Raw genomic sequence first — 57,671 nt, 5'->3', positions numbered from 1 at the left:
GCAGACACTCAAGGTCGATCTAGGCGAGCGCAGCTACCCGATTCACATTGGCGAAGGTTTGTTGGATCAGTCTGAGCTGCTGGCCCCGCATATTCGCGGACGGCAAGTAGCGATCATTTCCAACGAGACCGTTGCACCGCTCTACCTCGAACGTCTGACCCGCAGTCTGGCGCAGTTCTCGGTTATCTCCGTTGTGCTGCCTGACGGCGAAGCCTTCAAGACCTGGGAAACCCTGCAACTGATTTTCGATGGCCTGCTGACGGCACGGCACGACCGTCGCACCACCGTAATCGCCTTGGGTGGCGGCGTGATTGGTGACATGGCCGGCTTTGCCGCCGCCTGCTACCAGCGCGGGGTAGATTTCATTCAAGTGCCGACCACGTTGCTGTCGCAAGTCGACTCTTCGGTGGGTGGCAAGACCGGTATCAACCATCCGCTGGGCAAAAACATGGTCGGCGCGTTCTATCAGCCGAACGTGGTGCTGATCGATACCGCAACCCTCAATACTCTACCGGCCCGCGAACTGTCCGCTGGTCTGGCGGAAGTCATCAAGTACGGGCTGATCTGCGACGAGCCGTTCCTGACCTGGCTGGAGGAAAACGTTGATCGCCTGCGCGCCCTGGATCAGGTCGCCCTGACCTATGCCATCGAGCGCTCCTGCGCCGCCAAGGCTGCGGTGGTCGGTGCCGACGAAAAAGAGACCGGTGTGCGTGCCACATTGAACCTCGGTCATACGTTCGGCCACGCCATTGAAACTCACATGGGCTATGGTGTCTGGCTTCACGGTGAAGCTGTCGCTGCTGGCACCGTGATGGCTTTGGAGATGTCGGCGCGACTGGGCTGGATCAGCGAGCAAGAACGTGATCGCGGTATCCGCCTGTTCCAGCGTGCCGGCCTGCCGGTCATTCCGCCTGAAGAGATGACCGAAGCCGATTTCCTTGAACACATGGCAATTGACAAGAAAGTGATCGACGGTCGTTTACGCCTGGTGCTGCTGCGCCACATGGGCGAAGCGGTGGTGACCGACGATTATCCAAAAGAGATTTTACAGGCCACGCTGGGAGCGGATTACCGCGCCCTGGCTCAGCTGAAAGGTTAATAAGATCCCGATGACTAGTTTGCATGCCGACGAGGCTTTCCTCGGCCATTACCAGTTAAGTCATGACCCTTTTGCTCCACGGGTGCCTGGCTTCAAATTTTTCCCGGCCCAGCGCAAACCGGTGCTGGGGCAGCTGCATCATCTGGCGCGTTACAGCCAGTTGCTGCTGGTGGTCACGGGCCCTCAAGGCAGTGGCAAAACCCTGTTGCGTCAGGCTCTGGTGGCCAGCACCAACAAGCAATCGGTGCAGAGCGTCGTGGTATCTGCTCGCGGTGCTGGTGATTCGGCCGGCATCTTGCGACAGGTCGCTCAATCGCTGAACGTTGAACAGGCGGAGATCGGCGCGATCCTGGCGCAAGTGGTGCAACTCGCGTTGACCGGTCAGGAAGTCTATTTGCTGGTGGATGACGCCGAGCAGCTCGACGAGTCCGCGCTGGAAGCCCTGATGGCTCTGGCGGCTGGCGCACCGGAAGGTCGTCCGCACGTGTTCCTGTTTGGCGAGTCGTCGCTGATCGCTCAACTTGAGGCGCTGAGCCTTGAGGAAGAGCGTTTCCACGTGATCGAACTGCAGCCTTACACCGAAGAAGAAACCCGCGAATATCTGGATCAGCGCCTCGAAGGCGCCGGTCGCGGTATCGAACTTTTCACCGCGGATCAGATCTCTGATATTCACGAAAGCTCCGACGGATGGCCTGGCAACATCAATCAGGTTGCCCGCGATGCAATGATCGAAGCCATGATTGCCAGCCGCTCAGCGGTGAAGCGTCCAAGTATGGGGTTTAACATGCCGAAGAAACACGTATTGGCGATTTCCGCCGTAGTCGTGGTCGCGGTAGCCGCCGCCTGGTTGATGCCAGGCCGCAGCAAAGCACCGACCACCGGCGCACCTGCCAACGAACAGGCACAACTGCCGCTCGGTCAGGGTTCGCCACAGCCTAACGGCGGTGCACCTTCCGTCGAATTCGCCGGTAACTCGCAGCCGATGCCATTGCCGCTGGTCGGCAATTCGCAACCGGTCATGCGTGGTCCGTTGGCTGAAGCAGCCGGTGGCATTACCGAGGGTGACGATGGCGTGCCGGTCGAAGGCTCCAGCGCGACTCCACCAACCGTGACCACTGTCGCGCCGCCAGCGGGCATTCAGCCAGGTCCTGCGCCGACGCCGGCTGCTAAACCGGTTCCAGCGCCGACTCAGGTCGCCACCGCCAAGCCAGCCCCGGCTGCGCCTGCCGTGAAGCCGGCTCCAGCGCCGGCCAAGCCTGCTGTCGTGGCCACCGCCAAGCCTGCCGAGAAGCCAGCGCCTGCCACCAAGGCTGCGGGTGGCACGTGGTACGCCGGTCAACCGACCAGCAACTACGTGGTGCAGATCCTCGGCACCAGCTCCGAAGCAACCGCGCAAAACTTCGTGAAAGAGCAGGGCGGCGAGTACCGTTATTTCAAGAAAGTCCTCAATGGCAAACCGCTTTACGTCATCACCTACGGTAACTTCGCCAACCGCGATGCAGCCGTTACCGCTATCAAGGCCTTGCCAGCGAAGGTTCAGGCTGGTAAACCTTGGCCTCGCACTGTCGCCAGCGTCCAACAGGAACTGGCAACAACTCGCTGAAGATTCGGCGGCCTTACCCAGGCCGCCTCTCCCGGCACCTCAAAATTTCTGCAAGCGCATGCTGCCTCCAGGCCGCGTGCCTTGTGGTGTCTGCGTCACAGTAGTCTTTGAGTCGTTGCAGTCAAAATTAAAAAAAGTTTTGACTAGCACAGCAGATCGCTTTAAACCTTTCACAAATGCGACATAGATTTGCGACAGTTCGTCGTCAAATTTGTGAGCGTAAGTGTCGGTGTGTACAATGACCTCCCTTTTGCCCCCGCAAAGCTGGCGAACGTTCGGCGCGGATGGCAAGTGGTTGAATTGAAAAGAAATTTGCCTCGACAAGAGGCAGCCTGGTGAGAAAGTGTCTATGAAAGCAGGTCTGTACCAACCAGATGAATTCAAGGATAACTGCGGTTTCGGCCTGATAGCCCATATGCAGGGCGAGCCCAGTCATACCCTTTTGCAAACGGCCATTGAGGCCCTGACCTGCATGACCCACCGTGGTGGGATTAATGCCGACGGCAAGACCGGTGACGGTTGCGGTCTGCTGATTCAAAAGCCGGACGTGTTCCTGCGTGCCATCGCCCAGGAAACCTTCGGCGTCGCACTGCCCAAGCAATATGCTGTGGGCATGGTCTTCTTCAACCAGGACCCGGTGAAAGCCGAAGCCGCTCGCGAGAACATGAACCGCGAGATCCTGGCCGCCGGCCTGACCCTCGTCGGCTGGCGCAAAGTGCCAATCGACACCAGCGTCCTCGGCCGCCTGGCCCTTGAGCGCCTGCCGCAAATCGAGCAGGTGTACATCGGTGGTGAAGGCCTGAGCGATCAGGACATGGCCGTCAAGTTGTTCACGTCCCGTCGTCGCTCGTCCGTGGCCAACGCCGCCGATGCCGACCACTACGTCTGCAGCTTTTCGCACAAGACCATCATTTATAAAGGCCTGATGATGCCGGCGGACTTGACCGCCTTCTATCCAGACCTGAGCGATGAGCGCCTGCAAACGTCGATTTGCGTGTTCCACCAGCGCTTCTCCACCAACACCTTGCCGAAATGGCCGCTGGCTCAACCGTTCCGCTTCCTGGCGCACAACGGCGAGATCAACACCATCACCGGCAACCGCAACTGGGCCGTGGCCCGTCGCACCAAGTTCACCAACGACCTGATGGACCTGGAAGAGCTCGGCCCGCTGGTCAACCGCGTCGGTTCCGACTCCTCGAGCATGGACAACATGCTCGAGCTGATGGTCACCGGTGGCATCGACCTGTTCCGTGGCGTGCGGATGATCATTCCGCCTGCGTGGCAGAACGTCGAAACCATGGACCCGGATCTGCGTGCGTTCTACGAGTACAACTCGATGCACATGGAGCCGTGGGACGGCCCGGCCGGCGTGGTCATGACCGACGGTCGCTACGCCGTGTGCCTGCTCGACCGTAACGGTCTGCGTCCGGCGCGTTGGGTCACCACCACAAACGGTTTCATCACCCTGGCCTCGGAAATCGGTGTCTGGAACTACCAGCCTGAAGACGTGATCGCCAAGGGCCGCGTGGGTCCGGGCCAGATCTTCGCCGTGGACACTGAAACCGGCCAGATTCTCGATACCGATGCGATCGACAACCGCTTGAAGTCCCGTCATCCGTACAAGCAATGGTTGCGCAAGAATGCCCTGCGCATTCAGGCGACCATGGAAGACAACGACCACGGTTCGGCGTTCTACGACGTCGATCAGCTCAAGCAGTACATGAAGATGTACCAGGTCACTTTCGAAGAACGTGATCAGGTGCTGCGTCCGCTCGGCGAACAAGGCTACGAAGCCGTTGGTTCGATGGGCGACGATACGCCGATGGCCGTGCTGTCCCAGCGCGTGCGCACGCCGTACGACTATTTCCGCCAGCAGTTCGCGCAGGTCACCAACCCGCCGATCGACCCGCTGCGCGAAGCCATCGTCATGTCGCTGGAGATCTGCCTCGGTGCCGAGCGCAACATCTTCCAGGAATCGCCGGAACACGCCTCGCGCGTGATCCTCAGCTCGCCGGTCATTTCCCCGGCCAAGTGGCGCTCGCTGATGAACCTTGATCGTCCGGGCTTCGAGCGCGCGATCATCGACCTGAACTACGACGAAAGCGTCGGCCTCGAGGCGGCGATCCGCAACGTCGCCGATCAGGCTGAAGAAGCCGTGCGCGCCGGTCGTACCCAGGTCGTGTTGAGTGATCGTCACATTGCCCCGGGCAAGTTGCCGATCCACGCTTCGCTCGCCACGGGCGCAGTCCACCACCGCCTGACCGAAAAAGGCCTGCGTTGCGACTCCAACATCCTCGTGGAAACCGCGACCGCTCGCGACCCGCATCACTTCGCCGTGCTCATCGGTTTCGGCGCCTCTGCCGTTTACCCGTTCCTGGCCTACGAAGTGCTGGGCGACCTGATCCGTACCGGTGAAGTGCTGGGCGACCTCTATGAGGTGTTCAAGAACTACCGTAAAGGCATCACCAAAGGTCTGTTGAAGATCCTGTCGAAGATGGGCATCTCGACCATCACCTCGTATCGCGGTGCGCAACTGTTCGAAGCCATCGGCCTGTCTGAAGAAGTCTGCGAGCTGAGCTTCCGTGGCGTGCCTAGCCGCATCAAGGGTGCGCGTTTCGTCGACATCGAAGCCGAGCAGAAAGCCCTGGCTGCCGAAGCCTGGAGCCCGCGCAAGCCGATCCAGCAAGGTGGTCTGCTGAAGTTCGTCCACGGTGGCGAATATCACGCTTACAACCCGGACGTGGTCAACACCCTGCAAGCCGCTGTGCAGCAGGGCGACTACAGCAAATTCAAGGAATACACGGCGCTGGTGGACAACCGTCCGGTGTCGATGATCCGCGACATGTTCAAGGTCAAAACCCTCGACACGCCGCTGGACATCAGCGAGATCGAACCGCTGGAGTCGGTGCTCAAGCGCTTCGACTCTGCCGGTATCTCGCTGGGCGCCCTGTCGCCGGAAGCTCACGAAGCCCTGGCCGAAGCCATGAACCGCCTTGGTGCGCGTTCCAACTCCGGCGAAGGCGGCGAAGACCCGGCGCGCTACGGCACCATCAAGAGCTCGAAAATCAAGCAGGTTGCGACGGGCCGTTTCGGTGTGACCCCGGAATACCTGGTCAACGCTGAAGTGCTGCAGATCAAAGTCGCTCAGGGCGCCAAGCCCGGCGAAGGGGGTCAACTGCCAGGCGGCAAGGTTAACGGTCTGATCGCCAAGCTGCGTTACGCAGTGCCGGGCGTGACCCTGATTTCGCCACCGCCGCACCACGACATCTATTCGATTGAAGACTTGTCGCAGCTGATTTTCGACCTGAAACAAGTCAACCCGAAGGCGCTGGTCTCGGTGAAGCTCGTAGCAGAAGCGGGCGTCGGCACCATCGCTGCCGGTGTGGCCAAGGCCTATGCGGACTTGATCACCATCTCCGGCTACGACGGTGGCACCGGTGCATCGCCGCTGACCTCGATCAAATATGCGGGCGCTCCGTGGGAGCTCGGGCTGGCAGAAACCCACCAGACCCTGCGCGGCAACGACCTGCGCGGCAAAGTGCGGGTACAAACCGACGGCGGCCTGAAAACCGGCCTCGACGTGATCAAGGCCGCCATTCTCGGCGCTGAGAGCTTCGGCTTCGGCACCGCGCCAATGATCGCTCTGGGCTGCAAATACCTGCGTATCTGCCACCTGAACAACTGCGCCACCGGCGTCGCGACTCAGAACGAGAAGCTGCGCAAGGATCACTACATCGGAACCGTCGACATGGTGGTGAATTTCTTCACCTACGTCGCCGAAGAAACCCGTGAGTGGCTGGCCAAGCTGGGCGTGCGCTCCCTCGAGGAGCTGATCGGCCGTACCGATCTGCTGGAAGTCCTCGAAGGCCAGACCGCCAAGCAGCAACACCTGGACCTGACGCCGTTGCTCGGCAGCGATCACATTCCGGCAGACAAGCCTCAATTCTGCCAGGTGGACCGCAACCCGCCGTTCGACAAAGGCCTGCTGGCCGAGAAAATGGTCGACTTGGCGACCTCGGCCATCAATGACATGAGTGGCGCCGATTTCGCCCTGGACATCTGCAACTGCGACCGTTCGATCGGTGCGCGGATCTCCGGTGAAATTGCTCGCAAGCATGGCAACCAAGGCATGGCGAATGCGCCGATCACCTTCCGCTTCAAAGGGACGGCCGGTCAGAGCTTCGGTGTGTGGAACGCCGGTGGCCTGAACATGTACCTGGAAGGCGACGCCAACGACTACGTCGGCAAAGGCATGACCGGCGGCAAGCTGGTCATTGTTCCGCCGAAGGGCAGCGTCTACAAGACTCAGGACAGTGCCATCATCGGCAACACCTGCCTGTACGGCGCCACGGGCGGCAAGCTGTTCGCTGCCGGTACCGCGGGCGAGCGTTTTGCCGTGCGTAACTCGGGTGCCCACACGGTTGTGGAAGGCACTGGCGATCACTGCTGCGAGTACATGACCGGTGGTTTCGTCTGCGTCCTGGGCAAGACCGGTTACAACTTCGGCTCAGGCATGACCGGCGGTTTCGCCTACGTGCTCGATCAGGACAACACCTTCGTTGACCGGGTCAACCACGAACTGGTGGAAATCCAGCGGATCAGCGGTGAGGCGATGGAGGCCTATCGCAGCCACTTGCAACGCGTGCTGAACGAATACGTCGAGGAAACCGACAGCGAATGGGGTCGTAACCTCGCTGAAAACCTCGACGACTACCTGCGTCGTTTCTGGCTGGTCAAGCCCAAGGCTGCCAACCTGAAATCGTTGCTTTCCAGCACCCGTGCCAACCCGCAGTGATATGCGCCTGAAGAGTTTGATGAGGTTTTAACAATGGCTGAACGTCTGAATAACGACTTCCAGTTCATCGATGTCGGGCGCAAAGATCCGAAGAAGAAACTGTTGCGTCAACGCAAGAAAGAGTTCGTGGAGATCTACGAACCCTTCAAACCCCAGCATTCGGCCGATCAGGCCCACCGCTGCCTGGGTTGCGGTAACCCGTATTGCGAATGGAAGTGCCCGGTGCACAACTTCATTCCGAACTGGCTGAAGCTGGTGGCCGAGGGCAACATCCTCCAGGCCGCCGAGCTGTCGCACCAGACCAACACCCTGCCTGAAGTGTGCGGTCGGGTGTGCCCGCAGGATCGTTTGTGCGAGGGTGCCTGCACCCTTAACGACGGCTTCGGCGCGGTGACCATCGGTTCGGTCGAGAAGTACATCACCGACACCGCGTTCGCCATGGGCTGGCGCCCGGACATGTCCAAAGTCAAGCCGACCGGCAAACGTGTCGCGATCATCGGTGCCGGTCCCGCTGGCCTGGGCTGTGCCGACGTGCTGGTACGTGGTGGCGTGACCCCGGTGGTGTTCGACAAGAACCCGGAAATCGGTGGTTTGCTGACCTTCGGCATCCCCGAGTTCAAGCTGGAAAAGACCGTGCTGAGCAATCGCCGCGAAGTTTTCACCGGCATGGGCATCGAGTTCCGCCTGAACACCGAAGTGGGCAAGGACGTGACCGTCGAGCAACTGCTCGAGGAATACGATGCCGTGTTCATGGGCATGGGCACTTACACCTACATGAAGGGCGGCTTTGCCGGCGAGGACCTGCCAGGCGTGCACGATGCGCTCGACTACCTGATCGCCAACGTCAACCGCAACCTGGGCTTTGAAAAGTCGCCGGAAGATTTCGTCGACATGAAAGGCAAGAAGGTCGTGGTACTCGGCGGTGGCGACACGGCGATGGACTGCAACCGTACCTCGATCCGTCAGGGTGCCAAGTCGGTGACCTGTGCGTACCGTCGTGACGAAGCGAACATGCCGGGCTCACGCAAAGAAGTGAAAAACGCCAAGGAAGAAGGGGTGAAATTCCTCTACAACCGCCAGCCGATCGCCATCGTCGGTGAAGACCGCGTCGAAGGCGTGAAAGTGGTCGAGACCCGTCTCGGCGCACCGGATGCCCGTGGCCGTCGCAGCCCTGAGCCGATCCCGGGCTCCGAAGAGATCATCCCGGCTGATGCCGTGGTTATCGCGTTCGGTTTCCGTCCAAGCCCGGCGCCGTGGTTTGAACAGGTCGACATCCAGACTGACAGCCAGGGCCGCGTGGTGGCCCCGGAACAAGGCAAGTTCAAACACCAGACCAGCAACCCGAAAATCTTCGCCGGTGGCGACATGGTTCGCGGTTCTGACCTGGTGGTGACGGCGATCTTCGAGGGCCGCAATGCGGCGGAAGGGATCCTGGATTACCTTGGTGTTTAACCAGACTTGAAATGCGATTAAAGGTGGGAGCGGGCTTGCTCGCGAAGAGCGGTAGAACAGTCGACATTAATGTTGAGTGTTAGGCCCTCTTCGCGAGCAAGCCCGCTCCCACATTTGCTTCGCGGTGTTGCGAAAACCGGATTTCACCGCGACAAATTGACCCGATAGACAAAAGGTGCGGCGCTTGCCGTGCCTTTTGCGTCGCGCTCTGAGAAAATGCCCGCACTTTTTTTCCGGATGCCGACATGACTGCCCTGAAGAACGACCGTTTCCTTCGCGCCCTGCTCAAGCAACCTGTAGACGTGACCCCGGTGTGGATGATGCGTCAGGCCGGTCGCTACCTGCCTGAGTACCGCGCCAGCCGTGCCAAGGCCGGTGATTTCATGAGCCTGTGCATGAACCCGGAGTTCGCTTGCGAAGTCACGATGCAACCGCTCGACCGCTACCCGCAACTGGACGCGGCGATCCTCTTCTCCGACATCCTGACCATCCCGGATGCCATGGGTCAGGGCCTGTACTTCGAAACCGGTGAAGGCCCGCGCTTCAAGAAAGTCGTCAGCACCATGGCCGACATCGAAGCCCTGCCGATTCCTGATCCGCACAAAGACCTCGGCTACGTCATGGACGCGGTCAGCACCATCCGCCGTGAGCTGAATGGCCGCGTGCCGCTGATCGGCTTTGCCGGCAGCCCATGGACCCTGGCCACTTACATGGTCGAAGGCGGCTCGTCGAAAGACTACCGCAAGACCAAAACCATGCTCTACGACAACCCGCAAGCCTTGCACCTGCTGCTGGACAAGCTCGCGCAGACGGTCACCAGTTACCTCAACGGCCAGATCATGGCCGGCGCGCAAGCGGTGCAGATCTTCGACAGCTGGGGTGGCAGCCTTTCGGCGGCGGCGTACCAGGAATTCTCCCTGGCCTACATGAAGAAAATCGTCAGCGGCCTGATCCGCGAACACGAAGGCCGCAAAGTGCCGGTGATCCTGTTCACCAAGAACGGCGGCCTGTGGCTGGAAAGCATCGCCGACGCTGGCGCTGATGCATTGGGCCTGGACTGGACCTGCGACATCGGCAGCGCCCGTGATCGCGTCGGCAGCAAAGTCGCGCTGCAAGGCAACATGGACCCGACCGTGCTATACGCCAAACCAGAAGCCATTCGCAGCGAAGTCGGCCGCATCCTCGCCAGCTACGGCAAAGGCAGCGGTCATGTGTTCAACCTGGGCCATGGCATCACCCCGGAAGTTGATCCGGAACATGCGGGTGCGTTCTTGCGCGCGGTGCATGAGCTGTCGGCGCAGTATCACGAGTGATCCTCGTCCGATAATGAAAACGCCCGGCTAATGCCGGGCGTTTTTGTTTGTGTTGGCTTTCAGTGGCCGAGGAGTTGTTCGGCGTAGCGGGCGATGATGTGGTCGAAAGGTTTTTGGTCACCGATATCGGTAGAGCGAATTACCGCAACGAGGTGGGTCAGGTCTTCTTCACTGGCATGGGTGATGAATTCGTCATCGAACAGCAGCCGGATGGTGCTCTGACGGCGGTTGTTGAGGTAGGCGATGTCCAGTGCCAGTACTTCAATCATCTTCGTTGCTGGCAGGTCTTCAGATTCTTTTGGTTGGATTCCGCCAGTTCTCAGGTATCGGAAGCGCAGTTCACATTGCTCGTCCATTGGAGAGATGTGCTGAGCTTCATCAAACCAGTTGCCCTTGCGGTGGCCGCAGTGCAAGGGATTACCTGGCTGGGTTTCACGCAGACATGAGACATGGAGGTTTTGATACTCCAATGCCAACTCCTCAAAGTGTTCTTGAGGCCTGAAGTGTTCGATATGACTGGAGGTTGCCTCTATTTCTCTACCGCAGTAGCAGCAGAGAAACCCTTGTTCGAGTAATAAGCTGTTGTGAAGGTCCCGTTTTTGCGGGTTTTGCAGCGTTGAGTAAGTGGGCGACCACTCATCGTTTGCCGAATTTTTCCATTCTGTAAATAAAGCGGGTTCAATTCCTTTGAGCACTCGCTTCATTTTCCAAGGATCTCCTTGCGCCTGATCAACGCTTCGGCACCGGCGAACTCTGGAAGGTCCGGGGCTTTTTTCTTCAGTGCTTCAAGTTGTGATTTTGCTTTTTTGAGGTCGTTGTCTTCAAGAGTTGAAAACAGCTCGGAGAGCAATGTTTCAATTTCGGGCTCGCGTTGCGCAACGTCCATGACCTCTTCAAGTACGCTACTGGAGTCCAGGCCGTAGGTGACACGTGGGTGAGACGCATCGCCGTTGTTCAATACAATGACTTCTTCGGGTTTCAGGCTGCCGATGATTTGAGGAGAGTGGCTGGCAGCTATGAATTGGACTTTGGGAAATGCCTGCTTCAGCGCCGGTACGATGGTGCGCTGCCATGCCGGGTGGAGATGAATATCCAGTTCGTCGATGACGACTACGCCTGAGGTATTTTTCAGTACGTCCTTGCCCATGTGTGGGTTGAGGATGCACATACGGCGAGCGATGTCGGCAAAGAGCGCGACCATGCCTCTTTGGCCATCACTGAGATTGTTGAAGGGAATGGTTCTCTCTCCTTCAACATCGATCAATAAGCTCTGAAGTCTAAGGTCGTAGCGAAGATCTTTGGTTTTTGGCAGCGCTATCTCAATTGCTTGATTGACCCATGCCAGTTCGTCATCGAATGGGGCCAGTGCTGCTTTTGCATCTAACAAGTTTTGCATTCGCTCAAGCGTCTTACCGATGAGCCAACTTTCGAAGTCTTTCAAATCGGTAACTGCGTCAAACCAATTCGTATATCCGTCTAGGCGAGAGATTCTTTGTTGTGCGGCAAGCTCGGCAGAAACATTTGCGCCTTTCCACTGACGATTGGATCGGTAAAAAACGAGAACAGGTAACTCGATCCTTTCACCAAGGTCGAATTTCACGAGCTCTTTATCTGTCGCGAACTGCAATTCATCAGTTACGAGAGGCGGGGAGTACTCGCTCGCTTGAGTGGTTTCCCATTTTTTGACTCCCAATATCTCGCCCTGTGCTTCTAGTAGCAGAGGGAACTGCCGTTCGAAGCGACTACGGCCTTCAAATTTGTTTATGACAAAACGCACATCATCCAAGGCTAAGCCGATGGACTGCAGCTTTATGGTGTTCGCATACTCGATGAACGAAACAGCCACCGCCTGCAACAACGAAGTCTTCCCACTCCCGTTAACCCCCACCACCAGATTGAAACCCGGTTGAAAGTCGAAAGTGGCATCTTCGTAGCAACGAAAATTCTGAATGTGGAGACGGTCCAGGCGCATTCTGGCTTCCCTTTACCAAGACTGGCGAATGTCGTCAGTGTACCTTGGCTCGCGATTACCGCTAGGGCGCAGTTGTGGCTAAACCTGTGCAGTGCCCGGCAACGGCGGCAACTTCGCCAGCTTCAACGCCACCAGCAACGCAATCACCAGCAACGCGCCAATAAACACCCCAATCCCGTTCCACCCGCCCAAGTGCCAGAACACCCCGCCCGCCGTCCCGGCAATGCTCGACCCCGCGTAATAGCTGAACAGGTACAACGATGACGCCTGCCCTTTGGCCTTGGTCGCCCGTCGACCGATCCAGCTGCTGGCCACGGAGTGCGCGGCAAAGAAGCCAAAGGTAAAGATCAGCATGCCGATGATCACCACCGGCAGCGGGGTAAACAGGGTCAGGGCCAGGCCGGCGAGCATCAGCACAATTGTCGCCCAGAGCACTTTGCGCCTACCCAGTTTGTCAGCCAGCGAACCGATCTTCGCCGAGCTGTAGATTCCCGACAGGTACACCACCGAGAGCAGTCCGACGAAGGCTTGCTCCATGTGATACGGCTCGGCCAGCAAGCGATAACCGATGTAGTTGAACAGCGTGACGAACGCGCCCATCAGCACAAAGGCTTCAAGGAACAACAGCGGCAAACCGGCATCGCGAAAGTGCATGGTGAAGCCGTCAAGCAAGCTGCGCGGGTGCAGCGAGCGAGCGCGGAAGTTGCGCGACTCGGGAAGGATTTTCCAGAACACCGCTGCCGCGATCAGGGCCAGGCCACCGATCACCAGCATCGCCGTGTGCCAGCTGACGAAGTCGATCAATACGCCGGTGATCAAACGTCCGCTCATCCCGCCAATCGCGTTGCCGCCGATGTACAAACCCATCGCCAGACCGATGTGCTGCGGGTGGATCTCTTCGCTCAGGTACGTCATGGCGACCGCCGCCAGACCGCTCAACGACAATCCGATCAGTGCGCGCATGATCAATACGCCTTCCCAACTTGGCATCATCGCGCTGGCCATGGTGCACAGCGCGGCAGCGAACAACGCGGAGACCATCACCGGTTTTCGGCCGACGCGGTCGGAGATCGGCCCGGTGATCAGCAGGCCAATAGCGAGCATGCCCGTCGCCACCGACAGGATCAGGCTGCTCTGCGCCGCGTTGATCGAGTATTCGTGGGACAGCAGCGGCATCATCGGTTGCACGCAGTAGAGCAGCGCGAAGGTCGCGAAGCCGCCGGAGAACAGCGCCAGCACTGTGCGCATGAACATCGGCGTGCCTTTTTCGATGTAAATCTCCTTCAGCTCGGCGACGACATCGTCAGCCGCAGCCGGCGGAACTTCATGGGCGAGTGGAGCGACAGCAGTTTTCACGATGGACCTCGGAGAGACGCAGCCGGGCAGGCAATGAAAAAATCATATAGCTGCCTAATGATTCAATCCAATATATTGTTCGACCTGTTTGAGAGCTTTTACGACCTAATGGGGTTTTCATGGAACTGCGTCACCTGCGCTACTTCATCGCCGTCGCCGAAGAACTGCACTTTGGCCGCGCCGCTCAAGTGCTGGGCATCTCTCAGCCGCCGCTGAGTCAACAGATTCAGGCACTGGAGGCCGAGGTTGGCGCCCGCTTGTTCGAGCGAACCAATCGTCGGGTCGAGCTCAGCGAAGCCGGTCGGTTGTTCCTGCAAGAGGCGCGATTGGTGCTGGCGCAAGTCGACAAAGCCGCCGACGTGGCGCGGCGTGCGCAACTGGGGGAGCTCGGTGAACTGAAGATCGGCTTCACCTCCTCGGCACCGTTCAACTCGACCATTCCCCAGGCGATTTTTTCGTTCCGCCAGCGCTTCCCGGCCGTGCACCTGAATTTGCGGGAGATGAGCAGCACCCAGGTCGCCGATGCGTTGGTCGACGAATCAATCGAGGTCGGCATCATGCGGCCGCTGGGGTTGCCGGACTCCCTCAGCGTCGTGGAGTTGATGCGCGAGCCACTGGTGGCGGTGCTCAGCTCCAAGCACCCATTGGTCAACGGCAGTGAGGACGGATTGTTCCTGTCAGCACTGGCACTCGAACCTTTCGTATTTTTCCCACGCAGCTACGGCAGTGGCCTCTACGCACAATTGCTCAGCCTGGCCCGTGATGCCGGCTTCAGTCCTCACTTTGCGCAAGAGGCGGGCGAGGCGATGACGATTATCGGGTTGGTCGCGGCGGGGTTGGGCGTGTCGGTGCTGCCGGCGTCGTATCAACGGATGCGCATCGATGGCGTGGTGTATCGACCGTTACTGGATCCGGCGGCGGTGTCAGCAGTGTGGCTGGTGCAGCGCAAGGATCAGAAGTCGCCGATGGCCAAGGCGTTTGTTGAGTTGTTGACGCGTAAGGTTGAGGGGGCCTGAACGCAGGGCCATGGGGCGCCGCAAGGCGCCCTTTGTCGTGTCTGGCGTGTAAAAAACAGTGGGTCCCGGATCAGCGCCAGCGGCGGAAGATCAACGATGTGTTGACGCCACCAAACGCGAAGTTGTTGTTCATCACGTATTCATTGCTCATCTGCCGGAACTCGCCGCGCAGGTAATCCAGCTTCCCGCATTGCGGATCGACCTCGTCGAGGTTCAGCGTGTGTGCATACAAATCACGATTCATCATTTCGATGCTGAACCAGGATTCCAGTGCACCGCAGGCGCCCAGGGTGTGGCCGAGGAAGCTTTTCTGTGAGCTGATCGGCATGTGTTCGCCGAACAACGCGCTGGTGGCCAGTGTTTCGGCAATGTCGCCTTGTTCTGTTGCGGTGCCGTGACCGTTTACGTAGCCGATGTCCGACGGTTGCAGCCCGGCGTCTTCCAGGGCCAGTTCCATGGCGCGGCGCATGGTCAGTTGCTCCGGACGTGTGGTGTGCTGGCCGTCGGCGTTGCTGCCGAAGCCGACGAGTTCGGCGTGGATGTGCGCACCGCGAGCCAGGGCGTGTTCCAACTCTTCAAGTACCAGCATGCCGCCGCCTTCGCCGATCACCAGGCCGTCGCGGCCTTTGTCATAAGGGCGAGGGGTGGATTGCGGGGCGTCGTTTTTCAGGCTGGTGGCGTAGAGCGCGTCGAAGACCATGGCTTCGGTCGGGCACAGCTCTTCGGCGCCACCCGCCAGCATCAACGGCAGGCGGCCGAACTTGATCGATTCGTAGGCGTAACCGATGCCCTGGCTGCCACTGGTGCAGGCACTCGACGTCGGGATCAAGCGGCCGGTGAGACCGAAGAAGATGCTGATGTTCGCGGCGGTGGTGTGCGGCATCATCCGCACGTAGGAGTTGGCATTCAGGCCTTCAGCCACCGAGTTGAGCAGCATGTTACCGAACGCCTTGATTTCGTCGGTACTGCCGGTGGACGAACCACACGCCACACCCATGCGCCCGTCCTTGATCGACTCGTCGCCGAGCAGTCCGGCATCGGCCAGGGCTTGCTCGGCAGCGCCTACGGCAAGGCGCGACACCCGTCCCATGCTGCGCAGTTGTTTGCGGGTCCAGTGGCTCGGGACTTTGAAGTCATCGATGGGGCCGGCCAGGCGTGTGTTGAGTTCGGTAAAGCGATCCCACTCGTCCATGCGCCGAATGCCGCTGCGGTTGGCCGCGAAGTGGCCGGCAATGGTGGCCCAGTCGCTGCCGAGGGACGTAATGCCGGCCATGCCGGTGACGACAACGCGCTTCATCAGCACAGGCCTCCATTGACGGCCAGAACCTGCCGGGTGATGTACGACGCTTCCGCCGACATCAGGAAATTCACCGCGCCAGCCACCTCTTCCGGGGTGCCCATGCGTTGTGCGGGGATCATTTTCATCAGTTCTTCCACGGGCACGTTTTCGTCGAGCATGGCGGTGTCGATCAGGCCGGGCGCGACGCAGTTAACGGTGATTTTACGCTTGCCCAACTCGATCGCCAGCGCCTTGGCCGCGCCGATCAGACCGGCTTTGGAAGCGCTGTAGTTGACCTGGCCACGATTGCCGATCAACCCCGACACCGAGGTGATGCAGACAATTCGCCCGGCGGCGCGACGACGGATCATTGGCATCATCACCGGGTGCAGCACGTTGTAGAACCCGTCGAGGTTGGTGCGCATCACCACATCCCAATCATCCTCGCTCAGCGCCGGAAAAGCACCGTCACGGGTCAGGCCGGCGTTGAGCACCACGCCGTAATAGGCGCCGTGGGTTTCAACGTCGGCTTCAAGAATGGCTTTGCAGCTGGCCCGGTCAGAGACGTCGAATTGCAGAACGCGTGCATGGCGGCCCAAGGCGTCGATTTCGCCCTTCACGGCGATGGCGTCCGCCAGGCCGCTGCGGCAATGCAGCACGATGTCGTGCCCGGCCTGAGCCAGGCGCAGGGCGATGGCGCGGCCGATGCCACGGCTGGAACCGGTGACCAGTACGGATTCAGTCATGACTGGACTCCTTCGGGTTCATGAAGATATTGAGCGGCCTGAGGCGGACGAAACACGTTCAGGCGCGCGCTGGCGTGGATGCCGGGGGCGTTGATATGGCATTCGAACACGCCCATGCCGTTGTCGTCTTCCAGCGAGCGAATGCCGTGAATGGTCAGTTCGGTGCCGGCCGGGAAGTGTGCGACGTTGCATTCGAATTTACGGCTGCCGAGCAGAAAGCCCAACTCCACCGCATCCCCGCGCTGGCGCGCATGGCAACCGGCGTAGGCAGCGACGCTCTGGGCCATTATTTCAATGCCGACCCAGGCCGGCAGGCTGCCGTCGGGACGGTTGAACAGGCCGCCGGGTTTGACGGTGAGGCGGGTGTGAATCTGCTCGTCATCGAACGCCAGGATTTGTTCGATAAGGATCATGTCGCCAGCGTGCGGCAGCAACTCGGCGAGCGGCCAGTCAATCATGGTGCGTCTCCGATAATCAGGCTGACGTTGTTGCCACCGAAGGCAAAGGAATTGCTCATCAGGTAGCGAGGTGCAATGGACGACAGGCGATCGGCCGGGGTCACCCAATGCAGTGCGGGCAGTTGCGGGTCGGGCTGGCCGTCCCAGACGTGTGGCGCGAGGGCGTGATCGCGATTATCCGGGCTCAGGCTCAGCCAGCAGAACGCGGCTTCCAGGGCGCCGGCAGCGCCGAGGGTGTGACCGGTCATCGGCTTGGTCGACGAGCAGGGCACGCCTTGGGGGAACAGTGCTGCCACGGCGAGGCTTTCCATCGCGTCGTTATGCTGGGTCGCGGTGCCGTGCAGGTTCAGGTAATGGATCTGCTGCGGTTGCAGGTTGGCCCGGTTCAGGGCTTTGCTCATGGCTTGCAGAGCACCACGGCCGGTCGGTTCCGGCGCGGAGATATGGTGCGCATCGGAACTGGCGCCGCTGCCGAGCAAGGCAATGGCCTGACCATTTCCGGCGGTTTTGGTCATTAGAAACAACACGGCCGCTTCGCCGATGTTGATGCCGTTGCGGTTGACCGAAAATGGATTGCAGCGCTGCCCGGACACCGCTTCCAGGGCCGAAAAGCCGTTGAGGGTCAGTTTGCACAAGCTGTCGACGCCGCCGCACAACACCGCATCGCACAGGTTCAGGTCGAGCAGGCGCTGGGCACTCATCAGTGCCCGAGCGCTGGAGGTGCAGGCGGTGGAAATCACATAGGCCGGGCCACTCAATTGCAGCCAGTCGGCGAGGAAGTTGGCCGGTGCACCGAGTTCCTGTTGCTGATAGTCGTACTCGGCAGGGAATTGATGTTCACGGATGTAATGGGCCAACCCGCGGCTGGCCTCATCGATGCCCGAGGTGCTGGTGCCCAGAATCACGCCGATGCGGTCACGGCCGTAAGTCTGGATCGCCTGATCAATCTCGTCGCGAATTTGCAGCGCGGCGTCCATCAGCAATTGGTTGTTGCGAGTGTCTTGCACTTTCAACTCAAGCGGAATCGACGGCAGTTCCCCGCTCACTGCCGCTACCGGCAAGGCGCGCTCTGGCACCCAACCGGTTTCGACGCGCAGACCTGAGCAATCGCCGGCAAACAGATTGGCGGCCACCTCGTGTTTGCCACGACCCAATGCGCAAATCACCCCGAGGGCATTCAAGTAGGCTGTCATGGTGCGTCCCCGCTCAGCGGCGTGACTTCATAGCGGGGCCCCTTGGGCAGGTTCAATTCAAAGGTCATGGGCTGTGAATATAAGACGTCCCAGTGTGTTGGCAGCGAGCGTTGCCTGCCGTGCTGCCACGCAGTGGGGTAATTACCCGACAGTTCATCTTTGGGGGTCAGGGCAAACAGCAACGCGGCGAACAGCTCCCGGGCTTCCGGGTTGGGCGGCAACAGACCATCGGCGTGCCATTTGCCATCAATCAGTACCTGCCGAGCTTGTGGAATGCCCAGCAAATCCATCATCAACCAGCGAAGCCCGGTCTCTTCAGGCTGGATCACCAATACCCAGTCCTGACGTTGCGCGGCTTCCAGGCGCTGGATGTGCAGTTGCAGCGGTAACGACAGCTTCGGGATGTGCTCGGGCAGCGGTGCCTGGCTGGCGCAAGCGCTCAGCAACAGCAGGCAGCCCAGGAGCAGAAAACGGATCATCAGGCATTACCTTCAAGGGAATTGCACGGCAAACAGGCGGTCCTGTCATTCATGTGACATCTCTGGCGCAGAGTTCTGACAACATGCGCAGCCGACGCTTGGGTTCACTGACGAACGGGTTGCGTTCGTCCCAGGCATAACCGGCGAGAATGGCGCTGATCATGCGGCGGATGTCCGGTGAGCCGCCTGTGTGGAAGATCACATCCTGGAAGGTCCCGGCGTACCAGCCCTCGACGTAACAACGGAAGGTGTCGACGCCACGCTTGAGCGGTTCGGCGAACTCGCCCTGCCAGTCCACGCTTTGCCCTAGCAGTTGGCGATGCAACACGCTCGCGGCCATGCTCGCCGAGCGCATGGCGATGGTCACGCCGGAGGAGAACACCGGGTCGAGGAATTCCGCCGCGTTGCCGAGCAGCGCAAAGCCCGGGCCGTGCAAGGTTTTGACGTTGGCCGAGTAGCCGCCGATGGTGCGCGCGGGCGTGTCCCACACGGCATTTTTCAGTACGCCGGCAAGGCTCGGGGTTTCAGCGATGAACCCGCGCAGGCATTCGTCCAGATTCTCCATGCGGCCTTCGAAATGTTCGGCGGCCGCGACCACGCCCACCGAGCAACGACCATTGCTGAACGGGATGGTCCAGAACCAGATGTCGCGGTGGACGGGGTGGGTGGTAATGAGGATTTTTTCGCGCTCGAAGGCCGGGCTGTCGATGTGGTCTTCGATGTGGGTAAACACGGCCTGGCGCACCGGAAAATTCGACGGCGCTTCAAGGTCCAGCAGGCGCGGCAGCACACGACCGTAGCCGCTCGCATCGAGTACGAACTCCGCTTCGACGCGGTACCGGCTGCCGTCTTCGCGCAACACGTCGAGCTGTGGTTTCGGCAAGTCGAAATCGACGCTGACGATGGCTTCCCCGTAACGCACTTCCACGCCTTGCAGCGCGGCCTGATCGGCCAGCAGCTTGTCGAAATCGGCGCGCTGGACCTGGAACGTGGTCGGCTTGCCATGGCTGAACGTGTCGCCGAAATCGAAGGCGCTGTACTGCTCGCCCCAGGCGAACGCTGCGCCGTTCTTGAGCTGGAACCCGGCCGCGTTCACAGCCTCAAGCATGCCGGCTTCTTCCACGAAATCCAGGCAATGCGACAACAGGCTCTCGCCGATGGAAAACCGCGGGAAGTGCTGGCGCTCGATCATCAGCACATCGTGACCGTTGCGCTTGAGCAACGCGGCAGCGATGGCGCCCGAGGGCCCCGCGCCGATGACGACGACTTGGCGGCATTGCATTTCAACTGTTGGCACGGGGGCTCCTTGCCGGGGCGGCGATGTTCAAAGGGGGGCTGTGCATGCCGGCGAGTGCCGGCAGCAGCGTCGCGATCAGGCCCATCACCATCAGCGCAAAGTACAGTGCCGGGCTGATGAGCTGTTGTTGCAGCAGCAGGTTGAGAAAAACAATCTCGCTCAAGCCGCGAATGTTCAGCAGCAGGCTCTCCCGCCAGCGGCTGGCGCCTTCAAAAGAGGCTCCGGCCCAGCCAAGCCCCAGCCAGTTGCCCAGCAGTTTGCTGGCAATCGGCAACAGCAGCAGTGCGGCCAGTTGCAGCCAGTTCAGGCTGGTCATGGCGGCGTGCACGTTGATCTGCACGATGCCGAACGTGAGGATCAGCGGGATGGCGATCCAGGTTTGCAGGCGGTTCATCCACGCGGCGGATACTGGCCACACCAGCGGTACTTTCAGCGCGGCCATGCACAGCAGATAACCGATGCCGAAAATCAGCGCGTTGAGCTTGAAGTGCTCGGCGACCACCAGCAGCGCGAAGAAGCAGCCGCTGTGCAACAACGGCTGGCGCAAACCGAGCAAGCGCAGCAGCACTGGCAGACAAGCGCCGGCCAACGGCAACAGCAAACTGCTCACGTGCAGGCTGCCCTGAGCGAAGCCGAACAGGGTCCAGCACGTCAGGTCGATGAGGATCGCGGTCTGCACCAGTCGCCGGGTCGCCTCGGATGGGTAGTTGATGTGCCGCAGGTACAAATACAACACCGGAATCGCGGTGATGGCGAACACCAGGCCCACCGCCAACGAACTGATCCACGATTGTGCTGGCAGCAGCCACACCGCCGTCGCCAGCCCGCCCGCGAACGGAATGCAAAAACTTGGCAGGGCGATTTTCAGGCTCTGGCGATCCAGCCGCAGGTCGATCACGTCACTCAGAATGTGCCCCAGCAGCAAGGCAAAGCTCAGGCTGTAGAGGTTTTTCAGCCACGTCGGCGAGATCAGGTCTGCGCCGCTGAGCTGCCAACCGGGCTCGATCCAGAAGTACATCAGCAGCGGCAGGCCGAAGGTTGCCAGCAGCAATTGGCTGACGATCGGGATCAGGCCGAAATGACGCCCGATACGGGTGGCCACGGCGAACAGCGCGAGGGCCATCAGCCAGAACAGGGCGATCATCATGCGGCTGACTCCGCGACCGGAGCGGTGTGCGGATGGCGGCCCGCCCACGGCGCCAGGATGAAACTGAAGGCCAGCCCCAGGCTCACTGACAATCCAAAATTGCTCACGGCCGGCGTGCTTGATACGGCGAGCAGACCGAACGACAGCCAAGTGGTCAGCGCCGCCAGCAAGGTGCCCAGCAGGCTCACTGCGGCGCCGCCGACCTGTTCGCGCATGAGGATCGCGTAATCGACGCTGATCGCCGTCACCAGCAGCAGACCGAACAGGCTGAACAGCGTCAGCGGTTGGCCCAGCCAGCCGAGACTGGCCAGGCTGCACAGTGCCGCCAGCAGTGGCAGGGCAACGATGCGCAGGGCGCCGGCGAGACCGAACGGCAATATCAACACCAGCACGATCAGCGCGCAGGAGGCGAGCTTGAGCTCAGCTGCGCTGATCTGTGTCGCCGCGAAAACGCTGTTCAATTCACCGAGGCGGTCGACCAGTTTGACGCCTGGCAAGTCCAACGCCTGGACGCGTAACAGGGTCGGATCGTTCAGGCCTTGCAGGCTGACCATCGCCGCCACGCCTCCGTCATCTGTCGACCCCAGCCATAGAGGACGATAGGGTTCAGCCAGCGGGCCGAGCAGTGCGGTATCGATGTCTTCGGTGGGCAACGCCTGCAATTTCGTCAATTCCGCATTCAGCGCTTCTGCCGGTACGCCGACGTCGAGCAGCGGTTGCCAGTACTGTGGCAGTTGGCGCAGTGCTTCACGCACTTGCTGCTGTTCGCTTGGCTGGCTCACCAGCTGATTCAGTGACAGGTAGCCCTGGAGTTTTTCCAGGTTCACCAACTGATCCAGCCGTTCGTTCAACGCGGTCTGACGCTCCAGCAACTCCTGCTGATTGGCGCCGCGTACGAGGAAGAACTGGCTGGTCGGTTGAAAACCGGTGATGCGCGCAATGGTCTTGGCTTCGTCAGTCAATTGCTGCGGTGCGCCGATCCACTGGCGGATGTCGTTTTTGCTGTCGAGTTTCAGCAGACCGCCCACGCAGAAGGCGATTAGCAGGGCCAGCAACACCGGCGTACTGGCCTGTTTGAGCAGCGCGTCACGCAGGCTGAGCAAACATTCGCAGAGACGCAGTGGCCATTGTGCTGGACGGATATCAGCACCCTTGAGCAGCGCTGGCAACAGACAAACGGCAGACAGATAGGCACCCAGCAAACCGGCGGCGGAGAACACGGCGATCTGGGTCAGGGCCGGGAACGGTGTCCACGCCAGCGCCAGGTAACCGATGCAACTGGTGATCAGGCTCAGCGTCAGGCCCGGCAGCGTCAGGCGCAATGCGGGCCAGCTGTGCCAGGGTTTCAGGCTCCAGCTTTTCGACAGGTAATGCAGTGGGTAATCGACGGCTACGCCAATCAGGCTGGAACCGAGCACCAGTGTCATCACATGCATGTGGCCGAACAGCGCCACGCAGGCCACCGCACCAAACAGCATGCCCACCAACACCGGGATGAACGCGAGCAGTACTCGCCAACGCCGGAAAGCCAGCAACAGCAACGCCAGAATCCCCAGCGTGGCGCCGCCGCCGACCCACGTCATCTCGCGGGTGGCTTGTTGCTGACCGCTCGCGGCGTAGAGCAATCCGCTGGCTGCCAGCAGTTGCACGTCAGACTGCGCCGCTTGTTCGCGGCTGTGTTCAAGCAGGCTGGCCACTTGCAGCGGCAGGCTCATGTCAAAGGCATTGCCGGTAGTTTTAGCCCGCAGCATCACCCAGCTCTTGCCGTAGGCATCGGCGATCAACGCGCCGCTGCCGATGTCCAGTTGCACGGCACCGTGTTGAGGCTGACTGTTCTGGATACGCCCGGTCAGGCCCAGCCAGTCATCCTGGCTTGGCACCAGGCTGAAACCGGTGAACGGGTCGAACAGGGCTTGCACCCGTTGCTGGATGAAGGCGTCGGGATGCTCGACCAGTAGCTGTCGATCCACCCCGGAGAGCATCGCCAATCGGCCTTGCAGCAGTTGCGTGCGCAGTGCGGGCAAGTCGGCTTGCAACGTCCATTGCACCTTCTCGAACAGACCGCTGGCCTGCCATTGCTCGCCGAGTTTCTGCGCCATGGCGAGGGCATGCCCGCGATCCTTGTGGCCGACCAGCACCAGCATTTCGCGGTTCAACGGCTCCTGCATGCGTTGTTCAGCGCGCAGTTCCAACGCGTCCGGCGTCGTGCCCGGCACCAGCTCCATCAGGTTGGCCGACAGCGGAGCGCCGTCGCGCCATTGCCAACCGGCGAGCGCGAGCGCTGCCAGCAGCAGGATCAGGAAAAGCCACGGCAGCCTGCGTTCACTCGGCAAAGTCATGTTGCTCCGCAGTGCTAAACGGTTGGAAGCGGGTGCTGTCCTGCATGCGCAACAGGGTGCTGTCGCCCTGGGTTTCCAGCAGTTCGATGGTGCTGACCAATTCACCGCCAGTGATGTTGATCTGCTTGAACACTTGCTTGAGCAGTAGCGAACGTGGAATCAACGTCAGCTTCCAGTTCTGCGCATCGCCGCTCAATGACAGCTCGAAGTCACGCTGCAAACCGCTGCTGTCGCCTTGCAGCACGGCGAGGAACAAGCGGTTCTGCTCGGCACCGGCGCTCTTGCCTGGCAGCATTTGCCAACCACTGGCGTCACGTCGGGCGATGCCATTGGGGGTGATGCGGTAATCCTGTTGCAGCGGCGTTTTCAGCAGCCACAGCAGGCCATGATTTTTCGCGAGCACGAACGTGCCCTTGCTGGTCAGCGGCTGGGGCAGGGCGCGCAGGTGTTTTTCCTGGATGAAGTTGCCGTGGATCACCTCGGGTTTGGCCAGTTGATCGCTCAGTTGCTGCAGATCGAAGGCGTTGGCGAGCGATGACAAGCCAAGCAGTACCAGCGCACCGAAACATTTGAGGATCGGGTTCATGCCAGCATCCTTTCGACAGCGTCGGTAAAGACCTTCGGGGAGGCCAGCTGCATTTCACGGCTGGTCATGTCGACGGCAACCTGCACGGAGCTGGCGCGGGTCAGGCGTTCGCCGGTGTCCAGGTCACTGATCAGGTAGTTGATCTTCAACCGGTTCTCCCACTCCACCAGATTGGCCCGCACGTTCAGCTTCTGGCCGAACACTGCGCCGCGCACGTAGCGCAGTTGCAAGTCGATGACCGGCCAGGCGTATCCCGACTCGGACATCGCCGTGTAGTTGTGGCCGATCTTGTCCAGCAGCGCACAACGCGCAACTTCCAGATATTTGACGTAATGGCCGTGCCAGACCACGTGCATGGTGTCGACGTCAAAGAACGGCACCTGGATTTCCGTATCGGTGTGAAGCACTCCCTTGCTACGCATGCAGCCTCCAGTGTTGCTCGGCAATTCGTTTCAGGCACAGGCGCAATTCGCCCTCCAGGGCACGATCTTCAATGACCGGCGGGAAGTCCTTGGCCAGCTCTTCGTGCATGGCGGCCAGGGCTGGCGGCAACGGGCGAGCATCCTCGGCCTTGCTGCGCAGCCACACGCCTTGGTTTGCGGCGAGCAGAGTCGCGGCGGCGACCTGTTCGGTCAGCTCCAGCACACGAATGGCGTCGCGGGCGGCAATCGTGCCCATGCTCACTTTGTCCTGGTTGTGGCACTCGGTAGAGCGCGAGAAAACGCTGGCCGGCATGGTGTTTTTCAGTGCTTCGGCGGTCCAGGCGCTGGTGCCGATCTGTACGGCCTTGAAGCCGTGGTTGAGCATCGCCCGATCAGCGCTAGCACCGGACAGATTGCTCGGCAAGCCGTGGTTGTAACGCTCGTCCACCAGCAAGGCGAGTTGACGGTCCAGCAGGTCGGCAACGTTGGCCACCAGGTTCTTCAGGCTGTCCATGGCGAACGCGATGTGGCCGCCGTAGAAATGCCCGCCGTGCAATACACGCTCAGCTTCGGCGTCGATGATCGGATTGTCGTTGGCGCTGTTGAGTTCAATCTCGATGAACGAGCGCAGCCAGTTCAGGCTGTCCGCCAACACGCCGAGGACATGGGGCGCGCAACGCAGGGAATAGCGGTCTTGCAGGCGGTGCAGTGGCGCAGTCGGCGCGTCGATCGCCAGATCCTTGCGCAGCCACGCGGCGACTTGCATCTGCCCCGGGTGCGGTTTGGCGGCAAACAGGCGTTCATCGAAATGTTCCGGGTTGCCCTGCAACGCCACCACGTTCAGCGCGGTGATGCGGGTGGCCAGTTGCAGCAGGTAGTCGGCGCGCGCGAAGGCCAGGCAGGCGAGGCCGGTCATCACCGCGGTGCCGTTCATCAAGGCCAGCGCTTCTTTCGGACGCAGCACCAGCGGCTGCCATCCCAGTTCACGGTGCACGTCGGCGGCCTGTCGGCGCTCACCGCGGAACATCACTTCGCGTTCGCCGGACAGGGTCGCGGCAACGTAGGACAGCGGCGTCAGATCACCGCTGGCGCCCACCGAGCCTTCTTCCGGGATCAGCGGCAGGATGTCGTGTTCGAGGAACGCTTGCAGGCGTTCCAGCAGTTCCACGCGAACCCCCGACACGCCGTGGCACAGCGACTGCAAGCGTGCGGCGAGCACCGCGCGGGTGGCTTGTTCGTCGAGCAGTTTGCCCAGGCCACAGCCGTGGAAGGTATACAGATGACGGGGTAGGGCCTCGACGTGATGCAGCGGCACCGCGACCACGCAGGAGTCGCCATAACCGGTGGTCACGCCATAAATCACGCCTTCCTTGTCCAGCAGCGAATCGAGGAATCGCGCGCCCTTGGCGATACGCTCGCGGTACGCGGGGTCGCCCTGCAATTGCGTCGGCACCTGACGTTTGGCCAGGGCCAGCACGTCTTCGATGCGCAAAGGGAGTTCGCCGAAGGTTACCGGCTCATGCGTTGGCGTCGTCATCGGTCTTCCAGAAAGGGTAAAAGTTGAACCATTGTTGGGGCGCTTCGAGGCAATAGTGGCCCAGGCGCTCGGCGTAGCGGGACGCCCACTGATGAATGACCTGTTCGCGGTCGCTGCGTTTCCATATCACGGCCTCGGCAAAGGGTTCGAGGGTCACGCGGTATTGGCCCGATGGTTTTTTCAGGCACATCAGCAGATTGATCGGGCATTTGAGCAAGCCGGCGAGCAGCCACGGCCCCTGAGGGAACGCCGCCGGGTGGCCGAGAAAATCCACGGTTACACTGCGTCCGCCGTGCAGCGGCACGCGGTCGCCGGCAATGGCCAGCCATTCGCCGCGCTCAAGGCGCTCATGCAGTTGCAGCATGATCACCGGGTCCAGCTCGCTGACCTGGATCAACCGCAGATTGGTCGCTCCAGCCTCGCCGAGCAAGCGGTTGAACTGCTCGGCGTGTTTGGTGTGGACCAGCACGTTCATCGTGACTTTTTCGCCGATTTCCGCCAGTGCGCGGCAGACCTCGAGATTGCCCAGATGCGCGCCCACCAGCATTTGCCCACGGGTGCCACGCAGTTGATTGCGCAGCAATGCCGGGTCGATGATTTCGATCTGGTCGATGCTGAGCTTGCCGTTCCAAACGTCGAGCTTGTCGAGCATGGAGTCGGCGAATGCCATGAACTGGCCAAACACGCGCCAATGGGTGGGACGCAATTCTGTGCGACCGCTCCAGTCGACGAGACGTTGCTGGTACTGCCAGGCACTGTGGCGTGCACTGCGGCCGAACAGGAAAAAGTACAGGACGATGCCGTACAAAATCGGACTCAACAGCCGCCGACCCAGTACTTTGGCGCCGAACGCGGTGAGCTTCATCAGCCAGAAACTGCCGCGCTCCTGCCGGTCGGCCCAGTGTTTTTTATCGACGTCACTGCTCATGCTCGCCACCGCCGCCAGAGGATCAGCGGTGCCCGCAGCAACATGCCGAAAAACAGCCGGGTATGCATGCTGGAAATCAGCACGTTGTCGTGGAACAGGCGGAAATGCGAGACGCCGTCCAGCGGGTAATGAACCCGGGTCGGCAACCATTGCATCGGCAGGTTGCGCCAGGCCAGGCGCACGAGAATGTCGGAATCGAAGTCCATGCGTTTGCCGATCTTCGCCGAGTCGATCAGCGCCAGAGTCGGCGGCAATGGATAAACGCGAAAGCCGCACATGGAGTCGCGAATCTGCAAGGACAGCGTGTTGATCCACACCATCACATGCGTCAGGTAGCGGGCATACAAACGACCTTTGGGCACACTGGCGTCGTATTGCGGGTAACCGCAGATCACCGCATCAGGCTGGGCGCGTGACTGCTCGATGAACAGCGGCACATCTTGCAGGTCGTGCTGACCGTCGGCGTCCACTTGCAACGCGTGACTGAAACCCAGGCGTGAGGCTTCGCGCAGGCCGGTCATGACAGCGCCGCCCTTCCCCTGGTTGGTGGTGAGGCGAATCAAGTTGACCATGTCGCGCCGGGCCAGGCGGTCGAGCACTCTGGCGCAGGCTTGATCGCTGGCATCGTCCACCAGAATGCACGGCAGGCCACTGGCGATCAGCGCGTCGACCACCGTGGTGATTGCGTTTTCGTGGTTGTAGACCGGGATTACGGCGCAGGGGCTATGCATGGTGATTAACGCCCGACGCATCGAGTTGATCCCATCGCGAGCACTCATCAACCTTATGCATCGCCCGCTGCCTCCAACAAAATCCGCCCACTGGAGCAGGTGGCGGTCTCATTGCGATAGGTGAAATACAATTTGCTGCGTTCCGGGTCAAAACGCAGGTGCAGCTGGATTTCGTCACCCGGGCGCACCAGTTGCTGGAATTTCAGCACTTCCATGCCCGCGAATTTCGCCGGCAGGTCCATCAAATGCTGGCCGAGGCTCAACGCCCATTCCACCTGCACTACGCCGGGCAGTACCGGCGTTTGCGGGAAGTGGCCGCTGAAGTAGGCGAGGTCCGGCGGGACAGCCAGCTGAAGGCTCCATTCGCCGTCGACTTCGACCTGTTCGAGCACGTGCGGTGCTTTGACTCGGGGCGCCAGCAACACGGCTTCGACATCGGCCTGAGGCAGTTTGCCCTGAGCGTTCAGGGGCAATTGCCGCAGCAATCGCCAGCGTCGTGGCAGGGCGAGGGTCTCACAATGCTGGGCCAGGTGTTGACGCAGCGCCTGCGTGAGGGTGCGTCGGCCCTGATTGCGCAAGGCATGCAGGCCCGGCTCACTTAATACCACTAGCGCACCCAGCGAGGCGCGGTTTTCCTGGACCACACCGAGACGCGCTTCCGTGACCCAGTGGTGGTCCATCAGGGCCTTTTCCAGCATGGGCAACGAGATACGTTTTTCTTCCAGTTTGACGATCCGGTCCAGCCGTCCAAGCAATTCAAAACGGCCGTTGGCTGCTATTCGTGCGGCGTCAGCGGTGTGTTCGGTATGTCCTGCTGGCAAGTACGGTGATTTGATCAGCAGAGCGCCGTCACTGTCCTGGCTCACTTCGACCTCCGCAAATGGCTGCCAGAGATCGTCACCCTGACGCCAGGCGATGCCGCCGGTTTCCGAGCTGCCGAGGATTTCTGTCGGCCATTGTTGCAGACGCTGGTGCAGACTCTGCGCGGCCTCGGCAGGCAACGCGCCGCCCGAGGAAAACACCCGGCGCACGGCGCTCAAGGCAGGCCAGTCGAGGTTGTCACCCATGCGCTTGAGCAGCGCCGGGCTGGCCACCCAGGCGAAGACCGGATGTTCACGACTGGCGCGCTGCAAGTCTTCGGGAAACGCCAGTTGCTGGCGTCCGAATGTCCGACCGGCGCACAGCGGCCACAGCACCCGAAACAGCAAGCCATAGATGTGTTGAGTGGCGACGCTGCCGATGATGCACGCCTCGCCCAGGTCTGCGCCCCAGAGCTGTTCCAGGGCCTGAACTTCGTTGGCCAGTTGGCGCAGGGTTTTGTCGATGCGCTTGGGCTCACCACTGGAACCGGAGGTGCAAAGGCTCAACTGGCAGGCGTCTAGATCCAGCGCGGCCCCCGCGAGAGGCGGGTGACGGTAATCGCTCAGGTGCGCGTCATCGGCCAGATCGGTCAGCCACAGATCGACTTCGCCGGACCAGCGCTGGCGCGTCTGCGGTTGCAGATCGGCGGGCAGCAGCACGCTGACCCCGGCACGCCAGGCACCGAGGAGGGCAATGGCCAGGTCGGCGGCGTCTTCAAGGTGCACGGCAATGCGCTGCACACGCTGGGCTTGCAGGCCGGCTGCCAAACGCAGGGCCTGTTCGCACAAGTGTGCATGATTCAACACCGGTTTGGCCGTGACGGCACGTTCCGGCTGAGCCTTGAGCAACAGCTGCTCAAGTGTTATCCAATTCATGAGTGGCCTCGTACGCGTTGTCGTATCAGCCATTCAATGGCAAACAGCAGGCCCATCAATCCGTAGGAAATCAGGCCGGTGTACAACATCCACCAACTCAGCGGCGCCCAGAGTGTCAGGGCGGCGGCGAGCAAACCGTTAAAGATGAAAAACACGCACCAGGCAATCGTCACCTGGCGCGTATAAATAATGGCCTTGGCCGGCAGGTGCGGTTCCCGCAGGCGCGCGAGGCGTTCGACCATTGGGGGGCCGAACTTCAGGCTCAGGCCAAACAGCCCGAGCATGAACGCGCTGATCAGCACCGGGTACCAGCGCAGCAACTGCGGGCTGTCGAACAGCGCCAGCAGCAGGCAAAAAGCGATGGCGATGGTCGCCACCCACACGCTGCCGGGACGCCGCGCACCGAGCAACGCCCGAGCCAGCCACAGGCTGCCCAACAGCAGGCCGAACTGCCACGGAGCAAAATGTTCCACGCCGAAATACACCGCAAAGGGGTACAACAGGCCCGCGAGCAGCAGGCCAAGGCCGACCAGCCGGCTCATGCTGCCGGTTGAACCAGGCGATAGACCGCCTCGACCACGTCGCTGACAGTTCGCACCGATTTGAATTCTTCGGCGGCGATTTTCTTGCCGGTCTGACGCTTGATGTGATCGATCAGGTCGACGGCGTCGATGCTGTCGATTTCCAGGTCCTGATACAGGTTCGATTCGAGGCTCACGCGCGCCGGGTCCAGCTCGAAGAGTTCTACCAAGGCATCGCGCAGGGTGTTGAAAATGTCGTCACGAGTTTGCATGGTCCGGTCTCAAGCTGCCTGTTTTGCAGTGACGAACGCCGCAAGGCTCGCCACGTTGGTGAAGTGATTGCGGGTGTCCTTGGCGTCGGCATCGATTTTGATGCCGTATTTTTTCTGAATCGCCAGACCGAGCTCCAGAGCGTCCACTGAATCCAGGCCCAGCCCTTCGCCGAACAATGTCTGGTCGTTGTCAATATCGTCGGCGCTGATGTCTTCGAGGCCGAGGGCGTCGATGATCAGTTCTTTGATCTCACGGTGTAGTTCGCTCATCTTCGGCGAGCTCCTTAATAAAGTAGGTATGCAAATATTCGTTAAGCTTGCGCGAAGCCTGGGGAGCCGGGCCTAGCGTTGCAAAAGACTGTGGGTCTATATCGGCCCCAACACGAAAACTGAAGTGCACGCGGCGTTTCGGGATCCGATACCAAGGCTCGGCCTTGGTCAATGTCGTCGGGCTGACCTTGATGATGACCGGGGTGAGGATTTTCGCACCGCGCAGGGCGATCGCCGCGCCCCCCCGATGAAAGGCCGGCGCCTCGCCGGGCTGGGTGCGCGTGCCTTCGGGAAAGATGATCAAGGTCTGACCGTCTTTCAGCGCATCGGCAGCTGCGTCAAGCATGTCCATGCTGCCGTCGTTGCTGATGTATTCGGTGCGACGCAGCGGCCCGCGGGTAAAGGGGTTTTCCCAGAGACTTTGCTTCACTACGCAGTTGGAATGAGGCACCAAACCAATGAGAAACACGACATCGATCAGCGAGGGGTGATTGGCGAGGATCATTTGCCCTGGGCGACCGAGTTTTTCCGCCCCTTGGATGTCGTAGGTCAGGACCCCGGTGCGGGCCATGAACCGGACAAAAAACCAGAAACAACGACTGACGGTTTTTCGTGCGCGCAGCCGGTGGGTTCTGGCATCACCGGGCAGGCAACCCAGCAACGGGAAAACCACCAGCCGCAGGCACAGGCCACCCAACCCGAAGAGGGTAAAGCTTGCGGCAGTGGCCAGCAGGCGCCAGTAATAGGCGTCGCGGTTTTTTCCGGCTACGGGGTGCGATGCCAGGTCCATACACGATTCTTCCAGGCATGTTGGCAAGTGGTTTGCTGGCCGAGCAGGGTACGCAACAGATTCAGGGCATGGGGCCAGTGGGCTTTGGACAACCTTTGCGTCGAGCTGTTCAGGGACAACTGCCAGGCGGTACCGGGGGTCAGTAACAACGCCACGGCATACGGAAACGGCACATCGTCGATCCAGGTTTCATAGGCATCCGGCGGTTGTTCTTCGCAGACGATCAACAGGACGGCAGGTGCACCTTCGTCCAGCATCGCCGCGGCCTCTAACATGCCGTGCTCCAGCCCGTCACCGGCAGCGGCGAGCGCCGTCATTTCGCTGGTTTCGCCACGCATGATCGACCATAGACCGATAACGGCGTTGTGGACGGACAAGCTGAATTGAGTGGGTGACAACGGTTGGTCGGTCGCCAGATCACTGAGGATTTCGAACGTGCGCGGTGTTTCGCCGTGGCGGGAAATAAAGACCAACGGTAGGTCCTTGCGACCATCGGCCAAGGGCCAGCCGACACTGAAGGCCATTCGCGCCAGACGGCTGAGGCGCCGGCGCTGTATGGCGGGCAGAAACGACACGTCGGGGGCGGCATCGCTGCTCGCAAGCACGACCGGTTGTCGGCTCCATGCCTGCCAGTCGTCCACGCTTTCGAGCCCGGGAGCCCATGCGCGCCATTGGGCGATGTTGAAGTTGATCACAGACATACATCCCGCCCCTGCGGGGCTAACGTGACGCGGTGAGTCGCAAAAACAGCGACAGACCTTACGTGGCGCGTCGCGCCGAGTGGCGCGCATTATCCGGGTGCTACGGGTGCGTAGCAAATACTGGTTACATTTTGCGCAAGGAAATGTACCGTCCGGTTCGCGAAAAACGCGCGTTTGGCCATTATCCACATGGGGATGCTCATGTCTGTCGGCCCGTTGCCTGACTCAATGGATGAGATAGCCTCTTATCCATAGGGAAACAGACGCTGACCGTGTAGTCCTTATACCAAGGAGGTAGCTAAGCGATGCCGTGGACTACTACACTCGGTCATTCTTTGATACATGGAGGTCTGACATGCGGCGCGTGGTGTTTAATCAAAAAGGCGGCGTGGGCAAATCCAGTATTGCCTGCAATCTGGCGGCGGTCAGCGCCAGCGAGGGCTATCGCACCCTATTGGTGGATCTCGATGCCCAGGCTAACTCCACTCAATACCTGACGGGCCTCACCGGCAGTGATATCCCGATGGGCATCGCCGACTTCTTCAAGCAAACCCTGTCCTCCGGCCCGTTCTCCAAGAAAAACCAGGTCGACATCTACGAAACGCCCTTCGAGAACCTGCATGTGATCACCGCCACGGCCGAACTGGCGGATTTGCAGCCCAAGCTTGAGGCTAAACACAAGATCAACAAGCTGCGTAAGCTGCTTGAAGAGTTGGGAGAAGATTACGACCGGATCTACCTCGATACACCGCCCGCGCTGAACTTCTACGCGGTATCTGCTTTGATTGCCGCGGATCGCGTACTGATTCCCTTCGACTGCGACAGCTTCTCACGCCAGGCGCTATACGGCTTGCTGGCTGAAATCGAGGAATTGAAGGAAGACCACAACGAAGGCCTTGAAGTCGAAGGCATTGTGGTCAACCAGTTCCAGGCCCGCGCCAGCCTGCCCCAACAGATCCTCGACGAGTTGATCGCCGAAGGGTTGCCGGTGCTGCCGGTGTACCTGGCCAGTTCGGTGCGTATGCGCGAATCCCACCAGGCGAACACACCGCTGATCCACCTCGACCCACGGCACAAACTGACCCAGCAATTCGTCGAGCTGCACAGCCTGCTGGAAAATGCCTGATCCCGGCTAACACCCCCCATCAAAATGTGGGAGCGAGCAAGCCCCACATTGATTCGGTGGTGTTTTTAAATTCCTTGGCTACGCAGCCAACTCATCAACTGCGGCAGCGGAAACGCCCCGCTCTGGCGCGCCACTTCCCGGCCGTTCTTGAACAGAATCAAACTCGGAATCGAGCGAATCCCCAACTGCGCGGACAACTGCTGGTTCGCCTCGCTGTCCAGTTTTGCCAACCGGCACTTTCCCGCTAACTGACCCGCCGCCTGCTCGAACACCGGTGCAAACGACTTGCACGGCCCACACCAATCCGCCCACACGTCCACCAGCAACGGCAGATCGCCTTTGATCTGGCCGGCGTAGTCATTTTGGTTCAGTTCGAACGGCTTGCTCAGCAAGACCTCGGCCTTGCAGCGACCGCATTTTGGATGATCGTTGAGGCGCTCGGCGGGGATGCGGTTGAGGCCGCTGCAGTGGGGGCAGGGGATGAGGAGTGGGTCGGTCATAGTCGGCTCTTCGAAAATTGGCAATCAATGTCAGGGATCTGGAGGCACAGATCCCGATTATCAATAGGTCAAAGCCTATGACCGTGAACACCACTCAATGCCAATCTGAAATTTCGTTGGACTCAAGAAGAACAACTGATCTCCAAGTGCTTACCCCACTCCGGCGGCCGCTCGGCGTAGGTCTCCATCCCCGGCTGTTCCTCGAACGGATTGCTCAGCACCGCGTGCAGCCGCCGAACCTCTGAATAATCACCGCTTTGCGCCGCATCGATAGCCTTTTGCGCCAGGTAATTACGCAGGATGTACAGCGGATTGACCGCGTGCATCCTTTTGCGGCGTTGTTCCTGATCAACCACGCCGTCACGGGCCACCCGGGCGATATAGCGCTCACCCCAGGCATCGAAGCCCTTGATGTCGACAAAATCATCGCGCAAGCGGGCGACGGCCTGTTCGGGTGATTCATCTCCGAGTCGGCGGAAGAACAGGCTGTAATCGACGCCGCTGTTCTGCATCAGTTGCAGCAAGTGCTCCAGCAGTTTCTGGTCGTCGTCTTCAGCGGTGGTGAAGCCGAAGCGGCGGCGCATCAGGTCCAGGTAGTGGGCCTGGTACAGCGGCAAGTACAGACCGAGGGTTTCGCGCAGGGCTTCGACACTGATGAACGGCGTCAGGGCCTGGGCCAGGGCGCTGAGGTTCCACTGGCCGATCGGCACCTGGTTGCTGAAGGAGTAACGGCCCTGATCGTCGGAGTGGTTGCAGATGAAGTTGGCGTCGAAGTCGTCGAGGAAGGCGAACGGGCCGAAGTCGAAGGTAATGCCAAGGATCGACATGTTGTCGGTGTTCATCACCCCGTGGCAGAAGCCATAGGCCTGCCACTTGGCGATCAGCCCGGCGTTGCGCTCGACGATTTCACGGAACATCGCCAGATACGGTTCCGGCTGTTCCAGGCATTCGGGGAAATGCATGGCCAGCACGTGTTCACCGAGTTCTTTCTGCTTCTCGGGACGTTTGGTGTAGTAGAAGTATTCGAAATGCCCGAAGCGCACATGGCTCGGCGCCATGCGCAGGACCATGGCGGCGCGTTCCTGCTTCTCGCGCCAGACGGGCGTGTCGGAGCCGATCACGCACAACGCGCGGGTGGTCGGGATGTTCAAGGCATGCAGCGCCTCAGAGGCGAGAAACTCGCGGATCGAGGAACGCAACACTGCACGGCCGTCGCCCATGCGCGAAAAAGGCGTCTGGCCGGCGCCTTTGAGGTGCAAGTCCCAGTGTTCACCGGCCTCGTTGTAGACCTCGCCCAGCAACAAGCCACGTCCATCACCCAACTGTGGGTTATAGGAGCCGAACTGATGCCCGGAGTAGACCATCGCCCTCGGTACCGCGTCAGCCCAGAGCTTGTGGCCGCTGAACAGCTCGGCGAACTCCGGGGTTTCAGCAACGGCCGGGTCCAGGTCCAGCAGCGCCATTGCCGCAGGGCTGGCCACCACCAGACGGGGATTATCGATGGGCTCGGGCAGCACAAGGGCGGAAAACGTATCGCCCAGGCGGGCAAAACGATTATCGAAGGTCAGTTCGTCGAGGGCTTTCACCGGCCATCTCCAGCAGAATGTCCAAGCATTCTGCTGGGGATAGGGCGGTTAGTCGAGCTTGGCGGAGGGTGGTTCTTGCACGGGTTTGCCATCGGCCATCGGCACGATGGTTTTACTTTCCGGCTCGATCGGCACCATTTTGTATTCCTGACCCTGAAGGTTCTTGAGGTAGACCTCCATCTGCCGGAAAGAGATGTTGATGTGCTGCTTCTTGAACTCGCGGTTGATGAAGCGGTTGACTTCATCGAGCACCGGGTTGCGGTCGCCAAGGTCGCGCACGTGCATGCGCAACTCATGGTCGAGGGTGCTTTCGCCGAAGTTCAGGAAGTACACGTGCGGTTCCGGGTCCTTCAGCACGCGCGGATTATCCCGGGCAGCCTTGAGCAGCAGCTCTTTCACCAGGTCCAGGTCCGAACCGTAGTCGACGCCGAGCTTGAGTGTTACCCGGGTGATGGTATCGGTCAGCGACCAGTTGATCAGTTGCCCGGTGATGAACGTCTTGTTCGGGACAATGATGTCCTTGCGGTCGAAATCGGTAATGGTCGTGGCACGGATGCGGATCTTGCTCACCGTACCCGACAGGTTGCCGATGGTGATGGTGTCGCCAATCCGCACCGGGCGCTCGAACAGAATCATGATGCCGGAGATGAAGTTCGCAAAGATCTCCTGCATCCCGAAACCGAGGCCGACCGATAGCGCGGCCACCAGCCATTGCAACTTGTCCCAACTCACGCCGAGGGTCGACAGGGTCGAGACAAAACCGACCCCGGCGATCACGTAGGACAGTAGCGTGGTCGTGGCGTAGGCGCTGCCCTGCGCCAGGTTGAGTTTGGACAGCACCAACACTTCCAGCAGGCCCGGCAAGTTGCGGGCGAGGGCGAAGGTGATGCCAATGATGATCAGCGCGCCGAGCATGTCACCGATGCTGATCGGCACCATGCTCATGGTGGCGCCCGTGCCGCTGGTGTATTCGTAGAGGGTGATGTTGTCCAGGTACGAGAATACCGAAATCAGGTCGGACCAGGCCCAGTACAGCGCGGCCATGAAGCCGCCGAGCAGCGCCAGGCGGATCAGGCGCAAGGACTGCTCGTTGACCTTCTCGATGTCGAGCGTCGGTTCTTCGATCACCGCTTCGCCATCACCGGCCTCTTTAGCGGCCTGGCGTTTGGCCAGGGCTCGCTGGTACGCCAGTCGGCGTGCCGCCACGCTGAGGCCGCGGACAAAAGTGGCTTCGATCACCAGCCAGAACATCAGCAGGTAAAGGGTGTTGATCAGTCGATCACTGAGTTTGAGCGCGGTGTAGTAGTAGCCGAAGCACACCGCCACGAACAATGCGATCGGCAGCGCGGTGAACAGGATCCCGACGATTTTGCGGAATAGCGAAGTGTTCTCATGCGTCGGGCTGCGCATCAGCAAGCGGCTGAGCAGCCACGCCATCAAGGCGTAGCAGGTCAACACCACCGGCATGCCCAGCACGTCATCGGCGAGCGTCGCCGGTTGCAGCTCGGCGACCGCCACTACCGCCACCAGCGCCATCACCACCAGACCGAGTCGACGGATCCAGCCTTGAAGGAATTCGACCTGAGGTTTTTCCCAGCGGAAATGCAACTCCGCCACGCCGCCCGGCGCCAGGATCCGGTAGGCGGTGTAGAACACCAGCCACGCCTGGGCCATTTGCAGCAGCGCTGCACCCATGTTGGCGTTCTGTCCGCGGGCGTCAATCTGCAAGGCGAGGCCGCACAAGGCCAGGCCGAGTGCGACCGGCATCGCCAGCAATATATTGATCAGAATGGCCTGAGGCGTGTGCCACTGGCTGTCGCGCTTGAAGTGGCCAATGTCCTTGTGAACCTTGTTCAGGCGGGCATACAGGCTTTTGCGTCGCCACAGCAGGGCGCCGATCAGCAGCACCAGCGGCAGAAACAGCAGCGGCCGTTGAATCAGGCCATCGCTCAATTCACTCAGGCTGGACGACCACGGCAACGTGGTGACCTGGCGCTGCAAACGTTCCGGCACGGCGTGGATCCATTCCAGGTCCAGCGGTTTGTTGCTGGGAATCCAGAACATCTGCTCGTCGAGGGTCGCGCGCAGGCTTTGCGCAGTGCTCAGCAGTTGTTTCTGATTGAGTTGCAGAGTGATGGATTCATTGAGTACGGCGCTCAATTCCCGGTTCAGTCGTTCCAGCAGGTCGGAACGGGTCGTGGCCAGCTCCAGCAGGCTCTTGCGCAGTTGCGGGGTGACTTGCTCCGGCGGTTGGGTCGACAGCAAATTGTCGACATAGGTGGCCGGGTTGCTCAGCAGTTCGCGTTGCTGGCTGACTTCAAATTGATAGAGGCGAATGTCGGCGATCTGATCGGCCAGGTTGCGGTCGAGCCTCAAGCGCGGCAGGGACTGCTTCTGTTTGTAGAGAATCTTGGAGAGCAGCAGGCTGCCCTTGAGCACGTTGATTTGCTCGTCCAGCGCCGAATCGCTCTGGGTGACGTTGTCCAGTTGTTGTTTGGTCTGCAGGTTTTGCTGAGTGACTTCGTTGAGGCGGTCGGTGCTTTTGAGCAGGTAGTCGGAGAGCTTCAGGTTGGCCGCGCTTTCAGTAGCCAGCAAGGCGCTACCGCCGGACTTCTGCGCCTCGATGGACTGTTGGGTTACCGTTTCCTGTGACTGGGCGAGACGTTTCTGGTTGATCAGGGTTTGCAGCTCCTGGATCTCCTGATCCAGGCGATCGGATTTTTCCGAAAGCAAATCGTGCTGGCCGCTGCCCAAGTCCTGCAACTGACTGTTGCCGGCCAGTTCTTGGCGCCGCAGCGGGATCAGCGCATTCAGGGCAGTGAGTTCGGCATTGAGTAAATCGCGCTGTTCTCCACTCAAGGTTTTGCCGGCGTCTTTGCCCGTCTTGAGGGTGTTGTTGATTTGTTGAATGCGCGTCTGGCTGGCCGAAATCTCGGCCTGGGCACGTTCCGGACGAGTCTGGGCGGTAATCACCAGGCTGTTGGCGTCGGCCAGGGCCTTTTGCAGATCGCTTTGCTGGGTTGAGCGCTCGGTGAGCATTTGTTCAAGTTGAGGGATCGACAGGTTGGCGTAGCGTTGCCCGACGGGCTGCGGCTTGGTCGCCTTGAGCCGCGCCAGTTCACGCTGGTTCTCGATGTTCTGCTTGGGCGCGGTGGCCAGTTGCTGTTTGAGATCGGCGAGTTTCTGCTCGTAATCACGCTGATTGTTCAGCTGGGTCAGCGTGTTTTGCAGGATGGCTTGCAACGCTTTCTGATCGGCTTCCGGCAGCTTGCGGTCGGCGATCTTGTCCAGGCTGGCCTGTACGGCTTCGCTGGACGGCGGTTCGGCCGCTTGCAGCGTGCCGATGGAGAGGCTCAGGCCCAGCAGGGCCATGACAAAAAAGGTGCGCAGGGTTGACATAGAGACCGATCGAAAACGAGACGAAGAATGGAGTTTAGAGGAACAAGCCCGGACCGGGGCGACTTCCTTCGGGGAATCTGACGCCCACTTTGCCGATCTTGTTCCCCTCCATGACCGCGACCGTCCAAATGGTGTTGTTCCACTCCACCTGGTCACCGACCACGGGTGCACCCCCGACTTTTTGGGCGATGAAGTGACCGAGCGCCATGTCCGGATCGATGCCTTCGACTTTCAACCCGTACAGCGAAGCAACCGCGCCCAGCTGGGCGTCTCCTTCGAGTACGAAGTCGCCGAAGAAGCGCAAATCCAGACCCCGTTGCGGTGCCTGGCTGAAGAGTTTTCCGAGGGCCGGCAGGTTGTGTTCATGGCCGATAACACACAGCAAATCATCGACTTCGAGCACCGTACTACCCGACGGATGGAGCAATTGCTGGCCTCGAAACAGCGCCGCGATGCGCGTGCCTTCGGGCATTTTCAGCTCGCGAAGGGGCGAGCCGATGCACCATTTCTCGGCACCGAGGCGATAAATGAACAGTTCCCACTCACTGGTGACGTGCACTTCCAGGGCTGACCGCGAGATCGGCGCGGGCTCCGGCGGCACCGTCACTTTCAGCAGTTTGGCCACCCATGGCAGGCTCGTGCCCTGCACCAGCAGCGACACCAGCACAATAAAGAAAGCGAGGTTGAAATAGAGCTGGGCGTGGGGCAGACCGGCCATCAACGGGAACACCGCCAAAATGATCGGGACCGCGCCGCGCAGGCCGACCCAGGAAATGAATGCTTTTTCGCGGCCATGGAACGCCTTGAACGGCAGCAATCCAGCCACCACCGACAGCGGCCGCGCGACCAGGATCATCCACAGCGCCAAACCCAGCGCGGGCAGGGCGATCGGCAGCAAGTCATGCGGGGTGACCAGCAGCCCCAGCACCAGGAACATCCCGATCTGCGCCAGCCACGCCATGCCGTCGAGCATGTGCAAAATGCCGTGCCGACTGCGCACAGGTCGGTTGCCAATGACCAGGCCGCACAGATACACCGCGAGGAAACCACTGCCGTGCAGGGCGTTGGTCAGGGCAAACACCACCAGGCCGCCGGCAATCACCAGAATCGGATAGAGGCCGTTGGCCAGGTTGATCCGGTTGACCAGTTGCAGCATCAGCCAGCCGCCGCTGAGCCCGACGGCAGCACCGATGCCGAACTCGCGCACGAAGTGGCCGAGCAGGCTCCAGTGCAGGCCGGTCTCGCCGCTGGCGAGCATGTCGATCAGGGTGACGGTGAGGAACACCGCCATCGGGTCGTTGCTGCCGGATTCGATTTCGAGGCTGGCGGTGACCCGTTCGTTCAGGCCTTTGCCACCCAGCAGCGAGAAGACCGCCGCGGCGTCTGTAGAGCCGACAATCGCGCCGATCAACAGGCCCTGAATGATGCTCAGGTTGAACAGCCAGGCGGCGACCATGCCGGTCAACGCGGTGGTGATCAACACCCCGACCGTGGCCAGCGACAGCGCCGGCCAGAGCGCAACGCGGAAACTGGCGACCCGGGTGCGCAAGCCACCGTCGAGCAGGATCACCGCCAACGCGAGGTTGCCGACCAGATAGGCCGTTGGGTAGTTATCAAAAATAATGCCGCCACCGTCGACGCCGGCAGCCATGCCCACGGCCAGGATAATCACCAGAATCGGGATGCCGAGGCGGGACGAAAGTGAACTCACCAGAATGCTCGCACCTACCAGCAACGCGCCGATCAGAAACAGGCTGTTGATGGTGATTGCATTCAAAGGCAGTACTCCAGAAAACGAAAGGCGGGCACAAACTGACCATGCAGTCTGCGTGCCAGCGATTCTAACCTGTTGAAATGTGATGCTGTCAAAAAGCTTTTGCAGCAAGGGAGGTGAAGAGGAGGATCATTCCCACGCTCCGCGTGGGAACGATCATCGACCGGGTCTCAGAGGCTAAACCGCCCAACCATGTTGTTCAGGTCCAGCGCCAATCGCGACAGCTCATTACTCGCCGCACTGGTCTGGTTGGCCCCGGTCGCCGATTGCACCGACAAATCACGAATGTTCACCAGGTTGCGATCCACTTCACGGGCCACTTGCGCCTGTTCTTCGGCCGCACTGGCGATCACCAGGTTGCGCTCGTTGATTTCGACAATCGCACTGTTAATGGTGTCCAGCGACATCCCCGCGCCACGCGCAATGTTCAGCGTCGACTCGGCGCGCTCGGTGCTGTTGCGCATTGAATCCACTGCGTGCTCGGTGCCGCTCTGGATGCTGCCGATCATGCGTTCGATTTCGCTGGTCGACTGCTGAGTGCGATGCGCCAGCGCACGAACCTCATCCGCCACCACTGCAAAACCACGACCGGCCTCACCGGCGCGAGCCGCTTCGATGGCCGCATTGAGGGCCAGCAGGTTGGTCTGGTCAGCCAGGCCACGAATCACGTCCAGCACCTTGCCGATGTCACGGGATTCATTAGCCAGATCGCCGATCAGCGTCGCGGTGCTCTGCACGTCGGCACTCATGCGTTCGATGGCGCTGACGGTTTCCTGTACCAGATCACGGCCGTCACCGGCCGACGTCGTGGCGTTTTTCGAGGCTTCGGAAGTGCTCACGGCATTACGTGCGACTTCTTCCACGGCGCTGGTCATTTCGTTGACCGCAGTGGCCGCCTGTTCGATTTCGTTGTTCTGCTGAGTCAGGCCGCGCGCGCTTTCGTCGGTGACACTGTTGAGCTCTTCAGCGGCGGACGCCAGTTGTGTGGCCGAGCCGGAAATCCGTTGCAGGGTGTCGCGCAGCTTGTCTTGCATCTTCGACATCGCCAGCAGCAAGCGACCGGCTTCGTCTTCACCGTCGACGGTGATCGGGCGCGTCAGGTTGCCTTCGGCAATTTCCTCGGCAGCGCTCAGGGCGTTGGCGATGGGCTTGGTGATGCTGTTGGTCAGCAACCAGGCGAACAGCAGGGTCAGGCCGGTAGCGATGATCAGCAGGGTGATCACCAGGTTGAACGCCGATGAATACTGGTCGGCTGCCTGTTGGTTGGTGTCGATGGTCTGTTGCGTGTTGATCTCCAGCAAACGGTTAAGCACGGTGTTGAGCGCTTCGGAGTTGGTCAACAGATCGGTGTTGAGCAAGGTGCGCAGTTCATCGACCTGATTGTTGCGCGACAGGCTCTTCATGCGATCTTCGATCTGACGGTACTGACCCAGCAACTGCACGTATTGATCGTAGGCCGCACGTTCCTGCGGGCTGCTGATCAGTTTTTCGTAGGTCGTCTGGGCGCTGCGGATTTGCTGATTGCGAGTGTCCAGCAGGTCCATCGTTTTCTGCTGCACGTCCGGCTCGCGGTTGACCAGCAAGCGATAAGACAGAACGCGCAGGCGCAGGGTCAACTGAGTGAACTCGTCGAGGCTCTTGATGCTCGGCACGCTGCTCGAGGTGATTTCCTCGGCGGCACCGCGAATCTTGCTCATCTGGTTCAAGGCGAACACGCCCAGGATCAGCATCAAGCTGCCGATCAGGGCAAAACCGAGGAACGCTCGTGGAGCGATATTCATATTACGAAGGGACATGGTGTTTACCGAAGTGAGCGCACCCGTGCGGCGCTGAAGCTGACATATGAGTGACTTATCGGTCATGCGACTAAAGTCTTGAGTCCCTGCGCGTTTTTGTCGCACAAGGGCCCCCGGCGACGAAGTGCAGGAACCGGATCCACCAATCACAGTCTCTACTGCTCGCGAGAAAGGTCGCCCGCCAGGAAAATCAAGGCTTCAGGCCCCAATAACCCTGGCATCCGTGGTGACTTTTCTTTATCGTACGCGCCCTTTGAAAATGCTCGGAAAATCAAAATGTTGGAAGCATCCCTAAGCCAATTGGAACAGCTGGTAAATGACCTGGTGCAACAGAACCAGGCACTGCTGGGCACCAACCAGACCCTGAGTGCAGAACTGGCTCAGGCCAAGGATGAAAACGAAAGCCTGCAACTGAGCCTGATGGAGCAGGAAGAGAAGCAAGGCGCCACCGCCGCACGCATCCAGGCCCTGGTTGAGCGCGTCAGCGCCGGTCCGGTCAGCGCATGAATCACGGCGCCGCAGGGGTAAAAGTCGTCTCGATCCTGGGGGAGGACTATTCGATCAAGGCGCCGGCCGGGGAAGAGCAAACCCTGCTGGACGCCGCGATGATGTTGAAAGCTGCTTTGGCCGACACCAAACGGAAGTACCCGACCCTGATCGGTGACCGCCTGCTGGTATTGGCCGCGATGAATCTGTGTTCGCAGCAAATCGAAATGCAAAAGCAGCACAAGCAGGCACTCGACCGTTACCAAGAGCAAGTCAGCGCCACGGTTGAAGTGATCTCCAAGACGATCAATCAGGCCTGATCGGCTTTGCGCACAACCAAAGAATAAATTGTCGATAAGCGTTGTATACAATCGGCACGGCTGTTGCAGTGTTTCAGCCTCTTATTCTTTGGGGGTGCACCATGCAGTTCTGGCGACGCAGTATTCAATGGCAGTTGATCCTGAGCATGGGCACCGCCCTGCTGGTCAGTATCCTCATCGTGGTGGGTATTTATACCCTGGTGGTTAACCGTCTCGCCCAGAGCTATCTGGTCGAACAAGCCCTGCCTTCAAGCATCGAAGCGATGCGCAACGACATCGAACGAATCCTCGTTCAACCCCTCACCGCCGCCAAGGACATCGCCAGCAATAGCATGGTGCGCGACTGGTTGGCCGCGGGTGAAGACAGCGGCCGGACGGCTGAATTCGCGCAATACCTGGAAGGCATTCGCGCCGAGCATAAAGCGTTCACCGCGCTGATTATCGGCACCGGTTCAAATCATTATCTGACCGAAAAAGGCCTGGACCGGACCCTCAGCCGTTCCAACCCCAAAGACGCCTGGTTCTACTCATTTCTCGACAGCAATCAGCCGCGCACCCTCAATATCGACAATGACACCGCGACCGGAGAATTGGCGTTGTTCATCGACCTCAAGGTGCAGGCCGCCGGTAAAGTCGTGGGCGTTGCCGGCCTGGGGCTGAGCATGAAAGAGCTGTCGGAGCTGATCCACAACTTCAGCTTCGGAGCGCGCGGCAAGGTCTATCTCGTGCGTTCGGACGGTTTGATCCAAGTGCATCCCGAGGCGCAATTCAGCGGTAAACGCACCTTGGCCGAGCAAATCGGTGCCCCGGCGGCGCAAGCGGTCATGGGTCAAAAAACCGCCACAAACAGCAGCTTCATAAGAGACGGTGAAGACTTCCTCGCCTTGAGCCTGCCGCTGCGAGACCTGGGCTGGACGCTGGTGGCCGAAGTGCCGCAGTCGCAGATCTACGCTGAAGCACGCCGCGCCATGTGGATGAGCAGCGGCATCGGCCTGGCCGTGGCGCTGGTGTGCCTGATGCTGGTGGTGTTGCTGGCCCGTGGGTTGGTGCGCCCGATCCGGCAGGTAACAGCGGCGTTAGTGGCCATTGGTAGCGGTGGGGGAGATTTGACCCATCGGTTAGATTCCAGTCGTGCCGATGAACTGGGTGACTTGGCGCGCGGCTTCAATCGATTCCTCGACAGTCAGCGCGAGATGATCGGCGACGTGCTGACCACCAGCGAGCGCTTGCGCACCGCCGTCGGCCAAGTGGCGACGGTGGTGGACAACACGGCCCAGCGCTCCGGTCGGCAGCAGGAAATGACTGACATGGTCGCCACTGCCGTTCATGAGATGGGTTTGACCGTGCAGGAAATCGCCCAGAACGCCGGCAACGCGGCCGTTGCTTCGCAAAATGCCCGCGATGAAGCGATGCAGGCGCGGGAAGTGGTCGGCGGCTCGATCCGGCATATAGAAAGCATGTCCGATGAAATCGGCCTCGCGGCAACGGCGGTGGGCGATCTGGCCCATCAAGTAGCGTCTATCGATCAGGTGCTGGCGGTGATTCGCGGGATTTCCGAACAGACCAATTTGCTGGCGCTCAACGCCGCTATCGAAGCGGCGCGCGCCGGGGACATGGGGCGTGGGTTTGCGGTGGTGGCGGATGAAGTGCGCACCTTGGCGCGGCGCACGCAGGCGTCGACCGACGAGATTCAGCAGATGATCGGCAGCCTCAAGCAAGGCGCGGAGAATGCGGTGTCGTCCATGCATTCAGGGCAAGCGGCAACGGGCACCGGTGTCGAGTCGAGCCAGCGCACCGGGGCGTCGTTGACGGCGATTACCGGGCAGGTGGAGCGGATCAGCGACATGAACCATCAGGTGGCGACGGCAACGGAAGAGCAGTCGGCGGTGACCGAGGAGATCAACCGCAACGTACAGGGGATTTCGGATTTGGCCCGGGCTACGGCTGGCGAAGTCAGGGCTTGTCGCGAAGACTGTCAGACGTTGCAGCGGTTGGCGGATGATTTGGCGCGGCAGATGAGCAGTTTCAAGCTGAGCTGAAAAATGTGTTGCCTGAGCGGGCGCCTTCGCGAGCAAGCCCGCTCCCACATTTGATCGCATTTCAAGTGTGGGAGCGGGTTTGCTCGCGAATGGATTTCAGCAGCACCACAAAGCTCTGATCAGAACCACTCATCCTGCATGTTCAAGCACACATCATCCCGCGCCTCCAGAATCGCCAGCTCATGGTGGCAACCCGGCACTTCCCACGTCAGGAAATACCGCGCCGCCTGCAGCTTGCCCTTATAAAAGCTCACATCCGCCGCATGACCTTTGGCCAATCCTTCCTCGGCCCGAATCGCCTGTTCCAGCCAGCGCCAGCCAATCACCGTGTGCCCGAACACTTTCAGGTACAGCGCCGAATTCGCCAGGCTGCTGTTGACCTTGCCCTGCGCCAGATCAGTCAGCAGGCCGATGGTCACCGTTTGCAAACGCGCCACCAGTTTCTCCAGCGGTTCACGCAATGCGGTCAAGGATTCATACGCCTGCGCCCGCGCACCTGTGTCGGCGATCAGTCGGATCAGTTGCTTGAGCCCTGCCCCACCGTTCTGCGCCAGTTTGCGCCCGAGCAAGTCCAGCGACTGAATGCCGTGCGTCCCTTCGTGAATCGGGTTCAGGCGGTTGTCGCGGTAGTACTGCTCCACCGGATATTCGCGGGTATAGCCATGGCCACCAAGAATCTGGATCGCCAGTTCATTGGCCTTCAGGCAAAACTCCGACGGCCAGGATTTGACGATGGGCGTCAGCAAATCCAGCAACTCATGGGCCTGTTTGCGCTCGGCTTCGGTTTCAAGCGTGGTGGTGTCGTCGAACAATCGCGCCGCGTACAACCCGAGGTCGAACGAACCTTCGACATACGCTTTCTGCGTCAGCAACATGCGCTTGACGTCGGCGTGTTGAATGATCGCCACCGGCGCGGTGTTCGGGTCCTTGCTGTCCGGCACGCGACCTTGCGGGCGCTCCCGGGCGTATTCCAGCGAATACAGATACCCGGCGTAACCGAGCATCACCGCGCCCATGCCGACGCCGATCCGCGCTTCGTTCATCATCTGGAACATGTAGCTCAAACCGTGATGCGGCTTGCCCACCAGGTAGCCGACACACTCGCCGTTATCGCCGAAATTCAGCGCGGTTGACGTGGTGCCGCGCCAGCCCATCTTGTGAAACAACCCCGCCAGCAACACATCGTTGCGCTTGCCCAGGCTGCCGTCATCGTTGACCAGGAACTTGGGCACGATGAACAGCGAAATGCCCTTCACCCCGGCCGGCGCATCCGGCAGCTTGGCCAGCACCATGTGCACAATGTTTTCCGACAGCGGGTGATCGCCGCCGGAGATGAAGATCTTGTTGCCCTTAAGGCGATAGGTGCCGTCAGACGCAGGCTCGGCGCGTGTACGAATGTCCGACAGCGAAGAACCGGCGTGCGGCTCGGTCAGGGCCATGGTGCCGAAGAAGCGACCGTCAATCATCGGTTGCAGGAAGCGCTGCTTCTGTTCATCGGTGCCGAAGCTTTCGATCAGGTTGGCCGCGCCCATGGTCAGAAACGGATAGGACGTCGATGCCGCGTTGGCCGATTGAAAGTGCGCAAAGCAAGCCTGCGACAGCAGCGTAGGAAGTTGCATGCCTCCGGCGTCGAAACTGCGCGCCGCGTTGAGGAAACCGGCTTCGAGGAAGGCATCCACCGCCGGTTTCACTTCCGGAATCAGAATCGCCTGACCGTCCTCATAGCGCGGCTCGTTCTCGTCGCCCTTGCGGTTGTGCGGGGCGAAGAATTTCTCGGCGATGTTGCGGGCAGTGCCGATGGCGGCATCGAAGGTCTCGCGATTGTGCTCGGCGAAACGCTCACGCTGGGTCAGGCCCTCGGCATCGAGGACTTCATACAGCTCGAAAGCCAGATTGCGGGAACTGAGCAACGTCTCGGACATGGCGGCCTACCTTTTTTTGGAATGGACCGAGTCTAGGCGTGGGTAGGTTTGGGCGAAAGGAAGATTGATAACGGTGATAGACAGGCCAAACACGCAACCTGTAGGAGCCGGCTTGCTGGCGATCAATTCACCACGGTGTATCTGACGCACCGCTATCGCCAGCAAGCCGGCTCCTACAGAGTCTTGTGCGGAGTCAGATAAAAAATGGGCGCCGGTAAGGGCGCCCATTTTGTGTCGCTGACGTAGCAGTGATTAACCGATGGTCATCAAGCTCGCATTACCACCCGCCGCCGCCGTGTTAACGCTCAACGCCCGCTCGATCACCAGTCGCTCCAGCGCAATGTTGGTTTCGCCTTGGGACAAGCCATGAACCCCGACAATCGCCCCGGCACGCTTGGCCACTTGCTGGCACACCGCACGCAACTGATCCGAATGGCCATGATGCAGAACCGCATCAAACACCACTTCATCCTTGTTCCAGTCGGACACCAGTTTGATCCGTGCCTGAACTTCCTTCGGCAGGCGTGCGAACAACGCCTTGCTCACGTCAGATTCCGGCCACACCGCCGAACCACCGACCGCCAACACCGCTGCCAGTTGAGTCAACAGATCGCCTTCAACCTCGGCCAGACATAGCACGTGTTCGCGCGGCAGGATGGCGTAGCTGTTGCGCTCGCCGGTCGGGCCGGCCAGCACTCGGGTGATCCCGCTTTGCGATTGCGCTGCGTACTGCACGCACAGGGTGCTCAGGTCGGCAAACTTGTTGCTGTCGGCCCAGGCTTTCAGGGCGGTCAACGGCTTGCTCATGGCGTCACGCAGACGAACGTCCGGTGCAGCGAGAGCGTCACCGCGAGCGAAGGATTGTTCGATCGCATCGGTAGGACGTGTCGACAGCAGTCGGTACAGGTACAGCGGACCACCCGCCTTCGGACCCGTACCCGACAAGCCCTCGCCACCGAACGGCTGCACGCCAACCACAGCGCCAACAATGTTGCGGTTCACGTAGACGTTACCGGCATTGACGTTGTCGATCACCTTGGCGATGGTCTCGTCGATACGCGTGTGCACGCCCAGCGTCAGGCCATAACCGGAAGCGTTGATCTGACCGATCAGTTGATCGATGTCTTTGCGCTTGTAGCGAACCACGTGCAGCACCGGGCCGAAGATCTCCCGTTGCAGTTCGTCGAAGCTTTCCAGTTCGATCAGGGTCGGCATCACGAAGGTGCCGCGTTTGACTTCTTCGCTGTTGGCGATAGCCACCTGGTACACGTTGCGACCTTTGTCGCGCATGGCCTGGATGTGCTTCTCGATGCCAGCCTTGGCTTCGGCGTCGATCACCGGGCCGATGTCCACGGACAGGCGCTCAGGGTTGCCGAGACGGCATTCAGCCATGGCGCCCTTGAGCATTTCGATGACGCGGTCAGCGGAATCTTCCTGCAAGCACAGGACGCGCAGTGCCGAGCAACGTTGGCCGGCGCTGTCGAAGGCCGACGACACGACGTCGATCACGACCTGTTCGGTCAGTGCCGAAGAGTCGACGATCATCGCGTTCTGACCACCGGTTTCGGCGATCAGCGGGATCGGACGGCCCTGGGCATCCAGGCGACCGGCGATGTTGCGTTGCAGCAAACGAGCGACTTCGGTGGAGCCGGTGAACATCACGCCTTTAACGCGCTCGTCACCGACCAGCCCGGCACCCACGGTTTCGCCACGGCCCGGCAGCAGTTGCAGCACGCCTTCCGGAATTCCGGCTTCGAGCAGCAAACGCACGGCTTGCGCGGCGACCAGCGGAGTTTGTTCCGCAGGCTTGGCCAACACCGGGTTACCGGCCGCCAGTGCTGCCGCGACTTGGCCACTGAAAATGGCCAACGGGAAGTTCCACGGGCTGATGCACACCACCGGACCCAGTGGGCGGTGGGCGTCATTGGTGAAGTCGTTGCGCGCCTGCACTGCGTAATAACGCAGGAAATCCACGGCTTCACGCACTTCGGCGATGGCGTTGGCGAACGTCTTGCCGGCTTCACGAGCCAACAGGCCCATCAGCGGCTGGATCTCGCCTTCCATCAAATCGGCGGCACGCTCCAGAATCGCGGCACGTTCGGCGGGCGGGGTGGCCTGCCAGATCGGCGCGGCGTTCAGCGCACACTGGATCGCATTGTCGACGTCTTCGACGGTGGCTTCTTGCACATGGCCAACCACATCACGCAGATCGGACGGGTTCAGCACAGGCACAGGGGTTTCAGTGCTGGAGGCGCAACCGAGCATCGGCGCGGCTTTCCAGTGGTTGTGAGCTGTGGCCAGCAGGGCGCAGGACAGGGAAGCCAAACGATGTTCGTTAGCCATGTCGATGCCGCTGGAGTTGGCGCGCTCGGCACCATAAAGATCACGCGGCAGCGGGATGCGCGGGTGCGGCAGGCCGAAGCCGCCTTCCAGCGTCGCCATCTGCTCGATGCTGGCCACTGGATCGGCCACCAGCTCCTGGATCGAAATGGATTGGTCGGCGATGCGGTTGACGAACGAAGTGTTCGCACCGTTTTCCAGCAGACGCCGCACCAGGTACGCCAACAGCGTTTCGTGCGTGCCGACCGGAGCGTACACGCGGCACGGACGGTTCAGCTTGCCTTCGGACACTTTGCCTACAACCTGTTCGTACAGTGGTTCACCCATGCCGTGCAGGCACTGGAACTCGTACTGGCCGGGGTAATAGTTCTGACCGGCAATGTGGTAAATGGCCGACAGGGTGTGGGCGTTGTGCGTGGCGAATTGCGGGTAGATAACTTCCGGCACCGACAGCAGCTTGCGGGCGCAGGCGATGTAGGAAACGTCGGTGTACACCTTGCGGGTGTAGACCGGATAGCCTTCCAGGCCTTCGACCTGGGCGCGCTTGATTTCGCTGTCCCAGTACGCGCCTTTCACCAGACGGATCATCAGGCGATGACGGCTGCGGCGAGCCAGGTCGATCACGTAGTCGATCACGTACGGGCAACGCTTTTGGTACGCCTGGATCACGAAACCGATGCCGTTCCAGCCGGTCAGTTGCGGCTCGAAGCACAGACGCTCCAGCAGATCCAGCGACAGCTCGAGGCGGTCGGCTTCTTCGGCGTCGATGTTCAAACCGATGTCGTACTGCTTGGCCAGCAAGGTCAGCGACAGCAGGCGCGGGTACAACTCGTCCATCACACGCTCGTACTGCGCACGGCTGTAACGCGGGTGCAGTGCCGACAGCTTGATGGAAATGCCCGGGCCTTCATAAATCCCACGACCGTGGGACGCTTTGCCGATCGAGTGAATGGCTTGTTCGTACGAGGCCAGGTACTTCTGCGCATCGTGCTCGGTAAGTGCCGCTTCACCCAGCATGTCGTAGGAGTAGCGGAAACCCTTGGCTTCGAACTTGCTCGCGTTGGCCAGGGCTTCGGCGATGGTTTCGCCGGTCACGAACTGCTCGCCCATCAGGCGCATGGCCATGTCGACGCCCTTGCGGATCATCGGCTCGCCGCTCTTGCCGATGATGCGACTCAGGGAAGAAGTCAAACCGGCTTCGTTATGCGTAGAGACCAGTTTGCCGGTCAGCAGCAGGCCCCAGGTGGCGGCGTTGACGAACAGCGACGGGCTGTTGCCCAAGTGCGGGTGCCAGTTGCCGGTGCTGATCTTGTCGCGGATCAACGCGTCACGGGTGCCTTTGTCGGGGATGCGCAGCAGCGCTTCGGCCAGGCACATCAGCGCCACGCCTTCCTGGGACGACAGGGAAAATTCCTGCAACAGGCCCTGAACAATCCCGGCACGGCCACCGGCACTTTTCTGATTGCGCAGCTTCTCGGCAATCGAGGAGGCCAGTTTGTTGGTGGCTTCAGCCATCGCTGCCGGCAGACGTGCCTGCTCGATCAGCATCGGCACCACTTCCGGCTCCGGGCGACGGTAAGCGGCGGTGATCGAAGCGCGCAGCACCGATTGCGGCAGGATGCTTTCGGCGAATTCGAGGAAGCACTGGTGAGCGTGATCCAGAGGCGCATCGACGGCGTCGTCGGAATCCTTGGTCAAACCGCTCAGCTCGGTCAGGGTTGCACCACCCTCGAGTTTTTCCAGGTAATTGAAAATTGCCTGCTTGATCAGCCAGTGCGGCGTGCGATCAATCGAGGTCGCGGCAGCCTTGAGGCGCTCGCGGGTCGGGTCGTCAAGTTTGACCCCAAGGGTGGTGGTAGCCATTTTTTTATCCTCATGTTTGCCACGACCGCGTGGCATCAGCTGGCGGCAAGATTAGCTGTGCAACCGTTGAGGTGCAACCGGGTGCAACCCTTTTTTTGTCGGAATAATAAGCAGCTCGTCAGGAATTAAATTCCGGTACGAACGTACTGCTTCGGCTTGGTGCTTTTACTTCTAGAAACGTCGCGTGACTGCGCTAAAAGGGAGCAAAAACCCCCTGGTTTTGCGGAAAACAGTGTGGGTGCAACTAAATCTCACGAAATGGGTTGCACCTTATTTGGGTTGTTGAATAGGATTCGCGCCCCAAGGTGCAACCGGATGAAAAATCGGTGCGCCGGCTGATGGCTTTCCTGGGGAAACATCAGTCTTAAATGCGCGGGCATTGAAATCGTCTGAACAAGCGGTGACGTTTGTCGGCGGGTTCACACGCTGACGCTACATAAAAACAAAGCCAGGGCATCACAGAATGAGCGTAAGCAATCCAACCCTGATCACGTTCGTGATCTACATCGCAGCAATGGTGCTGATCGGCTTGATGGCCTATCGCTCCACCAACAACCTTTCGGACTACATTCTGGGCGGTCGCAGCCTGGGCAGCGTCGTCACAGCCTTGTCCGCCGGTGCCTCCGACATGAGTGGCTGGTTGTTGATGGGCCTGCCGGGCGCCATCTACATGTCTGGCCTGTCTGAAAGCTGGATCGCCATTGGCCTGATCATCGGTGCTTATCTGAACTGGCTGTTCGTCGCTGGCCGTCTGCGCGTGCAGACCGAGCACAACGGCGATGCCCTGACCCTGCCGGATTACTTCGCCAGCCGTTTTGAAGACAAAAGCGGCCTGTTGCGGATCATTTCTGCGGTGGTGATCCTGGTGTTCTTCACCATTTACTGCGCTTCCGGCATCGTCGCTGGGGCCCGTCTGTTTGAAAGCACCTTTGGCATGTCCTACGAGACTGCGCTGTGGGCCGGCGCTGCGGCGACGATTGCCTACACCTTCGTCGGCGGTTTCCTCGCCGTTAGCTGGACCGATACCGTACAAGCCACGCTGATGATCTTCGCGCTGTTGCTGACGCCGATCATCGTGCTGCTGGCTACCGGCGGCATCGACACCACCTTCCTGGCCATCGAAGCGCAAGACGCCAGCAACTTCGACATGCTGAAAAACACCACCTTCATCGGCATCATCTCGCTGATGGGCTGGGGTCTGGGCTACTTCGGCCAGCCGCACATCCTTGCGCGTTTCATGGCGGCCGATTCGGTCAAGTCGATTGCCAACGCCCGTCGTATCTCCATGACCTGGATGATCCTGTGCCTGGGTGGCACTGTTGCCGTAGGTTTCTTCGGTATCGCCTACTTCTCGGCGAACCCTGATCTGGCCGGTCCGGTCACTGAAAACCACGAGCGTGTGTTCATCGAGCTGGCGAAAATCCTCTTCAACCCATGGGTTGCCGGTGTGTTGCTGTCGGCCATTCTGGCTGCCGTGATGAGCACCCTGAGCTGCCAGTTGCTGGTGTGCTCGAGCGCCCTGACCGAAGACTTCTACAAAACCTTCCTGCGTAAATCCGCTTCCCAGGTGGAACTGGTCTGGGTCGGCCGCGCCATGGTGCTGCTGGTTGCCCTGATCGCCATCGCGTTGGCCGCCAACCCGCAAAACCGCGTACTGGGTTTGGTCAGCTACGCCTGGGCCGGTTTTGGTGCTGCGTTCGGTCCTGTCGTCCTGATCTCGGTGATCTGGAAAGACATGACCCGCAACGGCGCACTGGCCGGCATTCTGGTCGGTGCGATCACCGTGATCGTGTGGAAACACTTCGAACTGCTGGGCCTGTACGAAATCATCCCTGGTTTCATCTTCGCCAGCCTGGCGATCTACATCGTCAGCAAGCTGGGTTCGCCGACTCACGGCATGCTTCAGCGTTTCGCTGCGGCCGAGGCAGATTTCCGTCTGAACAAGTGATGGGGATGAGCTAAGGCTCTGACCTTTCGCCGAACATGAAAACGGCCCGCTTCCTTGTGGAGGTGGGCCGTTTTTTTTGGTTTGCAGGAAATGTCTGTAGTCAAACATCCCAACTTTTGAAGGACAAAATCCCTAAAAACGTAGGGCAAATCTGATTTTCCTGTCCCTCCCGCAACACCCCTTGTCGCTCATGCAGAATCGCCCGCCCTCATTCTGCAGAGACACATCGGATGTTCGCTCCTGCCAATCAACCGCGTTTCACGTTGACGATCGACGGCGTCCAGATTGAGCTCAAGGTGCTTGAGTTCACGGGCACGGAAGCCATCAGCCAACCCTACCGCTTCGACCTGGAACTGGTCAGCGACCGGCCGGACATCGAGCTCGAAACCCTGCTGCATCGTCAGGCCTTTCTGAGTTTCGACGCACAAGGTTCCGGTATACACGGTCAGATCTTTCGCATCGGACAAAGCGATTCCGGGAAACGTCTGACGGGCTACCAAATCAGCCTCGTACCGCGGCTGGCCTACCTCGGTCAGCGCATCAATCAGCGGATCTTCCAGCACAAAAGCGTGCCGGCGATCATCGCGCAGGTCCTCAAGGACCATGGCATTCAGCGTGATGCGTTCGAGTTTCAACTGGGCAGCGACTACGCGCCTCGCGAGTACTGCGTGCAGTACGCCGAAAGCGATCTGGCGTTCCTCCAGCGGTTGTGCGCCGAGATCGGCATCCACTACCACTTCCAGCACAGCCCCGACGGGCATTTGCTGGTGTTCGGCGATGACCAGACCGTTTTCCCTCGTCTGCCCGAGTCGACGCTGTACCTGCCCGGCAGTGGCATGGCGGCAGACGCGCCGGCCATCAAGCGTTTCAACGTGCGTCTGGAGACCCGCACCACGGCGGTCACCCGTCGCGATTACGACTTCCAGAAACCGCGTCTCTCCCTGGAAAACCGAGTCGACAGCGAACAGCGTCCGGTGCTGGAGGATTATCACTTCCCCGGCCAATTCACCGACCGCGAGCATGGCAAACAGCTGACACAGCGAGCGCTGGAACGGCACAACGCAGACTTCCGTCTGGCCGAAGGTCGTGGCGACGATTCTGCCTTGGTCAGCGGACATTTCCTGCACCTCGCCGAGCACCCGCGTCAGGCGTGGAACGACCTGTGGCTGATCACTGAAATCGAACACCGTGGCCGACAGCCGCAAGTGCTGGAGGAGTCGGCCACCAGTGATGACCCGGATGATTTCCAGGGTTATCGCAATACCTTTCTGGCGACGCCGTGGGATGTTTCGTTTCGTCCATCCCAGGGGCCGGAAAAACCACGGATGCTCGGTTACCAACCTGCCGTGGTCACCGGTCCTGTCGACAGCGAAATCCATTGCGATGAGTTCGGCCGGGTAAAGGTCCAGCTCGCTTGGGACCGCGACGGTCAGCTCAATGAGCATTCCAGTTGCTGGTTGCGGGTCGCCACGGGCTGGGCCCACGACCATTACGGCAGCGTGCTGATCCCACGAGTGGGCATGGAAGTGCTGGTGGGTTTCATCGACGCTGATGCCGACAAACCGCTGGTGATGGGCTGCCTGCCGAATGCGGCGACGCCCGTTCCGCTGGACCTGCCGGCCGACAAGACCCGCAGTATTTTCCGCAGTCAGAGCAGCCCGGGAGGCGGGGGATACAACGAACTGCGCATCGAGGATCGCAAAGGCGCCGAGGAAATCTACCTGCGCGCCCAGCGAAACTGGACCCAGCACGTGTTGAACGATCAGCAGGTGCAGGTCGATAACCAGCGCAGCATCGTGGTCACCGGCACCGCCCGCCACGAGTTGAAAGCCGACGAACAACGCATCACCCACGGCCAGCGCCAGACCGAAGTGAAGCTCGACGATCACTTGGTGGTGATGGGTGATCGGCACATCCGCGTGACCAGCCAGGCGCTTAACGCCAGCCAGCAATTCCACGTCAGCGCCGGCCAGCAAGTGGTGATCGACGGCGGCGCCAGCGCGACGATTCAGGCCGGCGGGCAGTGGATCAACATTGGGCCCGGGGGGATTTTCAGTAGCGTGCCGATTCAGGTGGGCGGGGCGTTGGTGCCGGCGATGGCGGCTGCGCCAACGTCGCCGAATACGCCGTTGAAACTCGCGGCTGCGCCGGCAGCGTTGTTGAGCGCCGCACAGATCATGAGCCTGAAAAGCGACGCGCCGTTTTGTGAGGAATGCGAGCGTTGCAAGGACGGTGTCTGTGCAGCCTGATCATTTGACGCCTCGCGAGTGGCTGGACCGGCAGCCGCTGAAACCGTCTGAACAGCTCTTTGCGATCTTCAGCAATGCCAGCGCGGCTGAGCCGTTCAACGTTTGGCAGCGCTCGATCACCGTTCACGCGCCGCTCCCGATTTGGGCCGACACCGCCTACGCCGAGTGGGAACCGGTGATGCCTTTTGTGGGAATCGTCGCGGCGGGCAGTGAGTTTCTTGAATGGGTCGCTGCCACCGAGTCTCGCGATTGGGGTTGGTTGGCGGTTTCTTCTGCGGTTCAAGAAGTGCTGGTCGAGCATCTGCGCAGCCTTACCCAGGCTCTTTTGCCAAACGGGAATGCGGTGTTTTTCCGCTTCTGGGACGGGCGTTATGTGCTGCCGATTCTTCAGTCCGGCGAAGTGAATGCCACGCAGTTAATGCCTGTGATTGACCGTTGTTTGATCAATGGTCAGCCGCTCGATATCGGTGGCAGTGCGCTGAAAACTTCCAGGATTTTTCCGTGGTGGGAGGTTTCCGGGTCGCTACTCGAGTTCCTCGCAGACGAGTCCGCGGCGACTCGCATCAACAACTTGCTGATGTGGTTGAGCGAAGACCGACCTGATCTTTATGAGGCGTTTTCGCCGAGCGTTTTGCGCCACAAAGTCGCGCTCTTCTTGCAAACGCCGGACCTGCCTCAAGCACCGAAATCAGCCTTGGTGGATTACCTGATGACGGAGTTGGACTGATGGATCAGACCGTACGGATCGAGCAGGAGCTCGACGGATTTAAAGACACGCTGGTTTTGTATCGCCAGCAACTTAGCAGCTTCTTGGGGCGCAATACCGACAGGGTCAGCCGGGCGATGGATTTGCCTTCGCTGATGAGCATGGAGCGGCTGATAAAACTTGGGAACACCACGACTGCGGTGAGCAGTGGTGATGATGATTTTTTCTCCAGTGTTGCGCAGTGTCCAGATAGCAAGATTCTGGAGATCGAGAGCAAGTTTGAATCGGTTTATGACATTCCGTTGGGGAACATTTCGGTTGATGTGATTGCTGTTGATAGCGGCGAGAGCACACCGGTCAAGCTCGATGAAAACGGTAAAGGGCAGTTCGTAGGGATACCCGGCAAGTTCTATCGGGTTCATGTTCAGCGTGAAGTTACGCCGGCTCAAATAGAAGACCTTTTCTCTTCTTACAACGGCCTGACCAAAGACCTGGACGGCTGGCTACGCAAAGAATGGGAAGGGTTCAAGCCCCAGTGGTCGCAGTCGACTTTTGCCGCGGCAGGTAACGGAATGCTCGCGGGAAGTTGGGCGGCGATTTCTGGTGTGTGGGACAGCATCAGCCTGCTCTCGGACATTCTTCAGGATCCCCGCAAGTTCGTTGGACGGTTGGGTAGCGGCGCCGCCCAACTAGCCAAGCTGGCAGAAGACTTTCCGGCAACGATGGAAAAAGTCCAGTTGCTGGTCAGTGACGAAGCGGCGCTCTGTTTATTGCTTCGCACCGCGAGCCTCTGGTTGGAGATGCTGCCGCCCAGCGAAATCGCCGGTAAAACGACTGAAGCGGTTTCGACGGCAGTGGTGCAGTTGCTCATCGATATTCTGATCGGAATCGTTTTGACCTTCGCCGGTGCGGGGGCGGGCATTGCCTATCTGGGGATGCGTCTTGCCCACTACGGCGCCCGGATCGTCAGCGCCGTATTGGGTTTCGTCAAAGCGATCTTCACGATCATCAACAGTTTCATGTCCTACGTGGATCGCTACAAAGCGGTCGCCGCGCGCGGCGTCGCGGCCGGTTTGAAACAAGGCCGCATGCAACTGCGTTGGGATGCCAAACGCAACACCACCCTCAAGCAAAACGAACACCACGACAACGCCCCGGATCAGGCGAAAAATCCCAACGGCGACGCTGCCGATTCCGCCAACAAAACCGCCACCAACAAATGCCCGGTGTCGATGGTCACTGGCGAAGAACTGCTGACCCTCACCGACGGTTCGCTGGACGGCGTCCTGCCGTTCGACTTCACCCGGCTCTACCGCACCAGCGCCGCCGAGATCGACTGCGGTCTCGGTTTTGGCTGGAGCCATTCGCTTTCCCATCGACTGGACATCGACGGCGACAGCGTCATCTGGATCGACCACGAAAACCGTCGCACCCCATTCCCGCTGCCGACCGCTGAACGCCCGGAGATCCACAACAGCCTGTCGCGCGCGGCGATTTATCTCGGCGCTGAACCGGAAGAACTGATCCTCGCCCAGGCCGGTGACGACGCACGGTTTTATCACTTCCACCACGGTCGACT

43 protein-coding genes and 2 pseudogenes (2 of these 45 running past the window's edge) are annotated in these 57,671 nt (G+C 60.3%); 15 read left to right on the top strand and 30 right to left on the bottom strand.

The window, feature by feature from the left end:
• The 5 genes from aroB to hemE form a co-directional block, all read left to right on the top strand.
• On the top strand, positions 1 to 1,099 hold the 3' portion of the coding sequence (aroB, locus tag NL116_RS29970) for a 3-dehydroquinate synthase (RefSeq protein ID WP_494375207.1). 2 nt of this gene lie to the left of the window's left edge; 1,099 of the gene's 1,101 nt are visible here — the last part of the coding sequence; the start codon is cut by the window's left edge — 1 of its three bases falls inside, at position 1; its stop codon occupies positions 1,097 to 1,099.
• A gap of 10 nt (positions 1,100 to 1,109) precedes the next feature.
• Positions 1,110 to 2,702, top strand: coding sequence for an SPOR domain-containing protein (locus NL116_RS29965; protein ID WP_494375206.1), 1,593 nt, complete (start codon positions 1,110 to 1,112; stop codon positions 2,700 to 2,702).
• A gap of 349 nt (positions 2,703 to 3,051) precedes the next feature.
• Positions 3,052 to 7,497, top strand: a complete 4,446-nt coding sequence (gene gltB, locus NL116_RS29960; protein WP_494375205.1) for a glutamate synthase large subunit — start codon at positions 3,052 to 3,054, stop codon at positions 7,495 to 7,497.
• 33 nt (positions 7,498 to 7,530) lie between these two features.
• Positions 7,531 to 8,949: an FAD-dependent oxidoreductase gene (locus NL116_RS29955; protein WP_494375204.1), complete on the top strand. Its 1,419-nt coding sequence runs from the start codon at positions 7,531 to 7,533 to the stop codon at positions 8,947 to 8,949.
• Between the two features lie 245 nt (positions 8,950 to 9,194).
• A complete protein-coding gene (gene hemE, locus NL116_RS29950) occupies positions 9,195 to 10,262 on the top strand; it encodes a uroporphyrinogen decarboxylase (protein WP_494375203.1) in 1,068 nt (355 codons plus the stop codon).
• Positions 10,263 to 10,321: 59 nt separating this feature from the next.
• Here the strand turns inward: hemE and NL116_RS29945 are convergent, their stop codons facing one another.
• From NL116_RS29945 to NL116_RS29935, 3 genes are all read right to left on the bottom strand, one after another.
• Positions 10,322 to 10,966 (bottom strand): retron system putative HNH endonuclease, encoded by a 645-nt coding sequence (locus NL116_RS29945; protein WP_494375202.1) that lies wholly within the window; start codon positions 10,964 to 10,966, stop codon positions 10,322 to 10,324.
• Positions 10,963 to 12,234 carry an AAA family ATPase gene (locus NL116_RS29940; RefSeq protein WP_494375201.1) on the bottom strand — a complete coding sequence of 424 codons (1,272 nt, stop codon included), beginning with the start codon at positions 12,232 to 12,234 and terminating at the stop codon, positions 10,963 to 10,965. Before NL116_RS29940 ends, NL116_RS29945 begins: the two co-directional genes overlap by 4 nt.
• A 78-nt stretch (positions 12,235 to 12,312) precedes the next feature.
• The gene (locus NL116_RS29935) at positions 12,313 to 13,590 is read right to left on the bottom strand and encodes an MFS transporter (protein ID WP_494375200.1); all 1,278 of its coding nucleotides are present in this window, start codon (positions 13,588 to 13,590) and stop codon (positions 12,313 to 12,315) included.
• A gap of 119 nt (positions 13,591 to 13,709) precedes the next feature.
• Here NL116_RS29935 and NL116_RS29930 point away from each other — a divergent pair, with 119 nt between their 5' ends.
• The gene (locus tag NL116_RS29930) at positions 13,710 to 14,606 is read left to right on the top strand and encodes a LysR family transcriptional regulator (RefSeq protein WP_494375199.1); all 897 of its coding nucleotides are present in this window, start codon (positions 13,710 to 13,712) and stop codon (positions 14,604 to 14,606) included.
• A gap of 70 nt (positions 14,607 to 14,676) precedes the next feature.
• On the opposite strand, the gene NL116_RS29925 is transcribed toward NL116_RS29930, so the two are convergent.
• From NL116_RS29925 to NL116_RS29835, 19 genes are read right to left on the bottom strand one after another with little or no spacing between them, the layout of a single operon-like run.
• Positions 14,677 to 15,903 (bottom strand): beta-ketoacyl-ACP synthase, encoded by a 1,227-nt coding sequence (locus tag NL116_RS29925; protein WP_494375198.1) that lies wholly within the window; start codon positions 15,901 to 15,903, stop codon positions 14,677 to 14,679.
• Positions 15,903 to 16,631 carry a 3-oxoacyl-ACP reductase FabG gene (fabG, locus tag NL116_RS29920; RefSeq protein WP_494375197.1) on the bottom strand — a complete coding sequence of 243 codons (729 nt, stop codon included), beginning with the start codon at positions 16,629 to 16,631 and terminating at the stop codon, positions 15,903 to 15,905. The genes NL116_RS29925 and fabG overlap by 1 nt, the downstream gene beginning before the upstream one ends.
• On the bottom strand, positions 16,628 to 17,089 hold the full coding sequence (locus tag NL116_RS29915) for a hotdog family protein (protein WP_494375196.1): 462 nt from the start codon (positions 17,087 to 17,089) through the stop codon (positions 16,628 to 16,630). The genes fabG and NL116_RS29915 overlap by 4 nt, the downstream gene beginning before the upstream one ends.
• On the bottom strand, positions 17,086 to 18,282 hold the full coding sequence (locus tag NL116_RS29910) for a beta-ketoacyl-[acyl-carrier-protein] synthase family protein (RefSeq protein WP_494375195.1): 1,197 nt from the start codon (positions 18,280 to 18,282) through the stop codon (positions 17,086 to 17,088). Before NL116_RS29910 ends, NL116_RS29915 begins: the two co-directional genes overlap by 4 nt.
• Positions 18,279 to 18,761 carry a hypothetical protein gene (locus NL116_RS29905; RefSeq protein WP_494375194.1) on the bottom strand — a complete coding sequence of 161 codons (483 nt, stop codon included), beginning with the start codon at positions 18,759 to 18,761 and terminating at the stop codon, positions 18,279 to 18,281. The genes NL116_RS29910 and NL116_RS29905 overlap by 4 nt, the downstream gene beginning before the upstream one ends.
• A 49-nt stretch (positions 18,762 to 18,810) precedes the next feature.
• Positions 18,811 to 20,058, bottom strand: coding sequence for an NAD(P)/FAD-dependent oxidoreductase (locus NL116_RS29900; RefSeq protein WP_494375193.1), 1,248 nt, complete (start codon positions 20,056 to 20,058; stop codon positions 18,811 to 18,813).
• Positions 20,045 to 21,205, bottom strand: coding sequence for a cation:proton antiporter (locus NL116_RS29895; protein ID WP_494375192.1), 1,161 nt, complete (start codon positions 21,203 to 21,205; stop codon positions 20,045 to 20,047). The genes NL116_RS29900 and NL116_RS29895 overlap by 14 nt, the downstream gene beginning before the upstream one ends.
• Entirely contained in the window at positions 21,202 to 23,544 is a 2,343-nt protein-coding gene (locus NL116_RS29890; RefSeq protein WP_494375191.1) for an MMPL family transporter, read from the bottom strand. Before NL116_RS29890 ends, NL116_RS29895 begins: the two co-directional genes overlap by 4 nt.
• Positions 23,528 to 24,130, bottom strand: a complete 603-nt coding sequence (locus NL116_RS29885; protein WP_494375190.1) for an outer membrane lipoprotein carrier protein LolA — start codon at positions 24,128 to 24,130, stop codon at positions 23,528 to 23,530. Before NL116_RS29885 ends, NL116_RS29890 begins: the two co-directional genes overlap by 17 nt.
• On the bottom strand, positions 24,127 to 24,552 hold the full coding sequence (locus tag NL116_RS29880; protein WP_494375189.1) for an acyl-CoA thioesterase: 426 nt from the start codon (positions 24,550 to 24,552) through the stop codon (positions 24,127 to 24,129). The genes NL116_RS29885 and NL116_RS29880 overlap by 4 nt, the downstream gene beginning before the upstream one ends.
• On the bottom strand, positions 24,545 to 26,089 hold the full coding sequence (locus NL116_RS29875) for an HAL/PAL/TAL family ammonia-lyase (protein WP_494375188.1): 1,545 nt from the start codon (positions 26,087 to 26,089) through the stop codon (positions 24,545 to 24,547). The genes NL116_RS29880 and NL116_RS29875 overlap by 8 nt, the downstream gene beginning before the upstream one ends.
• On the bottom strand, positions 26,070 to 27,017 hold the full coding sequence (locus NL116_RS29870) for a lysophospholipid acyltransferase family protein (protein ID WP_494375187.1): 948 nt from the start codon (positions 27,015 to 27,017) through the stop codon (positions 26,070 to 26,072). The genes NL116_RS29875 and NL116_RS29870 overlap by 20 nt, the downstream gene beginning before the upstream one ends.
• On the bottom strand, positions 27,014 to 27,748 hold the full coding sequence (locus NL116_RS29865; RefSeq protein WP_494378156.1) for a glycosyltransferase family 2 protein: 735 nt from the start codon (positions 27,746 to 27,748) through the stop codon (positions 27,014 to 27,016). The genes NL116_RS29870 and NL116_RS29865 overlap by 4 nt, the downstream gene beginning before the upstream one ends.
• A 53-nt stretch (positions 27,749 to 27,801) precedes the next feature.
• The gene (locus NL116_RS29860) at positions 27,802 to 29,484 is read right to left on the bottom strand and encodes an ApeI family dehydratase (protein ID WP_494375186.1); all 1,683 of its coding nucleotides are present in this window, start codon (positions 29,482 to 29,484) and stop codon (positions 27,802 to 27,804) included.
• Positions 29,481 to 30,026 (bottom strand): COG4648 family protein, encoded by a 546-nt coding sequence (locus NL116_RS29855; RefSeq protein ID WP_494375185.1) that lies wholly within the window; start codon positions 30,024 to 30,026, stop codon positions 29,481 to 29,483. The genes NL116_RS29860 and NL116_RS29855 overlap by 4 nt, the downstream gene beginning before the upstream one ends.
• On the bottom strand, positions 30,023 to 30,277 hold the full coding sequence (locus NL116_RS29850) for an acyl carrier protein (RefSeq protein ID WP_007947135.1): 255 nt from the start codon (positions 30,275 to 30,277) through the stop codon (positions 30,023 to 30,025). The genes NL116_RS29855 and NL116_RS29850 overlap by 4 nt, the downstream gene beginning before the upstream one ends.
• 9 nt (positions 30,278 to 30,286) lie before the next feature.
• The gene (locus NL116_RS29845; RefSeq protein ID WP_123435536.1) at positions 30,287 to 30,547 is read right to left on the bottom strand and encodes a phosphopantetheine-binding protein; all 261 of its coding nucleotides are present in this window, start codon (positions 30,545 to 30,547) and stop codon (positions 30,287 to 30,289) included.
• Positions 30,528 to 31,337, bottom strand: coding sequence for a lysophospholipid acyltransferase family protein (locus tag NL116_RS29840; protein ID WP_494375184.1), 810 nt, complete (start codon positions 31,335 to 31,337; stop codon positions 30,528 to 30,530). Before NL116_RS29840 ends, NL116_RS29845 begins: the two co-directional genes overlap by 20 nt.
• Complete coding sequence (locus NL116_RS29835; RefSeq protein ID WP_494375183.1) at positions 31,313 to 32,038, bottom strand: beta-ketoacyl synthase chain length factor; 726 nt, start codon at positions 32,036 to 32,038, stop codon at positions 31,313 to 31,315. The genes NL116_RS29840 and NL116_RS29835 overlap by 25 nt, the downstream gene beginning before the upstream one ends.
• Before the next feature lie 355 nt (positions 32,039 to 32,393).
• Between NL116_RS29835 and NL116_RS29830 the strand changes: the two genes are divergently transcribed.
• Positions 32,394 to 33,164 (top strand): ParA family protein, encoded by a 771-nt coding sequence (locus NL116_RS29830; protein ID WP_494375182.1) that lies wholly within the window; start codon positions 32,394 to 32,396, stop codon positions 33,162 to 33,164.
• A gap of 65 nt (positions 33,165 to 33,229) precedes the next feature.
• On the opposite strand, the gene trxC is transcribed toward NL116_RS29830, so the two are convergent.
• The 6 genes and pseudogenes from trxC to NL116_RS29800 all read right to left on the bottom strand — a co-directional run.
• Positions 33,230 to 33,664, bottom strand: a complete 435-nt coding sequence (gene trxC, locus NL116_RS29825) for a thioredoxin TrxC (RefSeq protein WP_494375181.1) — start codon at positions 33,662 to 33,664, stop codon at positions 33,230 to 33,232.
• 122 nt (positions 33,665 to 33,786) lie between these two features.
• Entirely contained in the window at positions 33,787 to 35,250 is a 1,464-nt protein-coding gene (selO, locus tag NL116_RS29820; protein ID WP_494375180.1) for a protein adenylyltransferase SelO, read from the bottom strand.
• Positions 35,251 to 35,298: 48 nt separating this feature from the next.
• Positions 35,299 to 38,649 (bottom strand): mechanosensitive channel MscK, encoded by a 3,351-nt coding sequence (mscK, locus tag NL116_RS29815; RefSeq protein ID WP_494375179.1) that lies wholly within the window; start codon positions 38,647 to 38,649, stop codon positions 35,299 to 35,301.
• Positions 38,650 to 38,683: 34 nt separating this feature from the next.
• Positions 38,684 to 40,426, bottom strand: a complete 1,743-nt coding sequence (locus NL116_RS29810; protein WP_494375178.1) for a potassium/proton antiporter — start codon at positions 40,424 to 40,426, stop codon at positions 38,684 to 38,686.
• A 167-nt stretch (positions 40,427 to 40,593) separates the two neighbouring features.
• Positions 40,594 to 41,457, bottom strand: coding sequence for a methyl-accepting chemotaxis protein (locus NL116_RS29805; protein WP_371922129.1), 864 nt, complete (start codon positions 41,455 to 41,457; stop codon positions 40,594 to 40,596).
• Positions 41,449 to 42,204: pseudogene (locus NL116_RS29800) on the bottom strand (MCP four helix bundle domain-containing protein); the annotation flags it as partial. The gene NL116_RS29805 and the pseudogene NL116_RS29800, both read right to left, overlap by 9 nt.
• A 291-nt stretch (positions 42,205 to 42,495) precedes the next feature.
• On the opposite strand from NL116_RS29800, the gene NL116_RS29795 reads away from it, so the two are divergent.
• The 4 genes and pseudogenes from NL116_RS29795 (at position 42,496) to NL116_RS29780 (ending at position 45,064) form a co-directional block, all read left to right on the top strand.
• Positions 42,496 to 42,726, top strand: a complete 231-nt coding sequence (locus NL116_RS29795) for a hypothetical protein (RefSeq protein WP_027922060.1) — start codon at positions 42,496 to 42,498, stop codon at positions 42,724 to 42,726.
• Positions 42,723 to 43,025, top strand: a complete 303-nt coding sequence (locus tag NL116_RS29790; RefSeq protein ID WP_494375177.1) for a cell division protein ZapA — start codon at positions 42,723 to 42,725, stop codon at positions 43,023 to 43,025. Before NL116_RS29795 ends, NL116_RS29790 begins: the two co-directional genes overlap by 4 nt.
• Positions 43,026 to 43,126: 101 nt before the next feature.
• Positions 43,127 to 44,152, top strand: a pseudogene (locus NL116_RS29785) (cache domain-containing protein); the annotation flags it as partial.
• Positions 44,153 to 44,218: 66 nt separating this feature from the next.
• Positions 44,219 to 45,064, top strand: a complete 846-nt coding sequence (locus tag NL116_RS29780) for a methyl-accepting chemotaxis protein (RefSeq protein ID WP_494378155.1) — start codon at positions 44,219 to 44,221, stop codon at positions 45,062 to 45,064.
• Positions 45,065 to 45,183: 119 nt separating this feature from the next.
• On the opposite strand, the gene NL116_RS29775 is transcribed toward NL116_RS29780, so the two are convergent.
• On the bottom strand, positions 45,184 to 46,986 hold the full coding sequence (locus tag NL116_RS29775) for an acyl-CoA dehydrogenase (protein ID WP_494375176.1): 1,803 nt from the start codon (positions 46,984 to 46,986) through the stop codon (positions 45,184 to 45,186).
• 252 nt (positions 46,987 to 47,238) lie between these two features.
• Positions 47,239 to 51,189 (bottom strand): trifunctional transcriptional regulator/proline dehydrogenase/L-glutamate gamma-semialdehyde dehydrogenase, encoded by a 3,951-nt coding sequence (gene putA, locus NL116_RS29770; RefSeq protein WP_494375175.1) that lies wholly within the window; start codon positions 51,187 to 51,189, stop codon positions 47,239 to 47,241.
• A gap of 463 nt (positions 51,190 to 51,652) precedes the next feature.
• Here putA and putP point away from each other — a divergent pair, with 463 nt between their 5' ends.
• The 4 genes from putP to NL116_RS29750 all read left to right on the top strand — a co-directional run.
• Positions 51,653 to 53,137 (top strand): sodium/proline symporter PutP, encoded by a 1,485-nt coding sequence (putP, locus tag NL116_RS29765; RefSeq protein ID WP_494375174.1) that lies wholly within the window; start codon positions 51,653 to 51,655, stop codon positions 53,135 to 53,137.
• A 230-nt stretch (positions 53,138 to 53,367) separates the two neighbouring features.
• On the top strand, positions 53,368 to 55,386 hold the full coding sequence (locus NL116_RS29760; RefSeq protein ID WP_494375173.1) for a type VI secretion system Vgr family protein: 2,019 nt from the start codon (positions 53,368 to 53,370) through the stop codon (positions 55,384 to 55,386).
• Positions 55,376 to 56,113, top strand: coding sequence for a DUF4123 domain-containing protein (locus NL116_RS29755; RefSeq protein ID WP_494375172.1), 738 nt, complete (start codon positions 55,376 to 55,378; stop codon positions 56,111 to 56,113). Before NL116_RS29760 ends, NL116_RS29755 begins: the two co-directional genes overlap by 11 nt.
• Positions 56,113 to 57,671, top strand: partial view of an RHS repeat-associated core domain-containing protein gene (locus NL116_RS29750; protein ID WP_494375171.1) — the 5' end (the start) only. The gene runs 3,223 nt beyond the window's last position; only the first 1,559 of its 4,782 coding nucleotides appear in the window; its start codon is at positions 56,113 to 56,115; its stop codon lies off the right edge, out of view. Before NL116_RS29755 ends, NL116_RS29750 begins: the two co-directional genes overlap by 1 nt.

Source organism: Pseudomonas sp. FBCC-B1667, assembly GCF_059133255.1.
The sequence above is the reverse complement of the archived record's forward strand: the minus strand, read 5'-3'. Positions and strand labels throughout refer to the sequence as shown.

Coding starts and splice junctions, on each gene's coding strand:
- NL116_RS29890 (WP_494375191.1), bottom strand. CDS start 23,544: ATGACTTTGCCGAGTGAACGCAGGCTGCCGTGGCTTTTCCTGATCCTG.
- NL116_RS29955 (WP_494375204.1), top strand. CDS start 7,531: ATGGCTGAACGTCTGAATAACGACTTCCAGTTCATCGATGTCGGGCGC.
- NL116_RS29840 (WP_494375184.1), bottom strand. CDS start 31,337: ATGGACCTGGCATCGCACCCCGTAGCCGGAAAAAACCGCGACGCCTAT.
- NL116_RS29965 (WP_494375206.1), top strand. CDS start 1,110: ATGACTAGTTTGCATGCCGACGAGGCTTTCCTCGGCCATTACCAGTTA.
- NL116_RS29850 (WP_007947135.1), bottom strand. CDS start 30,277: ATGCAAACTCGTGACGACATTTTCAACACCCTGCGCGATGCCTTGGTA.
- NL116_RS29885 (WP_494375190.1), bottom strand. CDS start 24,130: ATGAACCCGATCCTCAAATGTTTCGGTGCGCTGGTACTGCTTGGCTTG.
- NL116_RS29790 (WP_494375177.1), top strand. CDS start 42,723: ATGAATCACGGCGCCGCAGGGGTAAAAGTCGTCTCGATCCTGGGGGAG.
- NL116_RS29880 (WP_494375189.1), bottom strand. CDS start 24,552: ATGCGTAGCAAGGGAGTGCTTCACACCGATACGGAAATCCAGGTGCCG.
- NL116_RS29830 (WP_494375182.1), top strand. CDS start 32,394: ATGCGGCGCGTGGTGTTTAATCAAAAAGGCGGCGTGGGCAAATCCAGT.
- putP (WP_494375174.1), top strand. CDS start 51,653: ATGAGCGTAAGCAATCCAACCCTGATCACGTTCGTGATCTACATCGCA.
- gltB (WP_494375205.1), top strand. CDS start 3,052: ATGAAAGCAGGTCTGTACCAACCAGATGAATTCAAGGATAACTGCGGT.
- NL116_RS29775 (WP_494375176.1), bottom strand. CDS start 46,986: ATGTCCGAGACGTTGCTCAGTTCCCGCAATCTGGCTTTCGAGCTGTAT.
- NL116_RS29805 (WP_371922129.1), bottom strand. CDS start 41,457: ATGCAAGACAAGCTGCGCGACACCCTGCAACGGATTTCCGGCTCGGCC.
- NL116_RS29835 (WP_494375183.1), bottom strand. CDS start 32,038: ATGTCTGTGATCAACTTCAACATCGCCCAATGGCGCGCATGGGCTCCC.
- NL116_RS29780 (WP_494378155.1), top strand. CDS start 44,219: ATGATCGGCGACGTGCTGACCACCAGCGAGCGCTTGCGCACCGCCGTC.
- NL116_RS29870 (WP_494375187.1), bottom strand. CDS start 27,017: ATGAGCAGTGACGTCGATAAAAAACACTGGGCCGACCGGCAGGAGCGC.
- NL116_RS29905 (WP_494375194.1), bottom strand. CDS start 18,761: ATGATCCGTTTTCTGCTCCTGGGCTGCCTGCTGTTGCTGAGCGCTTGC.
- NL116_RS29895 (WP_494375192.1), bottom strand. CDS start 21,205: ATGATGATCGCCCTGTTCTGGCTGATGGCCCTCGCGCTGTTCGCCGTG.
- NL116_RS29940 (WP_494375201.1), bottom strand. CDS start 12,234: ATGCGCCTGGACCGTCTCCACATTCAGAATTTTCGTTGCTACGAAGAT.
- NL116_RS29925 (WP_494375198.1), bottom strand. CDS start 15,903: ATGAAGCGCGTTGTCGTCACCGGCATGGCCGGCATTACGTCCCTCGGC.
- putA (WP_494375175.1), bottom strand. CDS start 51,189: ATGGCTACCACCACCCTTGGGGTCAAACTTGACGACCCGACCCGCGAG.
- NL116_RS29865 (WP_494378156.1), bottom strand. CDS start 27,748: ATGCATAGCCCCTGCGCCGTAATCCCGGTCTACAACCACGAAAACGCA.
- NL116_RS29795 (WP_027922060.1), top strand. CDS start 42,496: ATGTTGGAAGCATCCCTAAGCCAATTGGAACAGCTGGTAAATGACCTG.
- NL116_RS29910 (WP_494375195.1), bottom strand. CDS start 18,282: ATGACAGCCTACTTGAATGCCCTCGGGGTGATTTGCGCATTGGGTCGT.
- NL116_RS29845 (WP_123435536.1), bottom strand. CDS start 30,547: ATGAGCGAACTACACCGTGAGATCAAAGAACTGATCATCGACGCCCTC.
- fabG (WP_494375197.1), bottom strand. CDS start 16,631: ATGACTGAATCCGTACTGGTCACCGGTTCCAGCCGTGGCATCGGCCGC.
- NL116_RS29930 (WP_494375199.1), top strand. CDS start 13,710: ATGGAACTGCGTCACCTGCGCTACTTCATCGCCGTCGCCGAAGAACTG.
- NL116_RS29860 (WP_494375186.1), bottom strand. CDS start 29,484: ATGAATTGGATAACACTTGAGCAGCTGTTGCTCAAGGCTCAGCCGGAA.
- NL116_RS29760 (WP_494375173.1), top strand. CDS start 53,368: ATGTTCGCTCCTGCCAATCAACCGCGTTTCACGTTGACGATCGACGGC.
- NL116_RS29915 (WP_494375196.1), bottom strand. CDS start 17,089: ATGATTGACTGGCCGCTCGCCGAGTTGCTGCCGCACGCTGGCGACATG.
- NL116_RS29875 (WP_494375188.1), bottom strand. CDS start 26,089: ATGACGACGCCAACGCATGAGCCGGTAACCTTCGGCGAACTCCCTTTG.
- NL116_RS29945 (WP_494375202.1), bottom strand. CDS start 10,966: ATGAAGCGAGTGCTCAAAGGAATTGAACCCGCTTTATTTACAGAATGG.
- trxC (WP_494375181.1), bottom strand. CDS start 33,664: ATGACCGACCCACTCCTCATCCCCTGCCCCCACTGCAGCGGCCTCAAC.
- hemE (WP_494375203.1), top strand. CDS start 9,195: ATGACTGCCCTGAAGAACGACCGTTTCCTTCGCGCCCTGCTCAAGCAA.
- NL116_RS29855 (WP_494375185.1), bottom strand. CDS start 30,026: ATGAGCCGGCTGGTCGGCCTTGGCCTGCTGCTCGCGGGCCTGTTGTAC.
- mscK (WP_494375179.1), bottom strand. CDS start 38,649: ATGTCAACCCTGCGCACCTTTTTTGTCATGGCCCTGCTGGGCCTGAGC.